At 72.7% G+C, this 56,942-nt stretch carries 21 protein-coding genes and 2 pseudogenes (1 of these 23 only partly in view); 10 read left to right on the top strand and 13 right to left on the bottom strand.

The features are described 5' to 3' along the window. A partial coding sequence (locus tag IEY99_RS31765) for a type I polyketide synthase (RefSeq protein ID WP_189207803.1) occupies positions 1–5,172 on the bottom strand: 5,172 nt, incomplete at its 3' end. Then, positions 5,169–32,186, bottom strand: a complete 27,018-nt coding sequence (locus tag IEY99_RS31760; RefSeq protein ID WP_189207802.1) for a type I polyketide synthase — start codon at positions 32,184–32,186, stop codon at positions 5,169–5,171. The genes IEY99_RS31760 and IEY99_RS31765, both read right to left, overlap by 4 nt. A 102-nt stretch (positions 32,187–32,288) precedes the next feature. Here IEY99_RS31760 and IEY99_RS31755 point away from each other — a divergent pair, with 102 nt between their 5' ends. Next, positions 32,289–32,579, top strand: coding sequence for a chorismate mutase family protein (locus IEY99_RS31755; protein WP_189207801.1), 291 nt, complete (start codon positions 32,289–32,291; stop codon positions 32,577–32,579). A gap of 70 nt (positions 32,580–32,649) precedes the next feature. On the opposite strand, the gene IEY99_RS31750 is transcribed toward IEY99_RS31755, so the two are convergent. The 3 genes from IEY99_RS31750 to IEY99_RS31740 form a co-directional block, all read right to left on the bottom strand. Next, positions 32,650–33,678: a GDP-mannose 4,6-dehydratase gene (locus IEY99_RS31750; protein ID WP_189207800.1), complete on the bottom strand. Its 1,029-nt coding sequence runs from the start codon at positions 33,676–33,678 to the stop codon at positions 32,650–32,652. 87 nt (positions 33,679–33,765) lie between these two features. After that, positions 33,766–34,437 (bottom strand): helix-turn-helix transcriptional regulator, encoded by a 672-nt coding sequence (locus IEY99_RS31745; protein ID WP_229799438.1) that lies wholly within the window; start codon positions 34,435–34,437, stop codon positions 33,766–33,768. 962 nt (positions 34,438–35,399) lie between these two features. After that, the gene (locus tag IEY99_RS31740) at positions 35,400–36,809 is read right to left on the bottom strand and encodes an acyl-CoA carboxylase subunit beta (protein WP_189207799.1); all 1,410 of its coding nucleotides are present in this window, start codon (positions 36,807–36,809) and stop codon (positions 35,400–35,402) included. 128 nt (positions 36,810–36,937) lie between these two features. Here IEY99_RS31740 and IEY99_RS31735 point away from each other — a divergent pair, with 128 nt between their 5' ends. The 4 genes from IEY99_RS31735 (at position 36,938) to IEY99_RS31720 (ending at position 40,045) form a co-directional block, all read left to right on the top strand. Further along, positions 36,938–37,690: an aminotransferase class IV gene (locus IEY99_RS31735; protein WP_189207798.1), complete on the top strand. Its 753-nt coding sequence runs from the start codon at positions 36,938–36,940 to the stop codon at positions 37,688–37,690. An 89-nt stretch (positions 37,691–37,779) separates the two neighbouring features. Next, positions 37,780–38,427 (top strand): hypothetical protein, encoded by a 648-nt coding sequence (locus IEY99_RS31730; RefSeq protein ID WP_189207797.1) that lies wholly within the window; start codon positions 37,780–37,782, stop codon positions 38,425–38,427. After that, positions 38,424–39,317 carry a hypothetical protein gene (locus IEY99_RS31725; protein WP_189207796.1) on the top strand — a complete coding sequence of 298 codons (894 nt, stop codon included), beginning with the start codon at positions 38,424–38,426 and terminating at the stop codon, positions 39,315–39,317. The genes IEY99_RS31730 and IEY99_RS31725 overlap by 4 nt, the downstream gene beginning before the upstream one ends. 371 nt (positions 39,318–39,688) lie before the next feature. Next, a complete protein-coding gene (locus IEY99_RS31720; RefSeq protein WP_189207795.1) occupies positions 39,689–40,045 on the top strand; it encodes a hypothetical protein in 357 nt (118 codons plus the stop codon). A gap of 228 nt (positions 40,046–40,273) precedes the next feature. Here the strand turns inward: IEY99_RS31720 and IEY99_RS31715 are convergent, their stop codons facing one another. Next, positions 40,274–41,821: a GGDEF domain-containing protein gene (locus IEY99_RS31715; RefSeq protein ID WP_189207794.1), complete on the bottom strand. Its 1,548-nt coding sequence runs from the start codon at positions 41,819–41,821 to the stop codon at positions 40,274–40,276. A gap of 113 nt (positions 41,822–41,934) precedes the next feature. On the opposite strand from IEY99_RS31715, the pseudogene IEY99_RS34730 reads away from it, so the two are divergent. Continuing rightward, positions 41,935–42,119, top strand: a pseudogene (locus tag IEY99_RS34730) (sugar ABC transporter ATP-binding protein); the annotation flags it as partial. Here IEY99_RS34730 and IEY99_RS31710 read toward each other — a convergent pair. The 4 genes from IEY99_RS31710 to IEY99_RS31695 form a co-directional block, all read right to left on the bottom strand. Next, on the bottom strand, positions 42,114–44,372 hold the full coding sequence (locus IEY99_RS31710) for a putative bifunctional diguanylate cyclase/phosphodiesterase (protein WP_189207793.1): 2,259 nt from the start codon (positions 44,370–44,372) through the stop codon (positions 42,114–42,116). The pseudogene IEY99_RS34730 and the gene IEY99_RS31710 overlap by 6 nt on opposite strands. Before the next feature lie 343 nt (positions 44,373–44,715). Further along, a complete protein-coding gene (locus IEY99_RS31705) occupies positions 44,716–46,692 on the bottom strand; it encodes a hybrid sensor histidine kinase/response regulator (RefSeq protein ID WP_189207792.1) in 1,977 nt (658 codons plus the stop codon). Between the two features lie 359 nt (positions 46,693–47,051). Further along, positions 47,052–48,005 (bottom strand): TY-Chap domain-containing protein, encoded by a 954-nt coding sequence (locus IEY99_RS31700; protein ID WP_373293475.1) that lies wholly within the window; start codon positions 48,003–48,005, stop codon positions 47,052–47,054. A gap of 335 nt (positions 48,006–48,340) precedes the next feature. Beyond that, entirely contained in the window at positions 48,341–49,327 is a 987-nt protein-coding gene (locus IEY99_RS31695; protein ID WP_189207790.1) for a GlxA family transcriptional regulator, read from the bottom strand. Between the two features lie 113 nt (positions 49,328–49,440). Between IEY99_RS31695 and IEY99_RS31690 the strand changes: the two genes are divergently transcribed. The 3 genes from IEY99_RS31690 (at position 49,441) to IEY99_RS31680 (ending at position 51,941) form a co-directional block, all read left to right on the top strand. Next, entirely contained in the window at positions 49,441–49,737 is a 297-nt protein-coding gene (locus tag IEY99_RS31690; RefSeq protein WP_189207789.1) for a putative quinol monooxygenase, read from the top strand. Between the two features lie 120 nt (positions 49,738–49,857). Continuing rightward, complete coding sequence (locus IEY99_RS31685) at positions 49,858–50,319, top strand: DUF3592 domain-containing protein (RefSeq protein ID WP_189207788.1); 462 nt, start codon at positions 49,858–49,860, stop codon at positions 50,317–50,319. Positions 50,320–50,417: 98 nt separating this feature from the next. Then, positions 50,418–51,941: an AMP-binding protein gene (locus IEY99_RS31680; RefSeq protein ID WP_189207787.1), complete on the top strand. Its 1,524-nt coding sequence runs from the start codon at positions 50,418–50,420 to the stop codon at positions 51,939–51,941. A gap of 77 nt (positions 51,942–52,018) precedes the next feature. On the opposite strand, the gene IEY99_RS31675 is transcribed toward IEY99_RS31680, so the two are convergent. The 3 genes from IEY99_RS31675 to IEY99_RS31665 all read right to left on the bottom strand — a co-directional run bounded on the left by IEY99_RS31675 (position 52,019) and on the right by IEY99_RS31665 (position 56,277). Then, positions 52,019–52,402 (bottom strand): hypothetical protein, encoded by a 384-nt coding sequence (locus tag IEY99_RS31675; RefSeq protein WP_229799437.1) that lies wholly within the window; start codon positions 52,400–52,402, stop codon positions 52,019–52,021. A gap of 156 nt (positions 52,403–52,558) precedes the next feature. Beyond that, positions 52,559–55,030 (bottom strand): DUF5005 domain-containing protein, encoded by a 2,472-nt coding sequence (locus tag IEY99_RS31670; protein WP_189207785.1) that lies wholly within the window; start codon positions 55,028–55,030, stop codon positions 52,559–52,561. A 35-nt stretch (positions 55,031–55,065) separates the two neighbouring features. Next, complete coding sequence (locus tag IEY99_RS31665; protein ID WP_189207784.1) at positions 55,066–56,277, bottom strand: polysaccharide biosynthesis protein; 1,212 nt, start codon at positions 56,275–56,277, stop codon at positions 55,066–55,068. 50 nt (positions 56,278–56,327) lie between these two features. Here IEY99_RS31665 and IEY99_RS31660 point away from each other — a divergent pair. Next, positions 56,328–56,942: pseudogene (locus IEY99_RS31660) on the top strand (MmpA family trehalose lipid delivery protein) (its annotated part continues 936 nt past the right edge of the window); the annotation flags it as partial.

The following is a 56,942-nucleotide window of genomic DNA, read 5'->3' as shown; positions in this document are numbered from 1 at the left end:
CGAACACGCCGTGTCCACGGTGACCGCCGGACCCTCCAGACCCAACGTGTACGAGACCCGACCGGAGATGACGCTGGTGGCCAGGCCGGTGGTGGCGTGGCCCTCGACATCCTCCCGGGAGTTCAGCACCAGGTTCGTGTAGTCCTGGCCACCCGCGCCCAGGAAGACGCCGGTACGGCTCCCGGCGAGCCCTTGCGGGTTGATGCCCGCCCGTTCGATCGCTTCCCAGCTCGTCTCCAGCAGCAGCCGCTGCTGGGGATCCATCGCCAGCGCCTCGCGCGGGGACACCCCGAAGAAGGCGGCGTCGAAGTCGCCGGCACCAGCCAGGAACCCGCCGTGCCGGGTGGCGCTGGTGCCGCGTCCGTCCGGGGCCTCGGCGAACAGGCTCCGCAGATCCCAGCCGCGGTCGGTGGGGAAGCCGGTGATGCCGTCCCGGCCACCGGCGACCAGGTCCCACAGCTCGTCCGGCGAGGTGACACCGCCGGGCAGGCGGCACGCCATGCCGACGATGACGATCGGATCGCCGGCGGCCACGGGGCCCGCGACGACGGTCTCCTCGGGCTGCTCGTCCATCAGGTCGGCGACGAGGTGCGCGGCCAGGGCGGCGGGGGTCGGGTGGTCGAAGACCATGGTGGCGCTGAGCCGCAGGCCGGTGACGGCGGTCAGCCGGTTGCGCAGCTCCACCGCGGTGAGCGAGTCGAAGCCGAGGTCACGGAACTCACGGCGCGCGTCGACGGCGGCGGCCGAGGCGTGGCCGAGCACCGCGGCGGCCTCGGCACGGACGAGGTCGGTGACGTGGCGCAGGCGCTCGTCGGCGCTCCGGCCGGCAAGTCGGGGGGTGAGCGCCGCCAGGGCCGCGTCGCCGCCGGGGCCGGTGGCGGCGACGCGGCGCCCGGCCCGGACCAGGTTGCGCAGCACCGGGGGCACCACGGGAATCGCCGCGCCGCCCGGCGGCATGCCGACCGGCATCAGATAGGCCTCGCCGCCGGCGGTGGCGGAGTCGAAGAGCGACAGACCCTGCTCGACGGTGAGCGGGGGCAGACCGGCCGTGGCGATCCGGCGGATCCCGGAGTCGGTGAGGGTGGCGGTCATGCCGGCCGCACCGGCCCAGGCGGGCCAGGCCAGCGACTGCGCGGCGAGCCCCCGCGACTGCCGGTACGCCGCCAGTGCATCCAGGAACACGTTGCCGGCCGCGTAGTTGGCCTGCCCGGCGCTGCCCATCACCCCCGAGGTGGAGGAGAACAGCACGAAGGCATCCAGGTCCCGCGTCGCCGCGTGCAGATTCCACGCCGCGTCGACCTTGGGAGCGAGCACCGCGTCGAGCCGCTCGGGGGTCAGCGCGGTGACCAGGCCGTCGTCGAGCACACCCGCGGTGTGGATGATCGCCCGCAGATCCGGGATACCCGCGACGAGCTCATCCACCGCCGCACGATCCGTCAGATCACAGGCCACCACCCGGCCCGGCAACCGGTCCGCGCCCGGCGCGTCCGGACCACGGCGGCTGACCAGCACCAGATCCACACCACGAGCAGCAAGGTGACGCGCCAGCGCCGAACCCAGACCACCGGTACCACCGGTGATCAACACCGTGCCCCGCGGCGTCCACCCACCGGGCTCCCGCTCGGCCGTACGGGCCAGCCGCGGCACCAGCACCCGACCCTCACGGACGCGGAAGTCGGTGTCCCCGTAAGCCAGGTACGGCCCCAGGGCGGGCAGGTCGGCATCGGTCTCGGCCAGTGCGAAGCGGCCCGGGTTCTCCGCCTCCGCCGAGCGGACCAGGCCGTGCACCGCGGCGGCGGCCAGGTCGCCGGCACGGGTGACGACGAGCAGGCGCCCGTCGTGCGGCGCGGCGAGCCACTGATGGACCGTCGCCAGAGCGGCGGCCGTGAGCCTGTGCGTCTCCGCCACCACGTCGTCGCTCTCGGCGGCGAACGTCACCGTCGCGGGTTCGGCCTCCGCGGCATCCTGCGGTTGCGCCGGGACCCAGTCGAGGCCCAGCAGTGATCCCCCGGGCGCGGCCCTGGTCGACACGGTGCCGAGGACGACCCGGCGAGCAGTCAGCACCGGTGCGCCCGCCGGGTCGACCGCGGCGATCTCCACCGTGTCGTCGCCGGTCGCGGTGATCCGGGCACGGATGGTGGTGGCCGCGGACGCGTGCAGGGTGACGCCGTGCCAGGCGACCGGCCGGCGCCCGTCCGGGAAGAGCTGGGCGAGCAGGGCCGGGTCGATGCCGTACGCGCCGGCCCCGTCCACCGTGAGCTCGACGGTGTCGGCACCGACCGGCAGCAGGTCGCTGCCGTTGTCGAGCGTGCCGTACGCGTGGCGGACCCATTCGCCGCCGGACACCCGCGAGGACATCGTGACGCTCCGGACGCCGCCGTCCGCGGCTCCGACCCGGATCTGCAACGCGGCCGGCTGGTCCAGGGCGGCGGTGACGGTCAGGTCGCGGACGTGCGGGGTACCGGTCTGGTCGCCGGCCCGGATGGCCAGTTCCAGCCAGGCGGTGTCCGGCAGTGCCGGCACCAGTCCCGTGAAGATCGTTTCGTCGCTGTCCGCCAGCGACACGCTGGCACCGAGCAACGGGTGGCGGGGTGCGGTGAGGCCGGCCGCGGTCACATCGGCGCCACCGGACGGCTGCGGCCAGTAGCGCTCGTGCTGGAAGGGGTAGCTGGGCAACGGGATCCGATGGCCGTCGGTGCACCAGGCGGCGAGGTCGATCGGCACACCGACGGTCCACAGACGGCCGGCGGCGGTGGCCAGAGCGCTCTGCTCGTCCCGGTCCCGGCGCAGCGTCGGCACCACGACATCGGCGTCGATCAGCGCGCTCAGCACCGAGTCCGGCCCGACCTCCACGAAGGTGTCCGCACCGGCCGCGCGCATCGCCTCGACGCCGTCGGCGAAGCGGACGGTCTCGCGCACGTGCCGCACCCAGTAGGCGGGGTCGGCGAAGAGGTCGGTTTCGAGACGCCCGGTGACGTTCGAGACGAGCGGGATGACCGGAGGGTGGAAGGCGATTCCCGCGAGCGCGGCGGCGAAGGCGTCCAGCATCGGTTCCATCAGCGCCGAGTGGAAGGCATGGCTGACCGTGAGCCGCCGGCGCCGGGCGAATCCCGCGGCGGCGGCCTCGACGGCCGCCTCCTGCCCGGACAGCACGAACGAGTCGGGGCCGTTGATCGCCGCGATCGAGACGCCGTCCGGCGCGCCCGGCGCGGACCCGTGGACCGCGATCATGGCCCCACCGGCGGGCAGAGCCTGCATCAGCCGGGCCCGGGCGGAGACGAGCAGGCACGCGTGTTCGAGGCTGAACACGCCGGCCACGTGTGCGGCGGCGATCTCGCCGATCGAGTGCCCGCCGAGGATGTCCGGGCGTACGCCCCACGACTCGAGGAGCCGGTAGAGCGCCACTTCGACGGCGAAGATGGCCGGCTGCGCGTTCCCGGTGGAGTCCAGGTCGCCCCAGTCGATCGTCAGGTGCGCACAGGCGGCGTCGAAGGCCGCCGCGAAGACCGGGAAGCGCCGGTGGAGCTCACGGCCCATGCCCGCGCGCTGCGACCCCTGCCCGGAGAAGATCAGAGCGACCGTACGGGTGGCGGCCTCGCCACGGATCACGGTGTCGCCGATCAGGGCGGCCCGGTGCGGCAGCGCCGCGCGGCGCCCGAGCGAGTGACCGAGGTCGACCGCCGAGCCCTCGACGGCACGGACGGCCGCGACGTACTCCTCCAGGGCGGCACCGCTGCGCGCCGACACCGGCAGCGGCACCACCGCGGGCGGGGTGGGCGGGGCCGCCTCGGACGGGACCTGCTCGACGATGACGTGCGCGTTGGTGCCGGAGATGCCGAACGACGACACGCCGGCGCGCCACGGCCGGTCGCGCGACGGCAGCGGCGTCGCCCGGGTGACCGGCCGGACCGCACCGGCCGCCCAGTTCACCTGCGACGACGGCCGGTCCGCGTGCAGCGTCGCCGGGACGACACCGTGGCGCAGCGCGAGCACCATCTTGATCACGCCGGCGACCCCGGCGGCGGCCTGGGTGTGGCCGATGTTCGACTTGACCGAGCCGAGCAGCAGCGGCACGTCGCGGTCCTGACCGTACGTCGCAAGCAGCGCCTGGGCCTCGATGGGGTCACCCAGCGGGGTGCCGGTGCCGTGCCCCTCGACCACGTCCACCTCGGACGGTCGAAGGTCGGCGCTGCGCAGCGCCCGCTGGATGACCCGCTGCTGCGAGGGGCCGTTCGGGGCGGTGAAGCCGTTGGAGGCGCCGTCGGAGTTGACCGCCGACCCGCGGACCACCGCGAGGACCTCATGACCGTTGCGGCGGGCGTCGGACAATCTCTCCAGCACCAGCAGCCCGACCCCCTCGGCCCAGCCGGTGCCGTCCGCTCCCTCCGCGTACGCCTTGCACCGTCCGTCGGAGGCGAGGCCACCCTGACGGCTGAACTCCATCAGCGACCCGGGGGTGGACATCACGTTCACGCCGCCGCTCAGCGCCAGGGTGCACTCGCCGTTGCGCAGCGCCTGCGCGGCCAGGTGCAGGGCCACCAGCGAGGACGAACAAGCGGTGTCCACCGTGACCGACGGGCCCTCCAGGCCCAGGGTGTAGGAGATCCGGCCGGATACGGCGCTGGCCGCGATCCCGGTGCCGATGTCGCCGGTGGCGTCGCCCACGTCGCGGACCAGCAGGTACGCGTAGTCTTGGCCGTTGGTGCCCACGTAGACACCGGTCGGGGTACGGCGCAGCGAGGTCGGGTCGATGCCCGCCGACTCCAACGCCTCCCAGGAGGTCTCCAGCAGCAGTCGCTGCTGGGGGTCCATGGTGACCGCCTCCCGGGGCGAGATCCCGAAGAATCCGGCGTCGAAGCCGGCCACATCCGGCAGGAACCCGCCCTCCTGGCTCACCTGCATGCCGCGCGCGTCCACCCCGGCCTCGCGGAGGGCGGCCAGGTCCCAGCCGCGGTCGGTGGGGAAGCCGCCGATGGCGTCGCCGCCGTCGATCAGCAGCCGCCAGAGGTCGCCGGGTGACCGGACCCCACCCGGGAAGCGGCAGCTCATCCCGACGATCGCGATCGGCTCCGAGCGTTGCTCGACGAGCTGCTGATTCTGCCGGCGCAGCCGTTCGGTCTCCTTGACCGACGAGCGCAACGCCTCGACGACCCGGTCGCTGGGCGAGGTCATGAGTTCCCCTGCTCCTTGAGTGCCGCCTGCACGAGGCTGTCGAGGTCCATCGCGTCGATGGAGTCGTCGTCCAGCGACGCGGTGGCGGTGCGGCCGGCCAGCCGCATCAGCGGTTCGAGCACACCGATGTCGCGAAGTTGGTCCAGCGAGACGTGAGCGAGCACGGCCCGCAGCGCCGACTCGTCGTCGTCCGCCGTACCGGGGCCGGCGACGAGCGACCCGACGATGTGGTCGGCCAGCGCGGCCGGTGTCGGGTGGTCGAAGACCAGCGTGGCGGGCAGCTCCAGGCCGGTCGCCGCGTTCACCTGGTTGCGCAGCTCGACCGCGCTGAGCGAATCGAAGCCGAGGTCCCGGAACGCCTTCTCGTCGCCGACGGCGCTGAGGTCGGACAGCCCGAGCGTCTCGGCGGCGAGGCGGCGCACCATGGCGGTCACCTCGGCCGGGCGCTGCTCGGCCGGCAAGGCGGTCAGCCTGTCCCTCAGGTCGCCGGCGGCCGCGGCGGGTGCGGCGTCGCCGGCCGTCACGGCCGCGTAGTCGGGCAGCTCACTGAGCAACCGGGTGGGCCGGGCCGAGGTGAAGGCCCGGATGAACGACTGCGGTTCGACGTCGGCGACCAGGGCCACGGGTTCCGGTGCGAGCACGACCTGGCGCAGCGCGGTGACCGCGAGGTCCGGGTCGAGCGGCCGGATGCCGGTGCGGCGGGCCATCGTGGTGGCCCGGTGGCCCGCGGCCATGCCGCCACCGCCCCAGGCACCCCAGGCCACCGAGGTGGCCGGGAGGCCGCGGGAGCGCCGCCGCTCGGCGACGGCGTCCAGGACGGCGTTGGCGGCCGCGTAGTTCGCCTGGCCGGGGTTGCCCACGGCGGCGGACGCGGAGGAGAACAGCGCGAAGACGGCCAGGTCCCGGTCGGCGGTGAGCTCGTCGAGCAGCAGGGCCGACGTGACCTTGGCACGGAACACGGTGGCGAACTGCTCGGCGGTGAGCCCGTCCAGGATGCCGTCGGCCAGCGCGCCCGCGGCGTGCACGACGGCGGTCAGGTCGTCGATGCCGGCCAGCACCGCCGCGAGACTCTCCCGGTCGGCGGTGTCGCAGGCCGTGATGGTGGCCCGGTCCCCCAGTTCGGTGGCCAGGTCCTTGGCTCCCGGCGCCTCCAGGCCGGCCCTGCCGAGCAGCACCAACCGCGGCGCTCCGGCAGCGGCGAGCGCCCGGGCCACCTGGGCGCCGAGGGCACCGGTGCCACCGGTGATCAGGGTGGTGCCCGTCGGTTCCCACACGCGGGCGGGGCGGTGCGGCACCGCCGCCAGGCGGCGCCCGAAGATCGCGGCGGATCGTACGGCCACCTGGTCCTCGCCCTGGGGGTCGGCCAGCACGGCGGCGAGGCGGGTGGTCGTCGCGGTGTCCAGCGTCTCCGGAAGGTCGATCAGGCCGCCCCAGCGGTGCGGGTACTCCAGGGCGGCGACCCGGCCGAGGCCCTGCACGCCGGCCTGCACCACGCCGGGCACCGGCTCGCCGGGACGGACGGCGACGGCGGCCCGGGTGACGCACCACAGCGGCGCAGCCACCCCGGCGTCGCCGAGCGCCTGGACGAGCGCGGTCGTGAGCAGCACGCCGGCCGGCACGTCGGAGATCCGCTCCTCGGCGAGGGCGAGCAGGGACAGCACGCCGGTCACGTCGCGCCCGGCGATGTGCTCGCGCAGCCGCGCCGCCACCACCGGGCGATCCGTGGTGCCGATCTCGACGCGGGTGGCTCCCGCGCCCAGGGCTGCCACCACACCGTCGACCCAGGGGTCGGTGCCGGATCCGGCGGGGACGGCCACGACCCAGCTACCGGCCGGGGTGCCGGAGACCGCCCGGTTCAGCGGCCGCCAGGCGATCTGCTGCCGCCATCCGTCCACGGTGGACTGGTCCGTACGGCGGCGGCGCCAGTCGGACAGGGCGGGCAGGACCTTGGCCAGGGCCTCGCCGTCCACGCCCAGGGTGCCGGTGAGGGTGTCGAAGTCCTCGTTCTGCACCACCGACCAGAACTCGGCGTCGCCCGCGTCGACGTTCCGCGCCGCCGGGCGGTTCTCCGGCCAGAAGCGCCGGCGCTGGAAGGCGTACGTGGGTGCGGCGGTGCGGCGCGCGGTGGTCCCGTCGAGGAACGTGGCCCAGTCCGGTCCGGCGCCGGTGACGTGCAGTCGGGCCAGAGCGTGCGTGAGGGCGACCTCGTCGGCGCGGTCCTTGCGCAGCAGCGGCACGGCGACCGCGTCCGGTGCGCTGTCCGGGACCAGGGCGCTGAGCACGCCGTCCGGACCGATCTCCACGAAGGTGGTGACGCCGTGTGCGGTCAGGCTCCGTACGCTGTCGGCGAAACGGACGGTCTCGCGCACGTGCCGGACCCAGTAACCGGGGTCGGTGACGAGCTCGGCGTCCGCGATGTCGCCGGTCACGTCGGAGACGAGCGGTATCGCGGGGGCGGCGTACGACAGGGTCGCGGCGACCCGGCCGAAGTCGTCGAGCATGGCGTCCATATGAGCCGAGTGAAATGCATGGCTGACCCGCAAACGCCTAGTCTTGCGGCCGTCGGCGGAGAATCCGGCCGCCACCGCGTCCACTGCGGCGCTGTCCCCGGCGATCACGACCGCCGCCGGACCGTTGACCGCGGCGATGCCGACGCCGTCGACGAGACGAGCGGTGACCTCCTGTTCGGTCGCTTCGAGGGCGGCCATCGCGCCACCGCCCGGCAGCGCCTGCATGAGCCGGGCCCGGGCACCGACCAGCTTCACGGCGTCGTCCAGCGAGAAGACACCGGCCACGTGGGCGGCGGCGATCTCACCGATGGAGTGCCCGGCCAGGTAGTCGACCCGGATGCCGAGGGACTCGACGAGCCGGTACAGGGCCACCTCGATGGCGAACAGGGCCGGCTGGGTGTAGCCGGTACGGTCCAGCAGGGCCGCATCGTCGCTGTCCGGCTCGGCGAACAGCAGCTCGCGCAGCGGCCGGTCCAGTTCGGTGTCGAAGCGGGCCAGCACCTCGTCGAGAGCGGTGGCGAAGACCTCGAAGCGGGCGTACAACGCGCGTCCCGCCCCCGCCTGCTGTGCGCCCTGTCCGGAGAACAGCAAGGCGGTACGGCCGCTGGTCGTCCTGCCCCGCACCACCCGGGCCGACGGGGTGCCGTCGACCAGCGCGGCGAGGCCGTCGCGCAGCTCGTCCGGGGTGGAGGCGAGCACGGCAGCGCGGTGCTCGAACTGCGTACGGGCGCTCAGGGTGAGCGCCAGATCGGCCGGAGCCAGATCGGTGCCGAGCAGGCGCCGGGCCTGTTCCCGGACCCCCTCCTGACCGGGCGCGGACACCGGGACGGCGACCACGGACGCGACGATCCCGCCGGGCGGGGCCGGCACCTCGGTGTCCTGTTCGAGGATGACGTGGGCGTTGGTGCCACTCGCACCGAACGACGAGACGCCCGCCCGGCGCGGCCGGTCCACCGCCGGCCAGGGGGTCTCGGCGGTGAGCAGGGACACCGCACCGGCACTCCAGTCGACATGGGACGACGGCCGGTCCACGTGCAACGTCTTCGGCAGCACCCCGTGCCGCATCGCCATGATCATCTTGATGACGCCGGCGACACCGGAGGCGGCCTGGGTGTGGCCGATGTTGGACTTGAGCGCGCCGAGCAGCAGCGGCGTGTCCCTGTCGCGGCCGTAGGTGGCGATCAGCGCCTGGGCCTCGATCGGGTCGCCCAGCGACGTACCGGTGCCGTGTGCCTCGACGGCGTCCACGTCGGTGACCGACAGGCCGGCATTGGCCAGCGCGCGCCGGATGACGCGCTGCTGGGACGGTCCGTTCGGCGCGGTGATGCCGTTCGAGGCGCCGTCGGAGTTGACCGCCGAGCCGCGCAGTACGGCCAGAACCTGGTGCCCGCGCCGCCGCGCGTCGGACAGCCGCTCGACGACCAGCATGCCGACGCCCTCGGACCAGCCGGTGCCCCCGGCCGCGTCGGAGAACGCCCGGCAGCGACCGTCGGCGGCCAGCGCGCCCATCTCGCCGAACTCCACGAAGCCCACCGGGGTGGACATGACGGTGACGCCACCGGCGAGAGCGATCGAGCACTCCCCCGCCCGGAGCGCCTGCGCCGCCAGGTGCAGCGCGACCAGCGACGAGGAGCACGCGGTGTCCACCGTGACCGACGGACCCTCCAGGCCGAGCGTGTACGAGACCCGGCCGGAGAGGAGGCTGGCCGACTGGGCCGTCTCGACATGGCCGATCTGGCCCAGTTCGGGCCGGTAGTCGCCACTGCCGCCGCCGACGAAGACGCCGGTGTCGCCGCCCCGCAGGTGGACCGGGTCGATACCGGCCCGCTCCAGAGCCTCCCAGCTCGCCTCGAGCAGGATCCGCTGCTGCGGGTCGAGCACGATGGCCTCGCGCGGGCTGATCCCGAAGAACGCCGGGTCGAAGTCCGCGACGTCGTAGAGGAACCCGCCGTTGCCGGTGACGCTGCGACCGCGCCCGTCGGCATCGCCGTGGGTGAGCCGGTCGAGGTCCCACCCGCGGTCGGTCGGGAAGTCACCGATCGCGTCGACCTCGTCCCGCAGGAGCTGCCACAGGTCCTCGGGGGAACGGACCCCGCCCGGGTAGCGGCAGGCCATGCCGACGATGACGATCGGATCGCCCGCCACGCCGGCCGCAGGGACCTGCGGGACGGCCTCGCTGCCGCCGGCCAGTTCGTCGTGCAGGAACGTCGCCAGCGCCTGCGGGCTCGGATAGTCGAACACCAGCGTCGCGGGCAGGGTCAACCCCGTCGCGGCGGCAAGCTGGTTGCGCAGGTCCAGCGCGGTGAGCGAGTCGAAGCCCAGGTCGCGGAAGGCCTGGGTGGCAGGCATCGCGTCCGGGTCCGGATATCCGAGGACGGCAGCGGCCTCGGCGCGCACCAGGGCGAGAAGCTGCGAGACGTCCAGCGCGGCAGCCGCCGCCGGTGCGAGCGCCGGGACGACCCGGCAGGCCCGGGCCTCGGGCAGTTCGGCGAAGAGCGAGGATCTGCGGGTACGGGAGAAGGCCGGCGCGAACCGGTCCCAGACCACGTCCGCCACCGTCACCGACGCACCGACCGAGCGGGCGAGGGCGGCGAGCGCCCTTGCCGGTTCCATCGCCGGCAGCCCGTTGACGCGCAGGTGCGCGGCGAGGGACTCCGACGTGGTGCCGGCCCAGGCGCCCCAGGAGACGGCGAAGGCGTGGTCGTGGCGGGCCGCCACGGCATCCACGTAGGCACTCGCGGCGGCCGGGCCGGTCTGTCCCGCGATGCCCCAGACACCGGCGATCGAGGCGAACAGGACGACCATCGGTGCGGCGTCGATGACCCCGTCGATCTGGCTCTGCAGGGCCGGGAGCACGATCGCGGGGTCGTCACCGGTGGCGTCGCCCGCGGCGATCATCAGGACCGCGCTGGGGGTGAGCCCGTCCAGGTCCGGGACGACGGTGAGCTGGTCGCCCAGGTCGGCGCGCAGGTCCTCGTCGTCGCCGGTACCGACGATCACCACGCGGTCGGCGCCCCGGGCGACGAGCCAGCGGGCGACCGGAGCGGCGAAGCCGCCGACGCCGCCGGTGATGGCCACCGTGCCCTCGGGTGCCCAGGCCGGTCCGTCGGCGGTGTCGCGGACCAGGCGGCGGGCGTACACGCCGGAGGCGCGCACCGCGATCTGGTCCTCGTCGCCGAGCACCAGCCGGTCCAGGGTCCGCGCGTCGAGGGTCTCGGGCAGGTCGAGCAGACCGCCCCAGGCGCGGGGGTGGTCGAGGGCGGCGACCCGCCCGGCGCCCCACACGGCGGCCTGATCCGGGTCGCTCGGCGGGTCGCAGCGGCCGGTGTCGACACCGCCGCGGGTGATGCACCACAGCGGCGCGGTGATACCCGCCGCCGCCAGCGCGGCGAGAAGCTCGTGCGGCCACCCGGCCAGCACCGAGACCACCTGGTCGAAGTCGCCGGCGGGCAGCTCGCCGGCCGTCACGACCTCACCGCCGAGCGCCGTCGCCACGGCGTCGGCCCAGGGGTCGTCGCCGGGCGGGACGATCACCAGGCGGCGGCCGCCGGCCCCGGCCGGGGTTACCGGCGACCAGACGATCCGGTACCGCGAGGACGGCCGCTCGTGACGATCCCGCCAGGCGGTCACCGCGGCCAGATCACCGGAGTCGACGGCCGCCCAGAAGTCGGCGTCGGGTCCGGGACCGGCCGCCGGGGCCATCTCGGGCCAGTACGACTCGCGCTGGAACGCGTACGTGGGCAGCGCGGTGCGTCGCGCACCGGTACCGGCGAACAGAACCGTCCAGTCCACGGGCACGCCCGACACGTGCAGCCGGGCGAGAGCGGTGACCACGGCGGTCTCCTCGTCGCGGTCCCGGCGCAACGTCGGCACGCCGTCGACCAGGCCGGCCAGCACCGAGTCCGGGCCGACCTCGACGAAGGTGTCGACGCCGAGGTCGCGCATGGCCTCGGCGGTGTCGGCGAACCGCACCGTCTCGCGCACGTGCCGTACCCAGTAGGCGGGATCGGTGAACAGGTCCGTCTCGACCTTCCCGGTGACGCCGGAGACCAGCGGAAGTTCCGGCGTCCGCAGAGTCACGGTGCGGACCACCGCCTCGAAGTCGGCCAGCATCGGGTCCATCAGGCGGGAGTGGAAGGCGTGCGACACCTTCAGCGCGGTGGAACGTCCGGTGATCGCGCGGCGTACCTGCCGCACCGCCTCCTCCGGTCCGGCGATGACCACCGCGGACGGGCCGTTGACCGCCGCGATCGACACGCCGTCCACCAGCTTCTCGCGCACCTCGGCCTCGGCGGCCTCGACGGCCACCATCACGCCGCCGGCGGGAAGCTCCTGCATGAGCCGGCCCCGGGCGGTGACCAGGGTCCACGCGTCGGGCAGGGACAGCACCCCGGCGACGTGTGCCGCGGCGATCTCCCCGATGGAGTGGCCGCCGACGACCTCGGGCCGCACCCCGAACGACTCGAGGAGCCGGTAGAGCGCCACCTCGACGGCGAAGATGGCGGGTTGCGCGGTGCCCGTGCGGGCCAGCCGGGCCGCGTCGCCGTCCCACCCGAGGTCCGCCCCGATCGCGTCCAGGGCGGCACGGAAGACCGGGAACCGCGCGTACAGCTCGCGGCCCATCCCGGGGCGCTGCGATCCCTGGCCGGAGAAGACCATGCCGACGGTGTGGTCCGCGGCGGCCCCGCGGATCACCGTGTCGCCGACCAGCACCGCCCGCCGGGCGAAGGTGGCCCGGTCCAGCAGCGAGAACCCGACGTCCACCGGGCGAAGACCCGGGGCCGCCTCCCGGATCCGGGTGAGCTGAGCGTCCAGGGCGGCGTCCCCGCGCGCGGAGACCAGAAGCGGCACCGCCTGCGGCACGACCGTCGCGGCGGGCGCCGCCGCGACCGCCACACCCTGTTCGAGGATGACGTGCGCGTTGGTGCCGCTGACGCCGAACGCGGACACGCCGGCCCGGCGCGGATGCCCGTTCTCCGGCCAGTCGCGGGTCTGCTCGACCAGCTCGAGCACACCGGACGACCAGTCGACCCGGCGGGACGCGGCATCCACGTGCAGCGTGCGCGGCATGGTGCCGTGCCGCATCGCGAGGACCATCTTGATGATGCCGGCCACGCCGGCCGCGGCCTGGGTGTGGCCCAGGTTGGACTTGACCGCGCCCAGCATCAGCGGGGCCGGCCGGTCGGCGCCGTAGGCGGCGATGAGCGCCCCCGCCTCGATGGGGTCGCCGAGTGCGGTGCCGGTGCCGTGCGCCTCGACCGCGTCCACCTCGCCGGGGGCGAGGCCTGCGGCGGCCAGCGCGGCCCGGATGACGCGTTGCTGCGCGCGCCCGTTCGGCGCGGTCAGGCCGTTGGAGGCACCGTCCTGGTTGACCGCGGTGCCGCGCACCACGGCGAGGATGTCGTGGCCGTGGCGGACCGCGTCGGAGCGGCGTTCCAGTACGACGATGCCGGCGCCCTCGGACCAGGCGGTGCCGTCCGCGCCCTCGGCGAAGGCTTTGCACCGGCCGTCCGGGGCCAGGCCGCCCTGCGCGCTGAACTCGACGAAGGCGTCCGGGCTGGACATCACCGACGCGCCGCCGGCCAGGGCGAGGGTGCACTCGCCGGCCCGTAGCGCGCTCGCGGCCAGGTGCAGCGCGACGAGCGACGCCGAGCAGGCGGTGTCCACGGTGACGGCGGGCCCCTCCAGGCCGAGCGTGTACGACAACCGGCCGGACAGCACGCTCGCGGTGTTCCCGGTGGCCACGTGGCCCTGCACGTCGGCGGTGCCGCGGCGCAGCACGTTCAGGTAGTCCTGACCGTTGGTGCCGACGAAGACACCGGTGGCCGAGCCGCGCAGCCCGGTCGGGTCGATGCCGGCCGCCTCCAGGGCCTCCCAGCCCGTCTCCAGCAGGAGCCGCTGCTGCGGGTCCATGGCCAGCGCCTCGCGCGGGCTGATACCGAAGAACGGGGCGTCGAAGCGGCTGACGTCGTGCAGGAAGCCACCCTCCAGCGTGGCCGAGCCGCCACGGGCCAGAGCGTCCAGGTCCCAGCCCCGGTCGGTCGGGAACCCGGAGATGGCGTCGGTACCCTCGGCGAGCAGCCGCCACAAATCCTCGGGGGTCTGCACGCCGCCCGGGAACCGGCAGCCCATGCCGACGATGACGATGGGATCGTCGGATCCGCCGGTGCCGGCCACCGTGGGCAGCGGGGCGTCGGTGACGGCACCGGTCAACCGGGCGAGCAGATGGTCGGCCAGGTCGACCGGGGTCGGATAGTCGAACACCAGCGTGGCGGGCAGGGCCAGCCCCGTCGCCGCGCCCAGGCTGTTGCGCAACTCGACGATGGTCAGCGAGTCGAAACCGAGGTCGCTGAAGGCCTGCTCGGCGCCGATGCCGCTGCGGTCGGGGTGCCCGAGCACCGCCGCGGCGCTGGCGCGTACCAGATCGAGGACGAACCTCGTCCGGGCCGCACCGGTACGGCCGGCGAGTTGTTCGCGCAGGTCGGCGCTGCCGGCGGGGGCGGCGACGGCGGCGCGGCGCACCTCGGGCAGGTCGGCCAGCAGCGCGCCGGCGAAGATCTGGGCGTACCGCCGCCAGTCGACGTCGGCGACGGTGATCGCGACGTCCTCCCGCTCCACGGCCTGTTCCAGGGCGGCGACGGCGAGGGCCGGGGACATCGGGGTGAAGCCGCCACGCTTGACGCGCTCCTGCACGAGGGACCCGTCGGTGGCCATGCCGGCTTCGGCCCACGGGCCCCAGGCGATCGCGGTGGCCGGCAGCCCCTGCGCGCGCCGGACGGCGGCGAAGGCGTCGAGCCAGGCGTTGGCGGCCGCGTAGTTGCCCTGCCCGGCGGCGCCGAGGACGCCGGAGGTCGAGGAGAACAGCACGAACGCGCGTGCCTCGGGCGTGAGCTCGTGCAGGTTGCGGGTGGCGTCGACCTTGGCCCGCCGGACGGTGGCGAAGCGCTGCGGGGTGAGTGCGTCGATCATGCCGTCGTCCACGACGCCCGCGGTGTGGAAGACGTTCACGACGGTGTGCCCGGCCAGTGCCGCCGCGAGCGCATCGCGGTCGGCCGCGTCGCAGGCGACGACGGTGGCCCGGGACCCGAGCTCGGCGGCCAGGTCCGCGGCGGCGGGGGCATCCAGGCCACGGCGGCTCAGCAGCAGCAGATGCTCGGCACCGCGCTCGGCGAGGTGCCGGGCCAGGTGCGCACCGATGCCGCCGGTTCCGCCGGTGATCAGCGTGGTGCCGCCGGTCAGGTCCAGCGGGCGGCGCCGGGCGGCACCGGCCGGGGCGTGCACCAGGCGGCGGGCGAAGACACCGGTGCTGCGGACCGCGAGCTCGCCGCCGGCGAAGCTGAGCCGGCCGACGGCAGCGGGATCGAGGTCGATCAGCCCGCCCCACCGGTCCGGATGTTCCAGGGCGACGACGCGGCCGAGCCCCTGGATCGCCGCCTGCTCCGGCGCCGGAGCCGGGTCGGTGTCGGTGACCGCCACGGCCCCGCGGGTGATCAGCCAGAGCGGCGCGGTGATGCCCGCGTCGCCGAGTGCCTGCACGGCGGCGGCCGTGGTGGCCGCGTCGGGAAGAAGTGACACGACCCCCTCGACGGGGTCGGCGCCGGCCAGGCTCGCCGCGATCACGGACCGGTCCGGGCCGGCGACGGTGATCGCGGTGGCGCCGAGGGCGGTGACCACCTCGCCGGTATCGCCGGGGCCGACCAGGGCGAGCCAGGGTCCGCTGCGGGTCTCCACCCCGCTGACCGGCTGCCACGTGATCCGGTAGCGCAGGCCGTCCAGGGCTGACGCCTGGGTGCGGCGGCGGCGCCACGTGGTGAGGGTCTGCCGGGCGGTCTCGTCCAGCGGCAGATCACCGTTCTCCACCGCGGCCCAGAACTCCGCGTCGACGGTGTCGGCCAGATCGGCCGCCGCGGGCCAGAACCGCTGCCGCTGGAAGGGGTACGTGGGCAGGTCGAGCCGGAGGCCGGCGGCTGGGAAGACGCCCGCCCACCGTACGTCCGCGCCCCGGGCGTACACCTTGGCCAGGGCGGTGTGCAGGGTGGTCACCTCGTCGCGGTCGCGGCGCAGCGCCGGGACCGTCACGAGGGTGTCGCCGGCAGCACCGCTGAGGCTGGCGTCCGGCCCGATCTCCAGCGCGGTGCCGGTGCCGTTGTCGGCGAGCCACTGCACGGCGTCGGCGAACCGGACGGTGGCGCGGACCTGATCCACCCAGTAGTCGGCGCTGGACAGCCGCTCGGCCTCGACCGGGCCGCCGGTCACCGTGGAGATCAGCGGGATCAGCGGGGGCCGGTAGGTGACCGTACGGGCCACTGCCGCGAAAGCCGCCAGCATCGGGTCCATGTGCGCACTGTGGAACGCGTGGCCGACGCTGAGCCGCTTGGTCCGGGCGAACCGCGCGGCGACCGCGCTGACCGGCCCCTCGTCGCCGGCCAGCACCAGCGAGCGGGCACCGTTGACCGCGGCGATCGAGACACCGTCGGTGAGCAGCGGCAGCACCTCGTCCTCGGCGGCCTCGACGGCGATCATCACGCCGCCGCCGGGCAGCTCGGACATCAGCCGGCCGCGCGCGGCGACCAGGGTGCAGGCGTCCTCGACGGTCAGCACGCCGGCGACGACCGCCGCGGCGTACTCGCCGATGGAGTGACCGGCCACCCGGTCGGGGGTCAGGCCCCAGGACTCGACGAGCCGGAACAGCGCCAGCTCCAGCGCGAACAGGGCCGGCTGGGTCCACCGGGTGTCGTCGAGCAGGGCCGCCTCGGCGCTGCCCGGCGCGGCGGTCAGCAATGCGCCGAGGGGCCGGTCGAGCAGCTGGTCGAAGTGCACCAGGATCTCGTCGAGAGCCTGGGCGTAGGCCGGGAACCGCTCGTACAGCGCGCCGCCCATCCGGGCGCGCTGGCTGCCCTGGCCGGTGAACAGGAACGCCAGGCCGCCGCGGGCCGGGCCGTCGGTGACCAGGGCCGGGTGCTGAGCGCCGTCGCCCAGTGCCGCCAGGGCGAGCGAGACCTCCGCACGGTCCTGGCTGACCACGGCGGCCCGCTGCGGCAGGCTGGTGCGAGCGGTCGCGAGGGCGGCGGCCACCTCGCTCAGCGGCAGCTCCGGCCGCTCGTCCAGCCAGGACCGCAGGCGTACGGCCTGCGCGCGCAACGCGGCGGGAGTACGGGCGGACAGCACGATCGGGCCGCTCTCGCCCGCCCCGCGCGCCACCGGCGCGGCCGCGGGTGCCTGTTCCAGCACGGTGTGCACGTTGGTGCCGCTGAGCCCGAAGGACGAGACGGCGGCCCGGCGCGGCCGGTCCACCCGGGGCCAGTCGGTCGGGTCGGTGACCAGCTCGATCGCGCCGGGGGTCCAGTCGACGTGCGGGGACGGCTGGTCCACGTGCAGGGTGGCCGGAACCGTACCGTGCTGCAGCGCGAGCACCATCTTGATCACGCTCGCCACGCCGGAGGCCATCTGGGTGTGGCCGATGTTGCTCTTCACCGAGCCGAGCAGCAGCGGGCGCGAGCGCTGGCGACCGTACGTGGCGAGCAACGCCTGCGCCTCGATGGGATCGCCGAGCTTGGTCCCGGTGCCGTGCCCGTCGACGACGTCCACCTCGCCGGGCTCGACGCCGGCATTGGCCAGCGCCTGCCGGATGACCCGCTGCTGCGCCGGCCCGTTCGGGGCGGTCAGGCCGTTCGAGGCGCCGTCGGAGTTCACCGCCGAGCCACGGATCACCGCGAGGATCCGGTGGCCGTTGCGCTGCGCGTCCGAGAGCCGCTCGACGAGCACCAGACCGACACCCTCGGCGAGGCTCATGCCGTCGGCCGCCTCCGCGTAAGCCTTGCAGCGTCCGTCGACGGCCATGGCACGCTGCCGGCTGAAGCCGACGAACGCGTTCGGCGTGGCCATCACGCTGACGCCACCGGCCAGGGCCAGATCCGTCTCCCCGTTGCGCAGCGACTGGCAGGCCAGGTGCAGGGCGACCAGCGACGAGGAGCACGCGGTGTCCAGCGTGACCGCCGGGCCCTCGAAGCCGTACGTGTAGGACAGCCGCCCGGACAGGACGCTGGAGATGGTGCCGGTGACCAGGTGGCCTTCGGCACCGTCCTGCACCGCGGTGCCGGCGCTGTAGTCCTGGTAGCTGGCGCCGATGAACGTGCCGGTCCGACTGCCCCGCAGGGTGACGGGGTCGATGCCGGCCCGTTCCAGGGCCTCCCAGCTCGTCTCGAGCAGCAGCCGCTGCTGCGGGTCCATGGCGAGCGCCTCGCGCGGCGAGATGCCGAAGAACCCGGCATCGAAGTCGGCCACGTCGCGCAGGAAGCCGCCGCGCACCGAATAGGTCTTGCCGGAGCGGTCCGGGTCCGGGTCGTACAGTCCGTCCGTGTCCCAGCCACGGTCGGCGGGGAACTCGGTGATCGCGTCGCCACCGGCCGAGATCAGGTTCCACAGCTCCTCGGGCGAGCTGACGCCGCCGGGATAGCGGCAGCTCATCGCGATGATGGCGATCGGCTCGTCGGTGCCTGCGGCGCCGGTGACCGACGCCGTGGCGGCGGCCGCGCCGAGGAGTTCGCCGCGCAGGAAGTCGGTCAGGGCGCGCGGGCTCGGATAGTCGAAGACGAGCGTGCTGGGCAGCCGCAGGCCCGTCCTGCCGGACAGCCGGTTGCGCAGGTCGACGGCGGTCAACGAGTCGAAGCCGACGTCCCGGAAGGCCTTGTGCTCGGCGAGCGTCTCGGACGAGGCGTGGCCCAGCACGGCGGCGGCCTCGCCACGGACCAGATCCAGCACGGCCCGGTCGCGTTCGGCTTCGGGCAGGGCGCGGACCCGGGCGGCGAACGCGCCGTCGCCGGTCGGCGCCTGCACGGCAAGCGCGGCGACCTCCGGCACGTCCTCGAACAGGGTGGTGGGCCGCGACGAGGTGAAGACCGGGTAGTACCGGTCCCAGTCCACGTCCGCGACCGTGACGACGGTGTCGTCCGACTCAAGGGCCTGCTGGAGGCCGGCCAGGGCGAGGGCCGGAGCCATGAAGGCCAGGCCGCTGCGCCGGATCATCGACGGATCGACCCGGCCCAGCTCGAGATCGTCGGACCAGATGCCCCAGGAGATCGAGGTGGCCCGGGCACCGCGGGAGCGGCGCTGTTCGGCGAGCGCGTTCAGGTAGGCGTTGGCGGCGACGTAGGCGGCGTGCTGGCCGCTGCCCCACATGCCGGCGGTGGACGAGTAGAGCACGAAGTCGTCGAGGTCGTCGCCGAGCAGCTCGTCGAGCAATCGGGCCCCGGTCGCCTTGGCGTGCAGCACCTTGTCGAAGGCGTCCAGGCTGGTGGACTCGAGGGAGGCCAGCTCGATGACGGCGGCGGTGTGCACGACCGTACGGACGGGGGTGCCCTCGGCCGACAGCCGGTCGATCAGGGCGCTCAGCGCATCCCGGTCGGTGATGTCGCAGGCGACCGCCTCGGCGGTGCCGCGCAGCGACTCGATCAGCCCGGCCACGCCGGGTGCCTGCGGGCCACGCCGGGAGACGAGCACGATCTTCTCGGCGCCCTGGTCCGCGAGCCAGCCGGCCAGGTGCGGGGCGAGGGTGCCGGTGCCGCCGGTGATGAGGACGGTGCCGGTCGGCGCCCACTGCCTCTTCCGCTCGGCCGGCGCCCGCAGGATGCGCCGCGCGAGGACGCCGGACGAGCGGATCGCCACCTGGTCCTCGCCGGTGCCGCCGGTGAGGACCGCGGCGAGGCGTTCGCCCGCCCGCCGGTCCAGCCCGGCGGGCAGGTCGATGACGCCACCGAAGCGCTGCGGGTGCTCCAGGGCGGCGGTCCAGCCGAGGCCGGCGATCTGGGCCTGGATCGGGTGGGTGATCCGGTCCGCGCGCCCGGCCGCGACGGCACCGCGGGTGAGGAACCAGAGCGGTGCCTCGATCCCGGCCTGGATGAGCTCGATGCTGGCGGCCAGGCCGGCGGTGAGGCCCGGGTGGGAGGCGCTGGGCTGATCCTGCGCGGCCAGCACGGACACCACGCCGGCCAGGTCGCCGGTGGCGTCCCGCACGACGGTGGCGCCGTGGGCGGTGAGCGCGGCCTCGACCTCGGGGTCCTCGCCGACCAGGAGCCAGGCGCCGGTGAGCAGCGCCGGTGGCAACGCCGTGACCGGCTTCCAGGCCGCCCGGTAACGCCACCGGTCGATGGTGGAGCGGTCTGCGCGGCGGCGACGCCACTGGGACAGGGCGGGCAGGACCGGGGCGAGGGCCGCCGCGTCGAGCTCCAGGTCCGCCGCGAGGGTGTCGACGTCCTCGCCCTCGACAGCGGTCCAGAACTCGTCGTCCGCCGGGTCCGCGGTACCGCCGGCCGGCGTCGGGCGGATCGCCCAGAGGAACTCCTCGGTGAACGCGTACGTGGGCAGTGGTACCCGCCGGGCGCCGGTGCCGGCGAAGGCCGGGCGGAAGTTCACCCGTACCCCGCGGACGAAGGCCTCGGCCAGCGAGATCAGGAAGCGGTCCAGCCCGCCGGTGTCGCGGCGCAGCGTGCCCACCACGACGACCGGTCCGGGAGCGTCCTCGGCGACGGCCTGCACGCCCATGGTCAGCACCGGATGCGGACTGCACTCGACGAAGCAGCGGTGGCCCAGCTCGATCAGGCTGCCGATCGCCGGCCCGAACCGCACGGTGTGGCGCAGGTTGCGGAACCAGTAGTCGGCGTCCAGCCCGCCGGTGTCCAGCCAGTCGCCGGTGAGGGTGGAGAAGAACGGGACGTCCGCGGTCTGCGGCCTGATCGGGGCGAGGGTCTCGAGGATCTGCTCGCGCAGCAGCTCGACCGAGTCGGAGTGCGAGGCGTAGTCCACCGGGATGCGGCGTACCCGGATCTCCTCGGCGGTGAGCTGCTCGACCAGGACGTCCAGTGGCTCGACCGGCCCGCAGACCACGACCGCACCGGGTCCGTTGATCGCGGCGACGGACAGGCCGGTCCCGTCGATGCGGCTCGCGGCGTCGTCGGCACTCAGCGCGACGGAGATCATCCCGCCGGTCCCGGCGAGGGAGGAGGCGATCGCCTGGCTGCGCAGAGCGACCACGCGGGCGCCGTCGGACAGCGACAGCGCGCCCGCCACCGTGGCCGCGGCGATCTCGCCCTGGGAGTGGCCGACCACCGCGTCGGGCCGGACGCCGTGCGCCTGCCACATCGCGGCGAGCGACACCATCACCGCGAACGAGGCGGGCTGGACCACGTCGACGCGGTCCAGCGTCGGTGCGCCGTCGACCTGGCGCAGCACGTCGATCAGGTTCCAGTCACAGAACTCGCTCAGGGCGGCCGCACACTCGCCGAGGCGCTCGGCGAAGACCGGCGACTCGTCCAGCAGCCGCGCCCCCATGCCGGCCCACTGCGCACCCTGGCCGGGGAAGACGAAGACGGTCCGACCGTCCACGTCGGCGGTGCCGGTGACCAGATTGGCCGCCGGTACGCCGGCGGCAAGACTCGCCGCGCCGGACAGCAGCTCCTCGGTGGTCGCGCCGACCACCACGGCCCGCTGCTCGAACAGCGATCGGCTGGTCAGCAGGGAGAGACCGACGTCGGCCGGTTCGGCCCCGGCGAGGGTGGCCAGGTTCGCCGCCTGACCGGCCAGGGCGGTGGGCGTACGGGCGGAGACGATCCAGGGCAGCGGCCCCTCGTACGGCACCCGCTCGGGCTGCGGGGCGGGCTGCGGCGCCTGCTCGATGACGGCATGCGCGTTGGTGCCGCTGATGCCGAAGGAGGACACCGCTCCCCGGCGGATCCGCTGCGGGTCCTCGGGCCAGCCGGCCGGCTCGTGCAGCAGGCTGATCGTGCCCGGCGTCCAGTCGATGTGCGTCGAGGGGAGATCCGCGTGCAGGGTCGCGGGCAGCGACTCGTGGCGCAGCGCCAGCACCAGCTTGATGATCCCGGCCACGCCCGCTGCGGACTGCGTGTGGCCGATGTTGGACTTCACCGAGCCGAGCAGCAGCGGGCGCCCCGGGTCACGGTCACGGCCGTACGTGGCCTGCAACGCCTGCACCTCGATCGGATCACCGAGCGCCGTGCCGGTGCCGTGCGCCTCGACCACATCGATGTCGGCGGTGCCCAGTCCGGCGTTGCTCAGCGCCTGGCGGATGACCCGCTGCTGCGCCGGGCCGTTCGGGGCGGTCAAGCCGTTGGAGGCACCGTCGGAGTTCACGGCGCTGCCCCGGACCACGGCCAGGATCGGGTGGCCGAGGCGCTGGGCGTCGGAGAGCCGTTCGAGCACGATGACGCCGACGCCCTCGGCCAGCGTCATCCCGTCCGCGGAGTCGGAGAACGCCTTGCAGCGGCCGTCCTTCGCCAGTGCCCGCTGCCGGCTGAACGCGATGAACGGGTTCGGGTTGGTCATCACCGTGGCACCGCCGGCCAGGGCGAGGCTGGTCTCCCCATGGCGCAGCGACTGACAGGCCAGGTGCAGCGCCACCATGGACGACGAGCAGGCCGTGTCCACGGTGACCGCGGGGCCCTCCAGGCCGAACAGGTAGGCGAGGCGGCCGGAGAGCACGCTGGGGCTCGTCCCGGTGACGGCGTGCCCGGCGGCGTCGGTGTCCAGGCCCAGCCCGTAGTCCTGGTAGGACGAGCCGATGAAGGTGCCGGTGCGGCTCCCGTGGACGTCGGCCGGGTCGATGCCGGCCCGTTCGAACGCCTCCCACGTGGTCTCCAGGAGCAGCCGCTGCTGCGGTTCCATGGACAGCGCCTCGCGCGGCGAGATGCCGAAGAATCCGGGGTCGAACTGTCCCGCCTCGTGCAGGAAGCCGCCCTGGGTGGAGTAGGTGGTGCCGGCGTGGTCGGGGTCCGGGTCGTAGAGGTTGTCCACGTCCCAGCCGCGGTTCACCGGGAAGTCGCCGATCGCGTCGGATCCCTCGGCGATCAGCCGCCAGAACTGCTCCGGGGTGCGGACCCCGCCGGGGAAACGGCAGGCCATCCCGATGATGGCGATCGGCTCGTGCAGGGCCATGCCGTCGCCGCCCGTACCGGCGAGGTCGCCGGCGGTGCCCAGGATCCCGTCGCGCAGGAACTCGGCCAGGGCCACCGGGGTCGGGTAGTCGAAGGCGAGGGTGCTGGGCAGCGTGAGCCCGGTCGCCGCGACCAGGCGCTTGCGCAGTTCGACCGCGGTGAGCGAGTCGAAGCCGGCGTCGCGGAAGGCACGCCGCTCGGCGACGCCCTCGGCGGAGGCATGACCGAGCACGGCGGCGGCCTCGGTACGTACCAGGTCGATGAGCAGCCGGGTCTGCGCCTCGGGACCGAGGCCGTGCAGCTTGCCGCTCATCGGGGAGACGGCACCGGACGGCTGGTCGGCCGCGGCGAGCGCGCGTACGTCCGGCAGGTCGTCGAACAGGACGCTGGCGCGGGCCGCGGTGAAGACCGGGTGGTAGGTGGCCCAGTCCACGTCGGCGACGGTGAGCGTGACGTCGTGCTGTAGGACGGCGCGGCGCAGCTCGGCCACGGCGGCTTCCGGGCGCAGGAAGTGCAGACCGCTGCGGCGCAGGTTCTCCGACATCGCCTCATGGGTGGCCATGCCGGCGTCGGCCCAGGGACCCCAGGCGATGGAGGTGGCCGCGAGGCCGCGGGCGCGGCGGTGCTGGGCGAGCGCGTCCAGATAGGCGTTCGCGGCGCCGTACGCGCTCTGCCCGGCACTGCCCCAGACGCCGGCGATGGACGACACCAGGACGAAGAAGTCCAGGTCGTGACCGTCGAGAAGGCGGTCGAGGTGGGCCGCACCGGCCATCTTGGCGGCCGTGATCGCGGCAACCTCGTCCAGCGAGGCGGCGGTCAGCGGGCCGGCCTGGCCGACACCCGCGGCGTGCACCACGCCGGTCGGCGGATGCGCGGCGATGACCGCGGCGAGCGCGTCCCGGTCGGCGGTGTCACAGGCGACCACGGTCACTCGCGGGCCCAGGGCCTCGAGTTCGGCGGTCAGCTCGGCGGCGCCGGGGGCATCGGGGCCGCGCCGGCCGGTGAGCACCAGGTGCTGCGCCCCGGCGCCGGCGAGCCAGCGGGCCACGGTGGCCCCCAGCGCGCCCGTGCCGCCGGTGATCAGCACGGTGCCGGAGGCGGGGAACGCCTCCGGGGCCGGTACCGAGGCAACCGCATGGCGGCGGAGGCGGGCAGCGTGCACTCCGGTGGCACGGATCGCCAGCTGGTCCTCGCCGTGGTGCGCGGCGAGCACGCTGACCAGCCGCTGCACCGCGGCGCCGTCGAGGGTGGGCGGCAGGTCGATGAGGCCGCTCCACGGGACCGGCCGCTCCAGCGCGGCGACCCGGCCGAATCCCCAGGCGGCCGCCTGTGCCGGGTTCTCCAGGTTGTCGCCGGGCCCGGTGGCGACCGCGCCGCGCGTGAGCGTCCAGACCGGCACGCCCCACGTGACGTCGGCGAGCGCCTGGGCCAGGGTGATCACGCCGGCCAGGCCCGCGGGCAGCCCCGAAGCGGCGTCGCCCGGCGCGTCCGCGAGGGCCAGCAGGGACAGGACCCCGGCGACCTCGCGGTGGCCTTCCAGGGCGGTGGCAACAGCGGTCCGGTCCAGCCCGGTGACGTCCAGGACCGCGAAGCGGGCGCCGTGCCCCCGCAGTGGCTCGACGACCGGTGCGGCGTCGGTCCCGTCGGCAGTGACCACCAACCAGGTGCCTTCCAGCACCGGGGCGGCCGCGGCCCGGACGGGCTTCCAGTGCACCCGGTAGCGCAGAGCGTCCAGGGCGGCGTTCTCGGCACGACGCCGGTGCCAGGAGGAGAGGGCGGGCAACAGCGCGTACAGCGACGCGTGCTGCTCGTCGCGCAGACCGAGCAGGTCGGCCAGGGTGCCGGCATCGCCGCTGTCCACCGCCGCCCACAGGTCACCGTCCGGCCGGTCGGCAATGACGCCCGGTGCGACGGTGTCCGGCCAGTAGAGCTCGTTCTGGAACGCGTAGGTGGGCAGGTCCACCCGCCGCGCCGACGGGCCGAAGTATGCCGGCCAGTCGACGGCGAGGCCGCGTACGTGCAACCGGCCGAGCGCCGCGCTGAGCGCCCGCACCTCGTCGCGGTCGTCGCGCAGGGCCGGGATCGCCTCCGCGTCCAGCACCCCTTCGGTCAGCGCGGCGAGCACTCCGCCGGGTCCCGCCTCGATGAGGGTACGGGCGCCGGTGGACGCCACGCCGTCGGCGAAGCGCACCGGCTCGCGGACGTGCCGCGCCCAGTACCCGGGGTCGGTGAACAGCGTGGTCTCGGTCCGCCCGGTGACGTTGGAGACCAGCGGGATGGTCGGCACGGCGAGCTGCAGACCGGCGACCACCGCGGTGAACTCCTCCAGCATCGGTTCCATGCGATGCGAGTGGAACGCGTGGCTGACCGCGAGCCGCTTGGCCTTGCGATCGGCGCGGGAGGCGACGACCGCCTCCACGGCGTCCTCGTCACCGGAGAGCACCACCGAACGCGGACCGTTGATCGCGGCGATCGAGACGCCGTCGCGGAGCGTGACCTCGTCCTCGGCGGCCTCGAGCGCGATCATCGTGCCGCCGGAGGGCAACGCCTGCATCAGGCGGCCCCGGGCGGTGACCAGAGCGGCCGCGTCCGGCAGTGTGAACACACCCGCCACGTGCGCGGCCGCGATCTCACCGATGGAGTGGCCGATCAGCACATCGGGGCGTACGCCCAGCGAGCACAGCAGCCGGTAGAGCGCGACCTCGACGGTGAACAGCGCGGGCTGCGCCCAGCCGGTCTCGTCCAGGGTCGCCGGGTCGGTGCCCCAGACGACGTCGCGCAGGCCGTCGAAGTGGGCGCTGATCGCGTCGAACGCCTCGGCGAAGACCGGAAAGCGGGCGTAGAGCTCCCGCCCCATGCCGAGTCGCTGGGCCCCCTGCCCCGTGAACAGCACGGCGAGCTTCCCCGCGCCACCGGCCTCGCCGGTGATCAGGCCGGGGTCGGTGCGGTCGGCGGCGAGGGCGGTGAGTGCCCGCGTCAGCTCCTCGCGGTCGCCGACGAGCACGGCGCGCTGCTCGAACGCCGATCGGGTGGTGGCCAGCGACAGACCGAGGTCGGCGGTGTGCTGGCCGGTGAGGAACGTACGCAATCGAGCGGCCTGGTCGCGCAGCGCGCCCCGGCTGCGGCCGGACAGCGTCCAGGCGGCCACGGGTCCGGCGTCCTCGGCCTGGTCGACGGGCGGTGCGTCCGGCCCCTGCTCCAGGATGAGGTGGGCATTGGTGCCGGAGATGCCGAAGGAGGACACCGCGGCGCGGCGCGGCCGGTCGAGCGAGGGCCAGGGGGTGTGCCCGTCGACCAGCCGGACCGCACCGGCGGACCAGTCCACGTGGGACGAGGGCGGGTCGGAGTGCAGGCTGCGCGGCACGGTGCCGTGGCGCATCGCCATGACCATCTTGATCACCCCCGCCACGCCGGCGGCGGCCTGGGTGTGACCGATGTTCGACTTCACCGAGCCGAGCAGCAGCGGGCGGTCCTCGGCGCGGTCCTGCCCGTACGTGGCGAGCAGCGCCTGCGCCTCGATGGGGTCGCCGAGCGTGGTGCCGGTGCCGTGCGCCTCGACGACGTCGACGTCGCCGGCGCCGATCCCGGCCGTGGCCAGCGCGGCCCGGATGACCCGCTGCTGGGACGGGCCGTTCGGCGCCGTCAGGCCGTTGGAAGCACCGTCGGAGTTGACCGCGGAACCCTTCACCACCGCGAGCACGGTGTGCCCGTTGCGCCGTGCGTCGGACAGCCGTTCGAGGACGACCACACCGACGCCCTCGGACCAGCCGACGCCGTCCGCGCTGTCGGAGAACGCCTTGCAGCGCCCGTCCGGGGACAGACCACGCTGCCGGGAGAACTCGATCAGCGAGGTGGGGGTCGACATCACGGTGACGCCACCGGCCAGGGCGAGGCTGCACTCGCCCGCCTGCAGGGCGTGCATCGCCCAGTGCATGGCGACCAGCGACGAGGAGCAGGCCGTGTCGACCGAGACGGCCGGGCCCTCCAGACCGAGCGCGTAGGCGACCCGGCCGGAGGCGATGCTGGCCGAGGTGCCGCTGCCCTGGAAGCCCTCGAACTGCGGGCCGGTGAGGAACGCCGAGTAGTCGTTGTACATGATGCCGGCGAAGACGCCCGTACGGCTGCCGCGCAGCGTGACCGGGTCGATGCCGGAACGCTCGATGGCCTCCCACGACGCTTCCAGCAGCAGCCGTTGCTGGGAATCGGTGGCCAGGGCTTCGCGGGGGCTCATGCCGAAGAACGCGGGGTCGAATTCACCGGCGTCGTGCAGGAAACCGCCGTAGCGGGCGTAGGTCGTGCCCAGGTGGTCCGGGTCGGGGTCGTAGAGGTGGTCCAGGTCCCAGCCGCGGTTCACCGGGAGGCCGGAGATGGCGTCGGTCTCCTCCTCGACCAGCCGCCACAGGTCCTCGGGTGACCTGACACCGCCGGGATACCGGCAGCTCATCCCGACGATGACGATCGGGTCACCGGAGTGGGCGGCGAGCGGCGCGGCGACGGCGTCCTCGCGCGCCGTACCCATCAGCTCGTCGAGCAGGTGGGCGGCGAGCGCGGCGACGGTGGGATAGTCGAAGACGACGGTGGCCGGGGTACGCAGACCGGTCACCGCGGCGAGACGGTTACGCAGCTCGACGGCGGTGAGCGAGTCGAAGCCGAGGTCGGTGAACGGGCGCACGGGTTCGACGTCGTCCGGGTCCTCGTGGCCCAGCACGGCGGCGACCTGCACCCGGACCAGCTCGACCAGGGTGCCGAGACGCTCGTCGGCGCCGAGCCGGGAGAGCTGCTGGACCAGGCTCGCCACCGCCTGGGTGCCGGACACGGCGGAGCGGCGCGGGGCACGGATCAGCCCGCGCAGGAACGCCGGTACCTCGCCGCGGGCGCGCAGCGCCGGCAGGTCCAGCCGAACCGGGAGCAGCACGGCCGCGGCACCGGACAGGGCGGCGTCGAACAGCGCGACACCCTGTTCGGCGGTGAGCGCCGGGGTGCCGGCCCGGGCGAGCCGGTCCAGGTCCGTCCCGGACAGCGCGCCGGTCATGCCGGATCCGGCGGCCCACGGCCCCCACCCGAGAGAGACCGCGGACTTCCCTTCGGTACGCCGCAGCTCGGCCACCGCGTCCACGAAGGCGTTCGCCGCCGCATAGTTGGCCTGACCGGCCGCGCCGACGGTGCCGGAAAACGAGGAGAAGACCACGAACCCGGCGACCGCACCCACCGCGCGGTGCAGGTTCCACACCGCATCCGCCTTGGGCCGCAGCACGGTTTCCAGGCGCTGCGGCGTCAGCGACTCGATGACGCCGTCGTCGAGCACGCCCGCCGAGTGCACGACCGCGGTCAGGTCGGGGATCGCGCCGATCAGGGCGTCCACCGCGGCCGGATCGGCGACGTCGCACGCGGAGACGACCGCGTGCGCTCCGGCCGCCGCCAGCTCGTCGAGCAGCTCGGCCACGCCGGCGGCGTCCGCGCCGCGGCGGCTGACCAGCAGCAGTTTGCGCACGCCGCGGCCGGCCAGGTGCCGGGCGACGACCGCGCCGAGTCCGCCGGTGCCGCCGGTGATCAGCACCGTACCGTCGGGGTCCCAGCCGAGGTCGCCGGCCGTGGCGGTGGCGCGGGACAGGCGGCCGCACCGGATCTCGCCGCCGCGCAGGGCGAGCTGCGGCTCGTCGACGCCGAGCGCGGCCAGCAGTCCGTCGGTGCCACCGGCCGGGTCCAGGTCGACCAACCCGAACCGGCCGGGGTGCTCGGCCTGGGCGGAGCGGATCAGCCCGCGTACCGCGGCAGCGGCCGGATCGGTGTCCGCGCCTCGGGTGACGAAGACGAGCCGGCGGGTGTTGCCCCGGTCGGCGAGCCACTCCTGCACCTGGGCGAGCGCGGCGGCCGTTGCGGTGTGCGCACCGGCCACGGGATCGCCGGTCGGCGCCACCTGGGTGAGCACCACATCGGCGGCGTCGTCGACCGGCAGGCCGGCGGCGAGGCCGAAGGCGTCCGGCCCGGTCAGGGCGACGGCGGGCGGCACCGCGGAGGTGCTGCGGACCGGCACCCAGTCGAGGCGGTACAGCGCCTCACGGGCCGGCTGTGCGGCACCCCCGGCGGCGCGCAGGGCGAGCGATCCGACCGAGACGACCGGCTCGCCCGACGCGTCGCAAGCGGTGATGGTGACCGCGTCGTCGCCGGCCGGGGACAGCTTCACCCGCAGCGCGGTGGCCCCCGAGGCGTGCAGGGTGACGTCCTGCCAGGCGTACGGCAGCCCGGCCAGGCCCATCAGCGAGGCGGCATGCAGGACCGCGTCGAGCAGGGCGGGGTGGATGCCGAACGCGTCGGCCTCGACGGTCTCCGGCAGGGCCACCTCGGCGTACACGTCGTCGCCGTGCCGCCAGGCTGCCCGCAGGCCCTCGAAGGACGGGCCGTACGCGAACCCGGCGTCCGCCATCCGGGCGTAGTGACCGGTCAGGTCGAGTTCCTCGGCGCCCTCCGGCGGCACGGCGCCGCCCTGTGCCAGGTACGCGCCGGAGGTCAGCACACCGGACGCGTGTGCCGTCCACGGCTCGTCCTCAGCGCCTTCGGGCCGCGAGTAGACGTTCACGGTGCGCCGGCCGGTCCCGTCCGGGCTGCTCACCCACACCTGCACGTCGACGCCGCCGGTGGCCGGCAGCGGCAGCGGCGCCGCGAGGGTCAGCTCCTCGACCCGGTCGCAGCCGACCTCGTCACCGGCGCGTACGGCGAGGTCCAGGAAGGCGGCACCGGGCAGCAACAGAGTGCCGCCCACGGCGTGATCGGCGAGCCACGGGTGCGACTGCACGCAGAGCCGCCCGGTGAGCAGCAGCCCGTCCGAGTTGGCCAGGGACACGGCCGAGGCGAGCAGCGGATGGTGGGCGGCGCCGAGGCCGGCAGCGGCGCCCCGGAAGCCCTTGGGCCAGTAGCGACGGCGCTGGAACGCGTACGTGGGCAGGTCGACCCGGGTGCTCCCGGTGCCGTCGTACCAGGCCTGCCAGCGGACCGGCACGCCGGTGACATGCAACTGGGACAGCGCCTCGGTGAACGCCCGGGTTTCCGGGCGTCCGGCGCGCAGGGTGGCCACGACGGTGGCGTCCTCGGCACTCTGGCGGGTCATCGCCGCGCACGTGGCGTCCGGCCCGAGCTCCAGGTACGTGGTGACGCCGTGCCCCTGCAGCCACGACACGCCGTCGGCGTACCGCACCGCGGACCGTACCTGGGCGGTCCAGTAATCGGGCGAGGTCAGCTGGTCGGCGCTGGCCAGAGCGCCCGTGACGCCGGAGAGGATCGGTACGGACGGGGCGTGCGCGGTGAGCCCGGCGACAACCCGGCGGAATTCCTCCAGCATGCCGTCCATGTGCGCGGAGTGGAACGCGTGGCTGACCCGCAGGCGCTTGCTGCGGCGTCCGTCCAGCGCGGCCACCACCGCGTCCACCGCGCCGGCGTCCCCGGACAGCACCACGGCCCGCGGGCCGTTCACCGCGGCGATCGAGACGCCGTCGACGAGCAGAGGGACGACCTCGTCCTCGGCCGCTTCGACGGCGACCATCACGCCGCCGGCCGGCGCGGCCTGCATGAGCCGACCGCGGGCGGCGACCAGGACGGCCGCGTCGGCCAGAGAGAAGACGCCGGCCACGTGCGCCGCGGCGACTTCGCCGATGGAGTGTCCGATCAGGTAGTCCGCGGAGACGCCGTGATCGGCGGCGAGCCGGTAGAGGGCGACCTCGAGTGCGAACAGCGCGGGCTGCGCGTGGCCGGTCCGCTCCAGCAGCTGCGCGTCGTCGCCCCAGACGATGTCCCGCAGGCCCGCGAAGTGACCGCAGACCTCGTCGAAGGCGGCGGCGAAGACGGGGAACCGCCGGTACAGCTCGCGACCCATCCCGAGGCGCTGCGATCCCTGACCGGTGAACAGTACGGCGAGCTTGCCGCGGCTGCGGGTGCCGCCGGTGACCAGTCCGGCGGCGCTCTGACCGGCGGCGAGTGCGAGCAGCGCGGCGGTCGGATCGGCGGCGGTGATCGCGGCCCGGTGTTCCAGGGACGAGCGGGTGGTGGCCAGCGCGCGAGCGACCGTCACGGGGTCGTGGGCGCCGTCGCGGAGGAAGCCGGCGAGCCGGTTCGCCTGGGCACGCAGGGCATCCGGGGTACGTCCGGAGATCAGCCAGGGCAGCTCCTCCGGGGTCAGGGTGGCCGGCGGCGCATCGACGGGCGGCGGTGCTTCCTCGATGATGGCGTGCGCGTTGGTGCCGCTGAGGCCGAAGGACGAGACGCCGAAGCGGCGCGGCTCGGCGCCGCGCGGCCAAGGACGTTGCTCGGTGAGCAGTCGGACGGTGCCCGCCGACCAGTCCACATGGGTGCTCGGCGTGTCCACGTGCAACGTCTTGGGCAGCACGCCGTGGCGCAGCGCCATCACCATCTTGATGATGCCGGCCACGCCGGCAGCCGCCTGGGTGTGGCTGATGTTGGACTTGACCGAGCCGAGCAGCAGCGGGCGCCGCGGGTCACGACCGCGGCCGTACGTGGCGAGCAGCGCCTGCGCCTCGACCGGATCGCCGAGCGTGGTGCCGGTGCCGTGCGCCTCCACCGCGTCCACCTGGTCGGCGGAGAGCCGGGCGTTCACCAGCGCGGACTCGATGACCCGTCGCTGGGACGGACCGTTCGGGGCGGTCAGGCCGTTGGAGGCGCCGTCGGAGTTGATCGCCGAGCCGCGCAGCACGGCGAGGATGGTCCGGCCCTTGCGCTGCGCCTCGGACAGGCGCTCCAGGACGAGTACGCCGACGCCTTCGGACCAGCCGGTGCCGTTGGCCGAGTCGGCGAACGAGCGGCAGTGCCCGTCGGCCGCCAGGCCACCCTGACGGGCCATCTCGATGAAGGTGGTGGGGCTGGACATCACGGTCACGCCGGCGGCCAGCGCGGTGCCGCACTCCCCCTGCCGCAGGGACTGCGCGGCCAGGTGCAGCGCGACGAGCGACGAGGAGCAGGCGGTGTCGACGGTGAGGGTGGGCCCGACCGAGCCGAAGAAGTAGGCGAGCCGTCCGGACAGGACACTGGTGGCGTTACCGGTCAGCACGAAGCCCTGGACGTCGTCCTCAGGACCCACCCGGTAGTCCTGCGGCATGCCGCCGACGAAGATTCCCGTACGGGTGCCGCGCACCGACGCGGGCGGGATCCCGGCGCGTTCGAACGCCTCCCAGGTCGTCTCCAGCAGCACCCGCTGCTGCGGGTCCATGGACAACGCCTCCCGCGGGGAGATGCCGAAGAAGCCGGCGTCGAACTCCGGGGCGTCGTGCAGGAAACCGCCGGCCGCGGACGCCTCGGCGAGTTCGCCGCCCAGCTCCCAGCCGCGGTCGACGGGAAAGCCCGACAGGCCGTCCTCGCCGGCCAGGACCATGCGCCACAGGGCCTCGGGACTGTCCACCCCGCCCGGATAGCGGCACGCCATGCCGACGATCGCGATCGGCTCCCCGGCCACGGCCTCCAGTTCGCTCACCCGCTGGCGGGACCGCTGCAGATCGGCGGTCGCGCGCTTGAGGTAGTCCCTGAGCTTTGTTTCCTTGTCCGCAGCGCCCGTCATGGTTGGTGAGTCTCGGGCCTGGGGGGCGGGAAAATCCCTAGAGCCGACGCGCGGGTGCGGACTCTAGGGATTCCCGGACGTGGACGCGGCAAGGATCGGGACATGACGGTTGGCGTCGCGGGGATACCCGAGGACCTGTTCGCGCCGGACCCGGAGGGAGGGCCCTGTGAGCAGCTCGACGGCCTGCTCATCGCCCTGCTGGTCGATCGGACGCTAGTGGCGCGGGATCATCAGGCGGCGCGCGGCGAAGCAGGGCTGCCGGTCCGCAAGATGGCCTGGGAGTACGCGATGGTGAAGCGCTACACGGCTCAGCTGGGGCCGCCCGGGGCCGAGATCGCCCGCGCGCTGCTGGCGCTCGCCCACTCCCCACAGCACCTGCCTCCGGCGACCTGACACTCCCGCACAGAGCACGGAAGGCGGGACCCCGCCGTCAGGGGGCCCCGCCTTCCGTGCACCGGCACGGCTACCAGCCGCTGGCCGGCATCAGGTCGGCGTACTCACGTTCCCGGGTGACCTGCAGCAGGTCGCAGTCGACCATCATCTGCATCAGTTGCGGAAAGTCCACGGTGGGCTCCCAGCCGAGCTGATTCTTGGCGACCGCCGGATCGGCACAGAGCACCTCCACCTCGGCCGGGCGCACCAGGGCCGGGTCGACGACCACGTGGTCCTCCCAGTTCAGGCCGACGTGGGTGAAGGCGATCCGGACCGCGTCGCGGACCGAGTGCATCTGGCCGGTGCCGATCACATAGTCGCCGCACTCCGGCTGCTGGAGCATCAGGTGCATGGCGCGGACGTAGTCGCCGGCGAAGCCCCAGTCGCGGACCGCGTCGAGGTTGCCCAGGTGCAGCTTGTCCTGATAGCCCTGCTTGATCCGGGCCACCGCCAGTGAGATCTTGCGCGTGACGAACTCCGCTCCGCGGCGCGGGGACTCGTGGTTGAACAACATGCCGGAGACCGCGTACATGCCGAACGACTCGCGGTAGTTCTTGGTGATGAAGTGGCCGTACGCCTTGGCAACGCCGTAGGGACTGCGCGGGTGGAACGGTGTCGACTCGCGCTGCGGTGTCTCGAAGGCCTTGCCGAACATCTCCGACGACGACGCCTGGTAGAAGCGGATCTGGGTGCCCCCGTTGCGGGAGTGGTGGAGACCGCTGACCATGCGGATCGCCTCCAGCATCCGCAGCACCCCCATGCCGTTGATCTCGGTGACCAGCTCCGGCTGCTGCCACGACATCGGTACGAAGGAGATGGCTCCCAGGTTGTAGACCTCCTCCGGCTGCACCGTCTCGACCGCGGAGACCAGGCTCGACTGGTCCATCAGATCACCGTCCACGAAGGACAGCTCCGACGCCAGGCGACTCACCCGCAGCTTCCGGGGGTTCGCCTGCCCACGGATCAGGCCCCAGACCTGATAACCCTCGTTGAGCAGGTGCTCGGCCAGGTATGACCCGTCCTGGCCGGTGATTCCGGTGATTAGCGCACGCCTGGCCATTGTCTTCCCTTCACCGTCGACCATCGACGGGCCGACGCTACGACCCCGTCGACCGACAGTTTCCCTAGATCCGAGAAGGGTTCCGGCCTACTTGACGAAGTCCTCGATCACCTTGGGAGGCCACACGCCCACGGTCAGCACGCCCATCGAGTACGCCCGCGAGACAAGGGCGGCCCGGTTGGGCACCTTGAGCTTCCGGAGCAGGCCGGAGACGTGGTATTCCACGCCTTGGCGGCTCAGGAACAGGCGTGAGGCGAGCGGGATGGTGGACAGGCCGGACGCGATGCCCTCGAGGATCTTGGCGTCGATCTTGCTGAGGATCCTGGTACCGCCGATGACTGCGGATTCGGCCGCCTCGTCGTGATCGGCCGGGCTCACCAACACCAGCACTCCGGTGGCGTCCGGGGCACCACCCTGCACCGCCACGCCGGTCAGCATGCCGGTGATGGGCTCGTGACCGGACCGCACCGCGATCAGCCGGCTGGCGAAGCGGTGGTGCTTGCCCTCCAGCAGGCGCGAGAAGTTGCGCATCATCGGAGCCTGGACGCTCGGGTGGATCAGATCGGCGAAGTGGCGGCCGCACAATTGCGCGGAGGATTCGCCGAAGCGCCGGAAGAACTCGGGGTTCGCATGCCGGATGGACAGGGTCCTGTCCAGGTAAGCCATGCAGACCCCGGGCTCGTCGGCCGCAGGGATTCCACTCAGGACCTCGTCATTCTGAAACACGTCGACGTCCTGCGCAGCGGTGGAAGAAAGCATACGTGGAGCCCTAACTGTTTTGGCACCAATACCGGGGGGAACCGGCCTCAGGTCCGCGAAGATCGGCTCGTCGGCATCGACCGGGGAACAGCGTACACACTCTGAATCATGGGCTCCGGTGCGGTCAAGTCCACTCTGGTGCCGGACTGAAACGCGCCTTGGTCGTTCAGGTTAAATTGGCGTTAGGTGAGCAGAAAACGCGAGGTGGGGACCACTTGATAGACGCGCGAGTCCGGCGTGGACAGCGGTGCTTCAGGCCGCGATCCCGAGTGGTGGGCAAATCCTTGCGTCTATCTGCGACAATGCCGGGCGCCGAAATCAAATGCGCCAAAAACCGACTTCGTGGTCAAATCAAACACAGCTGGCTGCCGAAATGGCACCGTGTGGTCACGCTTCGGCAATGAATCCGTTACTGAAAGTTATGGTCAGTGCGAAGACTCACCTGCGGAGAAAGCGCCCGGACTCGAAGCCTGCGGGCATGAGCCGCCTGGCGCCAATCGCCTGGGAATCACAGGCACCGGTCGGGGGCCACCATTTCGATGTGCGCTGAAGCCACCGGCACGGACGCGATGGTTATCACTTTTCGAGCCCTGGAACCCATTGACCCGGCGCCCACGCACGGCCTTGAGCAGGCCACGACCCGAATCCCCGGACGCGCCCGCCATGAATTCTTCATAATCTTATTGCCGACCGGCGGCGCCGAGCCCGATGGCGCCCGACCCAGAAGGCACGCGCGCGGGCCACACGGACGCGTCGCGTTAGCTGAACCACATTTCTACCGGGCCGCACGATCCAGATGTATATCCGCATGGCGCAGGCGTGCCCGCGCAATGGCGACTGGGAACGACGAAGGTCTGGAAAAGCAGCAGGCGCTCACCATGCGCCTGTCCTGACCAGGATCAACCAGAGCATCGGCACGCACCCGGGGGAACCACGGCACGTCGCCGCTCACGGGCCCCCGCTCAGAGAGGGATGTTGCTGTGTGAGCCCCGCGCGGCGGGAACGGCAGCGAGCGCCTCGGCAATCTTCCACCGGGTCTGCGCCGGCTGGACGATCTCATCGATCAAGCCCAGGCTCATGGCCCGGTCCACCCCGCCGGCGATCCGCTCATGCTCGGCGATGAGCCGGGCCTCCAACTCGGCCCGGTCATGCTCGGCCGCCGCAGCCAGCTCCCGGCGCTTCAGCACACCGACGGCCGCCTTGGCGCCCATGACCGCAACCTCGGCGTTCGGCCAGGCCAGCACCCGGGTCGCGCCCAGTGAGCGACTGTTCATCGCGATGTACGCACCGCCGTACGACTTTCGCATGTAGAGCGTCACCCGTGGCACCACCGCCGCGGCGAACGCATGAAGCAGCTTCGCCCCGCGGCGCACCACCCCACCCAGTTCCTGGTCCACGCCGGGCAGATATCCGGGTACGTCCACCAGAACCACGAGCGGGACAGCGAACACGTCGCAGAGCCGTACGAACCGGGAAGCCTTCTCCGCCGACAGCGAGTCGAGGCATCCGCCCTTGCGCAGCGGATTGTTGGCCACCACACCGACCGTGCGCCCACCCAGACGGCCGAGCCCGATCACGATGTTCGGTGCCCATTTCGCCTGTAACTCCTCGAACGAGCCGTCATCCAGCAGCGCCTTGGCGACCGGCCGAACGTCGTAGGCCCGGCGCACGTTGTCCGGCAGAGCCTCCAACGGCATCCCGGTGGCCGCCACGCTCAGGTCGAAGCTCCCGGGTGCGGCGAACAACGCGACCAACCGGCGGCACCGCTCATAGGCCTCCGCCTCGTCCGCGGCGACGACGTGGGCCACCCCGGAGTGCTTACCGTGCGCCACCGGGCCGCCGAGACCCTCCTGGTCGATGTCCTCGCCGGTGACCGAACGGACCACGTCCGGGCCGGTGACGAAGATGCGACCCGCCCGGCTCATGATGACGACGTCGGTCAGCGCCGGCCCGTACGCCGCCCCGCCGGCCGCCGGCCCGACCACCACCGACAGCTGCGGCACCCGGCCGGACGCCCGGACCATGGCCGCGAACACCAGCCCGACACCGTCCATCGAGTGCACGCCCTCGGCCAGGCGCGCTCCCCCGGAGTGCCAGATCCCGATGACCGGCACGCGCTCGGTCACCGCCAGATCGATGGTCTCGGCGATCCGCACGCAGCCGTCGTAGCCCATCGCTCCGCCCATGCGGGTGCCGTCGGTGCAGTAGACCAGCACGTCGCAGCCGTCGATGCGGCCGCGGGCCGTCTGAACTCCGAGGCTGTCGGGGCGGTGCAGCAGGGTCTCGGTGTCCGCGTCCAGCAGTTGCCCGATCCGGACCAGCGGATCCCGGACATCCGTAGCTGCCTCGCCGGCATTGATGACCGCTGTCATGACCGCCCATTCCTCGCCCAACAGATGAGGACATGTAACGGCACGACCGGATAGGCAAATTGCTAGAGTCGCGGTGCGCGGCTGAGATCACCGTCGACGGGGTCCTGCCCGGTGACAGACTGGCGGCCATGACCGCACTGGAACGTCTCGCCATGACCAACTACGGGCACTTCACCACGATGCTGGTGGAGGATGGGCGGGTCCGCGGTCTCGGCCTGCACCTCGAGCGCCTGGCCAACGACTGTGCGACGCTCTTCGCCACCCAGCTCTGTACCGACCTGGTCCGGCAACGGATCCGCGCCGAAGTGGCGGGTTCCCGCAGCCCGGTCACCGTCCGGGTCACCGTGACCGACCCCGACCTGCCGCTGCCCCGCCCGTCCCGGGCGGCGAGCCCACAGGTCCTGGTCACCACCCGGCCGGCGACGACGCAGCCATTGCCCCCACTGGCCGTCCGGTCGGTCCCCTACACCCGCGACGTTCCGACCGTGAAGCACACCGGGCTGTTCGGCCCCCTGTACGAGCGCCGCCGAGCCCAGCTCGACGGCTACGACGACGTCGTCTTCACGGGCGCCGACGACGTCGTCAACGAGGGCGCCACCTGGAACATCGGCTTCATCGACGGCGACACCCTGATCTGGCCGACGGGCGACGCACTACCCGGCATCACCGCGCGGCTGCTGGCCGGGGCGTATGACGGGCCGCAACGCACCGAACCCATCCGGCTGTCCCAGCTGCCCGACATGGCCGCGGCGTTCGCGACCAATGCGGCGAGCGGCCTACGCCCCCTCGCAGGCGTTGACGCGACCACATTCGCCACCGATCATCCGGTCCTGCGCCGGCTACGCGGACAATATCGGGCGATCGAGCCGGACACGATCTGACCGTTCGCCCATGGTCCCAGCCGACAGGACGTCTTCCGGCGCGGAATCACCCAGGAAGACGGTCGAGCGCTGGGCCATAGGATCCGAGAGTGGACGACCGGCGTGAGACAGAGGACGACGACGTGGCGTCTGTGACCAAGTGGGAGCGGCTGTTCGTCGACTACTGCCAGTACAACGTGTACACCGTGCCGGGTGCGTCCCGGCTGGACATCTACTGGCTCGGCGACGATCTGCTGCACGTCGGCGGGCCGAACCTGCTCACCGGCTTCTGCGGCGAGCACACCGGCTGGACACAAGCCCGTGTCCAGGTTCTGCCCGCCCCTCCACCGCAGGTCGACGCCGACTGGGACGCGGTCAGTGAGGCGACTCTCTGGTGTCCGAGCGGCCGACTGTTCGTCACCGGCTTGCTCGGCGGAAGCACGGACGCCCTCACCGACGTCGCCGTCCCGCGCGGCCTGATCCGCGTACGTCTGCACGCCCGCAACCGCATCCACGAGAGCGTGCGCGCCGACGCCGACCCGCCCGAACAGCACGAGATTCACATCTGGGCGGTGTCCGCCGAGACCCCATGGCGCACCGTACGCGCCGATCCGAACGCCCGCGCCTGGCAGCAGAAACCCGCGAAGGCCGCCGAGTGGGCGATGCTGTCGCTGGTACCGCGCCCCTCCGGGCGCCCGGACATCCTCCCCCCCTGCCACCGGATCCCTTCGACGACGACACCGGCCTGTCCCGCGTGACTGTCGTGCGTCACTGTCCCGCACCGGTCGAACTGCCGACCGGTGTGCTGCCCGCCGGCGACCTGCAGGTCCGGCTGGAACGCCTCGACGACGAGACTGTGACGTGGTCATGGGAGTGCGCCGACGAGCCGATCTTTCCGACACCGCTGACCACGCTCCCGGACGAGCGGCCGAGCACCGTACGGCTGACATCCGGCCCCGACGGCTTCACACTGCGCCACGAGGGCGTGCGCGGCCGGCACGCCGCGGCGCTCGGCATGATCTGGGACCGTCTGCTCGACGCTCCCGGGTCGTACCCGTGGATGGACACGCTGCGCGCGCAGGCCGCCGAGGCGACCGAACTGGCCGAGAAGTACCGCCGCCTGCAGGCCGAACGCGACGCCGAACAGTGGGGAGGGCCACCACCGCCAGAGCACATTCGCAGGACCTACTGCCAGGCACAACAGCTGGCCCGGATCGACCGCCTGTTGCTCGACCGCATCGACGCGCTGCCGCCCGCCCGCCAGCGCGAGGTGGCCCGCTGGGCGGCCCGCCGCGCCCTGCGTGTCGCCGGACTGGAGCAGATCGGATGGATCGCCGACGCACTGGCCGCCGACGCCGACCGGCCCCTGCCCCCGCTCCTCACCGACCACAGCGCGGCATTCCAGCGGCTCATGGCCGATCCCGAGGTGCCGCACACCACCGTCACGCTGGACTCCCACCCGAACGCCATCGGCGTGCCGCCCGGCGGGATCAACATACGTCAGCAGTCCGTCGCGTTCGCCGCCCTGATCGCCTTGGCCAGTGACAATCCACTGGTTGCCGCGATCGACGCTGTCTACAACGCGGCGGTCGCCCACGGCGACGACCGCGGACGATTCCTCGCCGGCGCCCACACCGCCCTGGGATGAGGCTCCGACACGCGACGGCGGGACTCCGGGTTCACGGCGGTCCGGCCGGTCGCCCCATGGCCCCTCCGGGCGCAGCAATAGCCGCCGACTATCCGGCCGCTGGTGCGTTTGCTCCGACGGCCCCGATGCCGGAGCCTGACTCGCTCATCTTCTTCCTTCACTGCCTACCACGCTGCGCCAAGGAGCCGACGAGCGGTTCACGCCGAAGCTGGCCGCCAAGACATCGTTCGCCCCACGGGCCGACGAGCGCCGGCGGATGAGCGACGCCGTGTTGGCGGACGTAGTCACGAGACGCCTTGCAGCAGCGGCATGAGCGGACGACCAGGGGGCGGCGATGGACTTGTCCTGCCCCCTCACCGATCATGGACCTCATGGAGGACCAGGAGGCGCCGCAGTCGGCCGAAGGTGCGGCGAAGGTCGTCACGCTCTGCGGCTCGACCAAGTTCGAGGCTGAGTTCGCGGAGGTCAACCAGCGGCTCACGATGGAAGGTTGCGTCGTGATCAGCCTCGGGATGTTCAGCCTCCCCGAGCTGCCGGACTACGACTGGACAGTCGACAGCTCGGACCTGAAGGGGCGGCTGGGCCGCGTGCACTTCCAGAAGATTCGCATGGCTGACGAGGTGTACGTCGTGGATCCGGGCGGCTACCTAGGCGAGTCGACCCGACGGGAGATTGCCTACGCGGAGTCGCTCGGCAAGCCGGTTCGGTATCTGAGTCGCGAGCGCTAGGCGCGAACGGGAGACTGCCCCCAGGGGTTCCGCCGCCCCATCGCGAACCCGCCTCAGCCCGCGGCTCATCGAGTCCGGCCGGGCGCTTCCCTTGTCGACTACTGCGCGCACCTGCGCTCCAGGGTTCATGATCGCTTGCACGGAAGGTGAACGGGCTCGGGGACCACCGCTTGCGGACCCGGAGCGGACTGGCCCCCTCGTGGCCCGCCCGGAGGATCGCGTCCGTGACTAGGGAACCGCCAGGGCCGCAAGGGGGTCGCCCTCGGCGCCGTGGGTGGCGTACCTGTTCTTGCCGGCCGCCTTGGCCCGGTACATGGCGAGGTCGGCATGCCGGGTGAGGCTCTCGGCGTCGTCGCCGTCGGTGTACGCGGCGATGCCGATGCTGGCGCCCACGCGCACCGTCGCACCGTGGGTCCTGACCGGTTCCTGCAGGGCGCCGAGGATGCGATCGGCGATGCCGGTCGCCCGGGCGTCATCCGCGCCGGGCAGCAGGACGGCGAACTCGTCGCCGCCGAGGCGGGCCACCCGGTCGTCCTGGCGTACCGCCCGCTCCAGCCGCCGGGCCACCTCGATCAGCAGCGCGTCGCCGGCGGCATGGCCGAGGGTGTCGTTGATCGGTTTGAACCCGTCCAGGTCGATGAGCAGGACGGCAGGCGGGGCCGCGTCGGGCGTCGCCGCGCAGGCGGCCGACACGCTGTCGTAGAACAGGGCGCGGTTGGCCAGTCCGGTCAGCGGATCGTGGGTGGCCTGGTACTCGAGCATGCGGCGGTGTTCGTGGAGCGAGTCGATGAGGCGCCCGTTGTCGAGGAACGCCAGGATCTGCCGGCCGACGACGAGTGCCGTCACGACGATCGACCCGATGACCACCGAGGCGCTCACCCGTCCGGTCAGGGTGGTGATCAGCAGGACGTCGATGGCGGCGACGGCGGCGTACGGGAGGAAGCTGAAGCGGCGTCGCCGTCCCCGCGACCCCGCACTCGGCTCGGGCGATCGCAGCGCCGCCCAGGCGACGAGCGCGCCCTCCACGGTGCTGACCAGCGGGCCGACGCCGAGCCAGCGGTCGTCGTTCTCGAGCAGCCGGGTGACCGCCGAGCTGAGCGCCCCGATCAGGACCAGCAGGCCCAGGGCTTGCAGCGAACGCGACGCCACCGCGTCGGTCCCGGCGAGCACGAGCTTGACGACCGCCAGCACGGCGCCCAGGCAGATGACGCAGAGCACGAGCGGGCCGATCACCGTACGCAGCTGCGGATCGGATCCGATCATCGGCCGGATCTGGAACTCCCACAGCACCGTGGCAGCCACGACCATCACGGTGGCGGCGTCGAGGCCGAGCCGGAGCGCCTCGCCGGGCGCGCGATGGGTGGACGGCAGGCGCAGCAGGGCCCAGATCACCAGGAGCAGAGCCGCTGCGATCGGCGTCACGGCCGCCACCAGCACCGGCACGGCGGGCGGGAGGACATGGGTGTTGATCCCGTTCAGCAGGCACGATCCGGGGATCACGAGCAGCGTGGCCAGCGCGATGTGGTTCCAGAAGCGCCTGCCCGCGGGCACGAGGCCGCCGGACCGGGCGGTACGCCGGGCCGCCCAGGACCCGAGCGTTAGGGTGATCGCACCCGGGATCCAGGCGACCTCGGGCAGGAACCCGGGAGCCACCGCGTGCAGCACCAGCCACAGCAGGCTGGCGCCGCATCCCGCGAGGGACCAGCGACGGACGCGGGAACGATCCGCCTCGAGTGCCGAATCGCCCCTCGCGGCCGTTTCATGCCGCTTCCTCACCGTGACCTCCCCGAGCGCTACGCGGCTTATCGGCACCGGAGAGGCCTGGATGAGCGTGCGGCGGCCGCGGGGAGGTCGTGGGAATGGTCCGGCGGGGCGTCGCGTCGGTGACCAAGGTCCTCCTGGCCCGGTGGCTCATCACCGATCCGTGCTGCTCATCGTCGACGAGCCGACCCGCGGCATGGGCGTCGGCGCCACGGCGGAGATCCAGAAGCTCGTGGCCCAGCTGTCCGGCGGCGACATGGTGGTGCTGTTCATCAGCGCCGAGCTCGACGAGGGGCTGCGGCTCGGCTCACGCGACGGTGAGGTGGTTCTGCCGGAGCAGCTCGTCGATGCCGGCGGGTGGCATCGGCCGGGCGAAGTGGAACCCTTGCGCATGGCGGTAGCCGAGTTCGGCGAGCCGCCGGGCTTGATCGGCGGTCTCGACGCCCTCCGCGACGGTGCGCAGACCCATCGTTTCGGCGATGCCGGTCAGTGCGGTGGCGATGGCCTCCTGCTGCGGCGTGCCGCCCAGCCCGTCGATGAACGACTTGTCGACCTTGATGGCGTCCACCGGGCAGGTGCGTAGCAGGCCGAGTGACGAGTGTCCGGTGCCGAAGTCGTCCAGGGCGATGGCGACCCCCAGTTGCGACAGGGCGTGCACGGTGGCCAGGGCGCGTCCGCCGCCGAAGACGGCAGTTTCGGTGATCTCGATAGTGAGCTGGCGCGCCGGGACACCGTGGCGGCCGAGCGCGGCGGCCACCATGTCCGGCAGAGCCGGATCGAGCAGTTGCCGCGCCGACACGTTGACGGCCACCGACCGTAGCGCGTCCGCGGCGTGCTCGCGCCGCCAGGCGGCAGCTTGCGCGCATACCGTTTCGATGATCCACGCACCCAGTTCCACGATCAGCCCGCTGTCCTCGGCGACCGGGATGAACTCCGTCGGGGGTATGACCTGGCCGTCCGCCCGGTTCCAGCGGATCAGAGCCTCCACGCCTGTCGGCCGTCCGTGGGGCAGCTCGACGATCGGCTGGTAGAGCATCTGGAGCTCGCCCGTGACCAGCGCTCGGCGCAGATCCGCCGCCATCGTCGCGCGGTGGCTCAGCTGACGTTCCAGGGAGGCGTCGTAGACGACGGCCCGCCCGCCGGCGGCCACCGCTGCACGCAACGCAACCTCGGCTCGCCGGTAGAGGTCGCCCGCGTCGCCGTGAGCGATGCCGACGAACACGTCCACGAGCACTTCCTGGCCGGCGGCGTGCAGCGGCTCGGCGTTGGCGGCCAACAACCGGTCGGCGAAATCCGGTTGCTCCCCGTGCAGCAGCAGGCCGAATTCGTCACCACCAGGACGGGCCACCAGAGCCTGGTCGGCGGCGAGCCGCCGCAGCCGGCTGGCGTATGCGACGAGCAACTCGTCCCCGGCCTCCGGCCCCAACCCGTCGTTGAGTTCCCGGAATTGCTTCAAGTCGATGAGCACGACCGTATGCACGCCGCGGGCACGGGCAACGGCCGCGGTGAAGTAGCGGCGGCCGACCAGGCCGGTGAGCTCATCGTGCATCGCCTGATGGGCGACCTTGTTCAACAGAGCGGCGTTCTCCCCCAATGCCACCGCCTGACGTGCCACCACGAGCAGTAGCAACAGGGTGGTCCCGCCGACCTGCACCGAAGTCAGGTGTCCGGTACGCAGAAAGACGACGGCCAAGGAAAGACTTGTCAGACCCGTCGCGACCATCGGCACGACGTTGCCCCTGCGGTACGCGAATGCCGGTACCACCGCCGCCGGCGCGGGTTCGACGGACGCGGCACGGCACTGCGCCCGTGCGGCGAGCACGCCGAACAGGCCGACGAAGGGCAGCACCGCAGCGGTGCCGTTCAGGTGTGGCCAGGGGTGTAGCAGCGACATCAGGACAGTGGACAACGGGCCGAGGAGCCCGATCGTTGCCAGCCACCACAGGGCGCCCTGCGGCACCGGGCTGCGCCGCGCAGACATGATCTTGATGACGACCACCACGCCCGCGACGGCGATCGCCGTCATGACCATGTTCAGCCACCGGGCCGGGACGCTGGCGCCGAACCGGTCGGTGAACCAGTCGACGTATTGCGAGGCGGCGATCCCGGAGGTCACTGCCACGACCGCCACGTCGAGCACCGCCGTGGTCAGTTGCCGCCAGCTGCGGCCGCCGCCGGGCAGCCTCAGCATCGACCAGATGGCGAAGAAGGTGGCGACGGCGTATAGCAGCAGGGTGCGCCCGCTGATCGGCGGCATCCCGGAGTACGCGGTAGTGCTGATGTCGATGCTCTGACTGAGCGCCGCCAGCACCACAGCGACCATGCCGAGCGCAACGTGTCGCCAGAAAACGCGCACCGCCCCGTCAGCCAGCATGACGAGCCTTCCGCAGGCGGCCACCGCGACGGCCGGCCCGGCGACGGCCGGCACCCACACCAGCTGTCTCGAAAAGCCGACGTGCACACCCAGCAGCAGAAGAAGCAGCTGGACGAGCGCCAGCACGACGGTGAGCGGTGTGATCCAGCCCGGCCACCGATGCGCCTTCCGCCGAGGCGCTGTCCGGGCCATGTTGCCTCCCTCCCACCGGGACGCTGCCTACATCCGGCAGGAATCGGCCGAGTGGACACCGAGCTGAATGTTCTTGCCGGACATCTGGATACGAGCAGAAAGCCAGCTGCCAGCCGACTGCGCAGCCCAGCGACGACGACGTCGATGATCAGGAACGCCGCGAGGGGACGCCGAACAGCGGCAATGCCCACCCGATGGCGAACACCACGGACACTGAGTCGCTCGGCGCGCCGGCACAGGAACCCGGGTGGCCGGCTGTGGCGGGTTGACTGATGATGCCGACCATTCTGCGCTCGGCCGGCCGACGCCGGAAATCTCGGCAAGTCGTCGGCACGGCGGTTCGTTATCGGCGTGCTTGCGTCTCTTCGGCGGTAGCAGCGTCGGTCAGGGTTTCGGAGAGCTTCTGGAGCAGGTCGTGGGCGGTGAAGGGTTTCTCGATGAAGGCGATGTCGTCGTCGAGGATCTGGGTGGAGCCGAGTAGGCCGTTGCTGTAGCCGGACATGTAGAGCACCGGCAGGTCCGGGCGGCGCTCGTGGAGAATTTCGGCCAGGCGTCGTCCGGGCATTTCGGGCATGATGACGTCGGTGAGTAGGGCGTCGCAGTGGTGCTGGTCGAACAGTGTGATCGCTTCGGGGCCGTTGTTGGCGGTGACGACGTGGTACCCGCCTTTGGTCAGGATCCGGGTGATCACTCTGGTGAGGGCGGGTTCGTCCTCGACGACCAGGATGGTGCGGCCGTGGCCGCGCGGTGACTGGTCTTCCCGCGTTGCCGGATCGGACGGTGTGCTGGGTGTGGTGACGAGCGGTAGGTAGATGCGGAAGGTGGTGCCGATGCCGGGCTCGGAGTAGAGGTTGATGCTCCCGCCGGCCTCGGTGACGATGCCGTAGACGGTGGCCAGCCCGAGGCCGGTGCCCTTACCCCGGGGTTTGGTCGTGTAGAACGGCTCGAAGATGTGCGCGGCGACCTCCGGCGGTATGCCTTCGCCGGTGTCGCTGACCAGCAGGCGTGCGTAGGTGCCCGCGGGCAGCGGCGGCTGCATGTTCAGCTCGTCGCCGTCGAGGGCGGCGGTGTTCGCCTCCAGGACGAGCGTGCCGCCGTCGGTCATGGCGTCGCGGGCGTTGATCGCCAGGTTCAGCAGGACCTGCTGGAGCTGGCCGGGGTCGGCGTGCACCGTCAGCGGTTGGGATGACGGCCGGGTGATCAGGGTGATGTGTTCGCCGATGGTGCGCTGCAGCATGGCTTGCACCTCGGCCAGTGCGGCGTTGAGATCGACGTCCTGCGGCTGGATGGTGTCCGCCCGGGTGAACGTGAGCAGTTGCCGGGTGAGGTTGGTGGCCCGGTCCGTTGCGATGCGCACCTGCCGCAGATCGGACTCGACCTCGGGGTTGCCGGTGCTGGCTTCGAGGGCGAAGTCGGTGTAGTTGGCGATGATCGCCAGGATGTTGTTGAAGTCGTGGGCGACCCCGCCGGCCAGTTTGCCCAGACTTTCCATACGCTGGGCCTGGTTCGTACGTTCCTGCAGGGCCTGCTGGCGTGCGGCGGACTCCTTCGCGGCGGTGATGTCGCGGGCCACCACGGACACCCCGATGACCGTGCCCGCGGCGTCCTGGATCGGGGCCAGGTTGAAGCTGACGTCGACCGGGTGGCCGTCCTTGTGCAGGCGCCGGGCCTCGTAGTAGATGCCTCGCTCACCGTCGCGGATGCGCGCGAGCGTGTCGTCCTGCTCAGCACGGTCGGCCTCGCCGGCGAAGGTCGAGGCGGGCGCGCCGAGCACCTCCCCAGCGGTATAACCGAACAGCCGCTGGGCGCCAGCGTTCCAGGCGGTGACCCGGCCTTCCGGGGTCAGGCCGATGATCGCGTCGTCGGTGTGCTCCACGACGGTAGCCAGGATGGCGCGCTGACTCTCCGCAGCTTCCAGGGCGGCCCGTTCCCGGGCGTCCGCTTCCTCGAGGCGGCGCTGCTGCCAGGGGTCGACGAAGATGGCACCTTGGCCGAGCAGAACCCCGTAGGCCCGGCGCAGCGTCCAGTAGTAGACGCCGATCGACGCCGTGGCCACGTCCCACAGCGCCGCTGTCCAGAACCAGTCCACGGCGAGGTGATCATGGCCTGTCGTGGTGGCTTGAACGATGCTGCGGTAGGTCATCGCGGCGTGGATGCCATGGCCGACCGAACAGCTGAAGAAGATCAGTGCGGTCGCCACGGCGAGCTTGTTCGTGCGCAGCTGCCCGGCCCGGGCCACGGGAACCACGATGGCGACCGTGATCGCCGCGTACGCGAACATGATCACCAGATTGGCCAGCAGAAAAACCTGGTCCGCCATACTCGACCGATCGGAGCCCTGACGGGAAATCTGAGGCCGAGTCGAGTCCGCGCGCAGGCGCTGCCCCGGCCGGACTGCAGGCACCGGTGTGACATCGCCGCCACCGAGAGTCGCCGGCCATGTCCTGAGCGGCTCACGCTAGCGCTGGTGATCAGCGTTCCATGAGCCCGAGGAAGTAACGGCATCGTTGGCGCACCGCGCACGGCGAACGGCGTACAGACGCACACTTCGCTGGTGGCGATGCCCTGGAGAGCCGACGGGTCCCTGGAGACCGGCATCCGGTCCGGCCACGTCGATAGGTCAGACGTTCCGACCCGCCGGTCAGCCGTCGCGGTGACCGGGCGCCGGCACTGCGAGCGTTACGCCGCAAGGCGCAGGGTCGGCACATCGATCTCGTGCGGTGCCAGCTTCATGGCCGTGACCGTGACTGCGCCCGTGGAGTCCACGCCGACGCACGCTGCACGCACGACATCGGCTCGCCCAGTACCGAGCAGCGCCCTCACGCGCTCGTGCAGGGCGGGATTCGCGCGCAGCGCCGCAGCGAAGCTCTTGTTGCGCTGCAGCAGGTCCCGGACGTACACCGCACTGCCCTGCTCGGCGCGGATGAAGGGGCCGTCGACCGGCGGATGCGGCGGTACCAGACGGCTACCCGTACGGCCGCTCGGACCGACGTGCGACCAAACGAGGAGATGCGGATCGTCGCCGTCCACGTACAGCACCCGGTCGACGAAGTATTCCCCGGCGTCGGTGCGCGTCGGCCGCCGGCCGGCGGCTCTGGCCACGACCGCGACGGTCTGAGCGTCCAAGCCCTGCCTGCCGATCAGGAAGGCGGCGGCGGACTCGTGCAGGCGCAGGTCGGCCAGGCGAAGCTGCGCGTCGAGGACGGCCTTGTCGTACTCCACCCCGGTGAACGGCAGCTCGAACCGCTCGCCGCCGATGACATTGAACGCCTCGACGCGCAGCTGCGCCGGACTCGGCAAGGCGATCACGTCACGGAGCACCACGGTGATCATCTGGGCGAACTCGTCGAACAGCACGGGGTCCGGACGCCAGCGCACTTCACGCGTCCACAGCGGGCCGAAGTCACTGCCCGGCGGATCCCAACCGTCGGATGCCAGCGTGTGACGCTGCTGCTCGCTCAACGGCGCAACGTCAGGATCGCTGACCTGCACGGTGATCGAGCCGGCTTCCTGCATGTACTGCACGAAGCCGCGCTCACTCCACGCGAGGATCACCGCGTCGTCCACGCAACCGCGGGCGATCCCGGCCGCCACACCCTGCGCGAACCTCTCCCAATTCGGCGCGTCTACCACTCTTCCTACCTTCACTTCCGCTGCCCGAGACGGCTCGGCCACCGCAACCACCGCACGACGGTACGCACTACTTCGGCGCCGCAACACGGCGGATCGTGAACGCAGGTTGGGCGCCTGTGCCTGTTGCAGGCGCAACACCCGGCCTCCGGCGACCCATAGGGGCCCACCGCCAGCCCGTCGGATACCCGGCCTCCGCGGTGTCCCAGATGTAGCTCCAGTCCGGAAGGCCAATCGCCCGGGGCCAGCGTGGGGCCGCAACGGCCAGGTCACCGGAGCGCTCACCCTGCGGCCGCCGGCGTCCACCCCGGACTGCCCGTCCGGGCAGCGGGCCGGGCCTACGTGGCGTGACCGCCGGATGGGTCCCGGTGAGCCGCGCGAAGGGCCGTCGTCGTCTTGCCGGTGCGCTGACGCAGCAGAACGCGCAGCGTGTTGGCGTGTTCGTAGCCGACCTTCTTGGCGATGACCTCCAGGGACATATCCGTGGTGCGCAGCAGATGGGAGGCCCGTTCGACCCGGAGGTCCTGGATGAAGCGGACGGGGGACGATCCCAGGGTGCGTTGCACGGCCCGTTGCAGGGTGCGGTTGCTGACGCCGATGGCCTTGGCGGCGTCGGAGATGCCGATGGGGTCGGCGAGGCGCTCGCGGGCCCAGCGCTCGAAGGAGGCGACGATCGGATCGTTCTGGGCGAGGGCGCTGGCGATCGTGTAGGCGGACTGCGAGGGGCGCTCGTCGACGACCAGGTAGCGGGCCACCAGGTCGGCCAGGGCGGGGCTGCTCGTCCGTACGATCGCCAGCGCCAGGTCGACATGTCCGAAGGCCGCTCCGGCGGTGGTGACGGTGTCGCAGGTGACGACCATCCGGCTCTGGTCCACCCGGACCTTCGGGTACCGGGAGCGGAAGACCGGCGCCAGCCACCAGCTGGTGGTCGCCCGGAGGCCGTCCAGGATCCCCGCCTCCGCCAGCAGGAAGGTGCCGGTACAGGCGGAGGCGATGGCCGTGCCGCGCTCGCGCGCCTCGGCGATCTGTTCGCGCACCGGCAGCAACGTGTCTCCGCCGACATGATCGAGCAGGGCGGTGGGCCGGCGTTCGGCCAGGGCCGGGACGATCAGCAGATCCGCCGTTCTTGCGCAGGCCAGGGACTCCGCGGCCACGAGATGCCCCGCCGCGGTGCGCACCTGGCGCGCCGCGCCGATCGTGGTGACGTTCCAGGCCGGGGGCTTGTCGAGCTCCTGACCCATGGCGTTGGCGCCGTCCAGTACGTCCAGGATCGCCGCGAGCCCGGAGTCGAAGACGCCGTCGTAGACGAGAACCGCCACCTCCATGGCGGAAACACTATCAATGATGTCGTTCCTGCCACTGATGAGCCGGCTTTCGCCCGCATAGCGTCGCTACGTCGCCGGACATCCCGGCGACTTCCGACGAGGAGTGACCCACGATGAAGATCGGTCTGCTGGCCCGCATCGAGGCCAAGCCCGAGTACGCCGACAAGGTCGAGGCCATGCTGCGAGACGCCGCGCACCTGGCCGACCAGGAACAGCACACGGTGACCTGGTACTCGTTCCGCCAGGACGCCACCACGTTCGGGGTGTTCGACACCTTCGACGACGAGCAGGGGCGCCAGGGCCATCTCCAGGGTCGTATCGCGGCAGCCCTCATGGACGCCGCTCAGACCATGCTCGCCTCGGCCCCGGTCATCACCCCGGTGGACCTGCTGGGAGTCAAGACCCCCTGACCCGTCGAAAGACGGCCCCGACCATGGACCGTACGGCGGTCGCGCGATGACCGGGGGGCGGTCGGCGGCGGTTTCTCGAAGGCCGCCGCCGACCGCCCGCGCCGCAACTACAGTGCGGGCATGTCCCTCGACGACCGGGACAAGGCGCTGCTGGGCGGCGGGCTGATCGTGCTCGTGTCCGCACTGGTCGGCGTCCTGACGCTCCTTCTCGGCATCCGGCGGTGGCTACGGGCCCGACGGTTGCTCGCCCATGGCACAGCGGTCACCGCCGTCGTCGTCGACAACAAGCAGAGGACGTCCGGCGAGAACGGGACCCGGTTCGTTCCGGTGGTGCGCTTCCACACTCGCGAGGGCCAGGAGGTCCGTACCGCTCTCGAAGACCTCGCCGGTCGCCGTTCGCACGTGACGGGAACCGAGTACACGATCTTCTACGACCCTCGCCATCCGTCGCGGGCAGCCGTTCCGGGCCGCCAGCACGGCCCCCTGGCGAAGTCGGTCGTCTCCGGACTCGTGTTGCTCGGGTTCTCCTTCTTCGTGTACCGGGTGCTGCGATCCATCCTGGAAGCCAACCCCGGCCCTTGACATCGCGGAGTGGACATCGAGAGGCGTCGCGCTCCGTCCCGATGCGCCGTATCTTCTCCGACAGGGGTAGCGGGTTCAGCGACCGGAGGGAGCGTCTCGTGTTCTTCGACCTGGGCGTGCGCGATTTCCTCGATCGCGCCGAGGTGGTGTATCCCGACCGTGTCGCGGTCGTCGACGAGCCAGACCAGCCCGCGCCCTCGTGGGGACCCCTGACCTATCGCGAGGTCGCGCGGCTGGCCCGGGCCCAGGCGGCCGCGCTGGATGCGCTCGGCGTACCGGTCGGCGGCCGGGTGGCGATCGTGTCGCACAACGCCGCCCGCCTGCTCGTGTCGTTCTTCGGTGTCTCCGGGTGGGGTCGCATCCTCGTCCCGGTGAACTTCCGGCTGTCGCCTCCCGAGGTGAGGTACATCGTCGAGCACTCGGGCGCCGACGTCCTGCTCGTCGACCCGGAGCTGCGGCACCTGCTCGACACGGTCACCGCCGAGCACGTCTTCGTCCTCGGCGACGACGGCGACCTCTTCGGCAGCACGGCCGACCCGGCGCCGTGGGCGGGCGACGAGTCGGCCGTCGCGACGCTGAACTACACCTCCGGGACCACGGCGCGCCCCAAGGGCGTCCGGCTGACCCACCGCAACCTGTGGATCAACGCCGTCACCTTCGCCCTGCACACCACCCTGTCCGACCATGACGTGCTGCTGCACACCCTGCCGATGTTCCACGCCAACGGCTGGGGCATGCCGTACGCGGTGACCGGCCTCGGTGGACGGCACATCGTGTTGCGCAAGGTCGACGGCGGCGAGATCCTGCGCCGCATCGACCGGCACGGCGTCACCATCCTGTGCGCGGCGCCGGCGGTCGTGGCGGCCGTGCTGGACGCCGCCGCGCGCTGGGACGGGGAGATCCCCGGCCGCGACCGGGTCCGGATCGTGGTGGCCGGAGCCCCGCCGCCCACCCGGACCATCGAGCGGATCCGCGCCGAACTGGGCTGGGAGTTCATCCAGATCTACGGCTTGACCGAGACCGCTCCGCTGCTGACCGTCAACCGGATGCGCGCCGAATGGGCCGAGCTCGACCCGCACGACCAGGCACGCCTCCTCGGCCGGGCCGGCGCCCCCGCGCTCGGCACCCGGATCCGCACCGATGCCGACGGCCAGGTGCTGGCCCGGTCCAACACCAACCTCGACGGGTACTGGGACGACCCCGAGGCGACCGCCCGGGCACAGGCCGGCAACTGGTTCCACACCGGCGACGGCGGCACGTTCATCGACGGGTACCTGACGATCTCCGACCGCAAGAAGGACGTCATCATCACCGGCGGCGAGAACGTCTCCTCGATCGAGGTCGAGGACGCGCTCGCCTCGCACCCGGCGGTCCGCGAGGCCGCGGTGATCGGCATCCCCGACGACACCTGGGGTGAGCTGGTCACCGCGCTGGTGGTCACCGACGGCACGCCGCTGACCGCCGAGGACGTCATCACCCACTGCCGCGGCCACCTCGCCGGCTACAAATGCCCCAAGCGGGTGGCGTTCCTCGACGCGCTGCCCCGCACCGCCACCGGCAAGGTCCAGAAGTTCAAGCTCCGCGAGCCCTACTGGGCCGGCCGCGAGCGCAAGGTCAACTGACCGGCCGGAGGGGTGCAGGTCGGGAGGCGACGGAAGGCCATGCGCGGGTGTCGCCGAATAAGAACTCTTTGTGAAAGCTACGCCGCGGGCAACGAGCATTCGCGCGGGACGAGGGACGATGAGCGGTGAGGTGGTGCCGAACCGGCCACAACCGAAAGGGGCCGAGGATGCCACAGCATCAGGTCCATGCTGAGCACGACCACAAGCACGGTGAGGAGTGCGGTCACGTCGGCTTCCGACACAACGACCACACCGACTATGTCCACGATGGTCACGTTCATCGCTGGACACAGGGCCACTGGGAGGAGTGCGGCCCGGCAGAGCACGCCGCACACCCGAAGCCGCATGAGCATGTCCATGGCGACGGGTGCGGCCACCCGGCCATCCCGCACGAGGGCCACACCGACTATCTGCACGAAGGACACCGGCACGTTCGACACGGCGATCATTGGGACGAGCACTGACACAGGCTCGGGGCACCAGCTACAACCCTGAAGGTTGAGCACAGCCGCCCGCACATCAGATCCGCAGCCGCTCGGCACCACCGGGCTGCGTGCCGGCGTCGCTCCGGGCAGAGAACCGGTCCCCCGCAACGACTCGCCTCGCTGATGCGCTCGTCACTTCACCGTGGTGGCGGCGATCGGCGAGACCGACTGGTCCGGCAGCACAAGCCGGAACTCGTACCGGTGCCCGCTGGTCAGCAAGGCCGTCTGGAAGCGGTTGCCGTACACCGGGAACGGGTCCGTACGCCAGTCCTCGGCCGCGCTCGCATCCCTCAGCTGGATCCGGTACATCAGCCCACCGCGGTTCTCCTGCCAGGTGACGGTGGCCTCGCCGGGAGCGTCACTGCGGGCCACGATCGACGTCGGCATGGCCGCGGGGATGCGCACCCTGACCGCCTTGGACCGGGGGCCGACGCCGCCCGCGGTGAACCCGGCCACCTGAAACTCGTACACGTGGCCGTCGATCAGGTTGTGCACGGTCGCCCGGGTGCCCTCGACCGGGACCTGCTCGCGGACGAAGTCTTGCTCGCCGGCGGTCACGTCGCGCCGGAACAGCCAGTACCAGGCCGAGCCGGTGGACTGCCAGGTCAGCTCGGCGAGGCCGGGACCGGCCTGGGCTTTCAGCCGCGCCGGCACCTCGTCCGGGGCGGCGACCTCCGCCCGGGCGGTCACCGTCGGCGACCACGGGCCCTCCCCGCCGTCGTTGACCGCCGCGACCGCGAACTCGTACTCGTGGGCATGGATCAGCGGGCCGGAGTCGAACGTGGTGCCCATCGCCAGGCCCGGCGGCCCCCACCGGGTCTCGCCCCGGGTCAGGTCGCGGCGGTAGATCCGGTAGCCGAGCTCCGGCGCCACCTGCTGCCAGACCAGCCGGATCGAGCCGTCGGACTGCGCCTCGGCGGTGGGCCGGGCGGGTGCCGGGGGCTTGGCCACGGTGGGCTTGATGCGTACGGGCCGGGACGGCTTGCTGTCGCCGCCTCCGCCGACGGCCACGACGGTGATGTCGTACCGGTGGCCGTGTCGCAGCGGGCCGATCGTGGCGCTCAGGCCGGGGTACGCGCCGGCCGACGCCGCCTTCACCTGTCCGGCAGTGAGGTCCCGTGCGAACACCTTGAACAGCTGCACGAACGGGATCGGCTCCCAGTGCACGGTGACCCGGCCGTCCGGTCGCGACTCGGCACGCACCCCGGTCGGGGCGCGCGGGGGTGGCACGGTGGCCCGCATCGTCGCGATGGCCGACAGCGGGCTCTCCCGGTGACCGGACACGGCGGTCACCGCGAACTCGTAGTCGTGCCTGTCCACCAGGAAGTCGGACCGGAAACTCGTCGCCTGGCCAGGTCCTTCGCCGGGCATGCGCACGAAGTGCGTCTGCCCGTTCGTGACGTCGCGCCGGTAGATCCGATAGGTGATGCCGTCGCCGCGCACCGGCTGCCAGGCCAGGCCGGCGGTGCCGGCACCGTCGGCGGTGGCGGTGAGTCCCTGCGGCGCCGCCGGGCGCCGGGCCGAGGAACCGGGCGGCGGCCACTCGACCTCCACGAACCGGGGCCGGTAGATGCTGGCGTCGGAGTAGGTGACCGTCTCGTCCAGGTTGTTGACGTTGTAAGAGATCAGCAGCCGGCCCTTGCGGGCCAGCTGGAGGTGCAGGTCGGCGTCGTAGACGATGTGCCCGGCCCGGACTTCGGGCGCGCTGAACAGATAGTGCGGCCCGCCGAACGGCCCCGTCGGAGACGTCGCGGTGTACGCCACGAAGTCCGCGCTGAAGGTCAGGTTGTTCTCGTGGGTGACCAGGACGTAGTGGCTGCCGACCCGGCGTACGCCATAGTTGGTCCCGACGCCGCTGAGCAGCCGCGCCGACTCGGTCTCCGCGGTGGACCACGTCGAGCCGGTCCAGAACTCCCACGAGTGCGTGAGGTCGGTGCCGTGCACCCGGGCGAGGTGTGCGAACTTCATGTCACCGGCGGCCTCGGTGCCGTAGACGTACGTCCACTCGCCGTCCGGCATGACCTCGGAACCCCACGAGATCCGGGTGCCCAGCGGCAGCTCCCGGACCGTGCCCGGAGACAGGCCGGGCAGCTCGAAGGTGGCGAGCCCGGTGCCGGTCAGCTTGTGGTCCAGCGGCCCGGCCCCGGTACGCCGATAGCGGTTCACCAGCACCTGCGCCGCACCCCCGGTGACCGCGGCGTCGCCCACCCAGTGGAACTCGTCGTCCGACTTGGTGGGCACCAGCGAGGTCGGCTTCCCGGGCGTACCGCCGGCGCGCAGCGGGCCGAGTTCCGTACCGGTCTGGATGATCGCCGAGTTGTGGATCAGCGCGGAGGTGCGGGGCCGGGAGCCGTCCGGGCCCGGACTCCCGAGGAACGTGTCCGAGAAGAGCCAGAGGGTCCGGTCGTCCGGCAGCGGCACCGAGGCCGTCCGGTCGGCGCCGAGCCAGGTGCCGGAGGTGTCGCCGTACCGCTGGAACATCGCGGTCAGCTCGCCGGCGGCGATCCCGCCGTCATCGGCCGGCGAGTCCGGTGACGCTGCCGCCGCCATGGCCACCATCGCCAGCGAGACCGCCAGGACACAACCCAGCGTTCGCCGCACCACCCTGTGCACTTCGTCGGGCCCCCGTCCGATTCTCGCTACACCGGAAGGCTTTCATCTTCGGATCGCACTTCGGTAACGGCTGTCCGGACGCGTCGCGCTACCAGCCCGCCCGTCAGGATCAAGGCGGCCACGGCGGCGCCCAGCGCGCCCAGCGCGATGCCCTCGACGGTGTGCGGAAGCACGAGCCAGGCGACGGCCACGAAGACCGCGGTGACCGCGCACAGCGGCGCCGACGGCCACTTCGCCCCGGCCGCCACCTGCGCGTTGACCAGCATGAACACCACGCCGTAGCAGGCGCCGGTGGCCGCGAAGATCCAGGCGTGCCGGCCCAGGTTCGCGTAGTCCGGGCCGCCGGCGAGCCGGAACGCCAGGTCGCCGGCGAAGGCCGCGGCCGACACCAGCACGGCGCCGCACGCACCGACGAGCAGCAGGCCGAGCCCCAGCGTGCGCCGATTGCCCTGGGCCAGCCGGGGCAGGGCCAGGATGGTCACCACCTGCGGCGCCCAGAGCGCTCCCTTGGTGAGGACCGTGCCGACCGCGTACGCACCGGAGGCGTCGGGCGGCAGGAAGCGGCGGGCCAGCAGCAGGTCGGCGTACGAGACGACGAGCATGGCCAGGGTCGCGCCGCCGGCGGTCAGCACGGCACGCAGCGGGAGCGGTTCGCCTTCCTGACGTACGCCCTCGCGGCGGGCCAGCAGGTGCAGCACCGGCAGGGCCAGGATCGCGGTGGCCGCGCCGATGAGCAGCGACGTGGTCAGCCCGGCGCCGGCGGCCAGGCCCAGCACGACACCGCCGTACCGCCCGCCGGCCACGACCGCGATGCCCGTCGCGAGCGGGACGAACCGCTGGTCGCCCTGCATCTCGCCGAGCCAGCGACCGGCTGCGACCACGCCCACCGTGGAGACCGCGGCCAGCGCGGTCGCCGCGGCCGGCAGGTGCAGCACGGCGACCGCGACGGGCATGGCCAGCAGCAGGGCGCAGGCCGCGCCGAGCACCGTGTAGAGCGCCGACCGGGCGGTGGGCACCGGACCCGAGCGGGCCCGGTGCACGGCCACCGCGATCTGCAGTCCGGTGCTGGCCACCCCGGCGATCGCGGTCATTGCGAGCAGCGTGGCCAGCGCGCTGAGGTCGGCGGCGGTGAGCGTGCGCGCGCCGAGCACGGGTACGACGTACGCCAGCGCGTTGGCCAGCACGCCGGCGGCGGTGACCGCGAGTCCCGCCGTGCCGATGCCGTTACCTTTCGCCATTCCTGCCCGTCCCGGTCCCGTCGTCGTTGTCGCGTGGATCAAACTAGGTCGTGTCTTTGCGACGGCTCGCGCTCCCGGCGACGGCGCTCGTGGTCACCGTCCTGGTGCTCGCGCCGCTGGCCGCGCCGGGCTACGTCCTCTCCTACGACATGGTCTTCGTGCCACGTCAGCCACTGCGCTGGGAACTTGTGGCGCCGTCGGCCACGCTGCCCCGGGCGGTCCCGCTGGACGCGCTGGTCTCCCTGGCCACCCAGGTGGTGCCCGGCTGGGTGCTGCAGCGGGTGGTGCTGGCCGCGGCGCTGCTCCTCGCGGCGCTCGGCGCGGGCCGTCTGGTCCCGGCCGGGCGGCTCGGCACCCGGCTGGTCGCCGCGGTGGCGTACGCGTGGACCCCGTACCTCGCCGAGCGGCTGCTGCTCGGGCAGTGGGGACTGCTGCTGGCGTACGCCGCCCTGCCCTGGATCGTGGCCGCCGCCCTGCGCGTTCGCGAGGGTGACCGCCGCGCCCTGCCTGCGCTGCTCGGATTCGGCGCCCTGGCCGCGGTGACCCCGACCGGCGGGGTGCTCGCCCTGGCCGCCGTCGCGGTGCTGGCCGCCCGCCGCACCGTCCTGAGCGCGGTGGCGGTGGCCGCGACGGCGCTGCTCAACGCGCCCTGGCTGATCGCCGCC

The sequence above is a fragment of the Couchioplanes azureus genome (assembly GCF_014648355.1).
In the GTDB taxonomy this organism is placed as follows: Bacteria; Actinomycetota; Actinomycetes; order Mycobacteriales; family Micromonosporaceae; genus Actinoplanes; species Actinoplanes azureus.
The sequence above is the reverse complement of the archived record's forward strand: the minus strand, read 5'-3'. Positions and strand labels throughout refer to the sequence as shown.

Coding starts and splice junctions, on each gene's coding strand:
- IEY99_RS31760 (WP_189207802.1), bottom strand. CDS start 32,186: ATGACGGGCGCTGCGGACAAGGAAACAAAGCTCAGGGACTACCTCAAG.
- IEY99_RS31755 (WP_189207801.1), top strand. CDS start 32,289: ATGACGGTTGGCGTCGCGGGGATACCCGAGGACCTGTTCGCGCCGGAC.
- IEY99_RS31750 (WP_189207800.1), bottom strand. CDS start 33,678: ATGGCCAGGCGTGCGCTAATCACCGGAATCACCGGCCAGGACGGGTCA.
- IEY99_RS31745 (WP_229799438.1), bottom strand. CDS start 34,437: ATGCTTTCTTCCACCGCTGCGCAGGACGTCGACGTGTTTCAGAATGAC.
- IEY99_RS31740 (WP_189207799.1), bottom strand. CDS start 36,809: ATGACAGCGGTCATCAATGCCGGCGAGGCAGCTACGGATGTCCGGGAT.
- IEY99_RS31735 (WP_189207798.1), top strand. CDS start 36,938: ATGACCGCACTGGAACGTCTCGCCATGACCAACTACGGGCACTTCACC.
- IEY99_RS31720 (WP_189207795.1), top strand. CDS start 39,689: ATGGAGGACCAGGAGGCGCCGCAGTCGGCCGAAGGTGCGGCGAAGGTC.
- IEY99_RS31710 (WP_189207793.1), bottom strand. CDS start 44,372: ATGGCCCGGACAGCGCCTCGGCGGAAGGCGCATCGGTGGCCGGGCTGG.
- IEY99_RS31705 (WP_189207792.1), bottom strand. CDS start 46,692: ATGGCGGACCAGGTTTTTCTGCTGGCCAATCTGGTGATCATGTTCGCG.
- IEY99_RS31695 (WP_189207790.1), bottom strand. CDS start 49,327: ATGGAGGTGGCGGTTCTCGTCTACGACGGCGTCTTCGACTCCGGGCTC.
- IEY99_RS31690 (WP_189207789.1), top strand. CDS start 49,441: ATGAAGATCGGTCTGCTGGCCCGCATCGAGGCCAAGCCCGAGTACGCC.
- IEY99_RS31685 (WP_189207788.1), top strand. CDS start 49,858: ATGTCCCTCGACGACCGGGACAAGGCGCTGCTGGGCGGCGGGCTGATC.
- IEY99_RS31665 (WP_189207784.1), bottom strand. CDS start 56,277: ATGGCGAAAGGTAACGGCATCGGCACGGCGGGACTCGCGGTCACCGCC.